We start from the raw sequence: 56,070 nt of genomic DNA, 5'->3' as shown, positions 1-56,070 counted from the left end.
GCCGAGTACCTCGCTGGCGTGGTTGGGTCCGCCGCCGGTCATCACGTAGATGATGTCGAAGACCTTCAGCCCGTTCAGCAGACCGAGGCTGATCACCAGCCCGAGCACGATCCGCAGCTGCGGGACCGTGACGTGGAAGAACTGCTGCAGTGATCCGGCGCCGTCGACCTGGGCGGCCTCGTACAGCCCGGCGTCGATGCCTTGGATGCCGGCGAACAGGATCAGCATCGCGGTCCCGGTCCCGGCCCACAGCGAGACGACGATGATCGAGGGCAGCACCGTGGCGGGGTCGGCCAGCCAGGTCTGGCGCAGACCGCCGAGGCCGATCGCTTCCAAGGTCCGGTTGAGGGTGCCGATGTTGGGGTCGTAGATCAACTTCCAGAGCACGCCGGAGACCACGAAGGACACGATGCCGGGAATGAACAGGATCGTCCGGACGACGACACCGACGGTCCGCCAGACCGCGTTGACTCCAACGGCGATGATCAGCCCGACGATCGTCTGCAGCGCGGTCGTGATCACGGTGAACGCGATCGTCACGCCCAGTGCCCGCATCGCCACCGGATCGGAGAACATCCGGGTGTAGTTCTGCATGCCGGCGGGTTTGGGATAACCGAAGCCGGCCCAGCTGGTGAAGCTCAGGTAGATCGTGTAGGCGATCGGCCAGCCGACGAAGACGGCGAACAGGATCAGCGTCGGCAGCACGAAGAGGTAGCCGGCCTGATACTGGGAGCGCTTGATCCGGGCCGCATTGCCCGGCCGGGGGCCGGAGGATCGGCCCGGCTCTCCGGTGGCGCGCGGCGGGCGGACGGCTGTCGCAGTCATGATCATGCTCCCTTCGCGTTGAGCACGGCATCCTGCATCTGCTGCCCGATGTCGGCAGGACGCCCCTTGCCCTGGAAGATCGGCGCCAATGCGTCTCCGGCTGCGACCGAACCCGGACCGAAGGGGATGTGCGGGCAGCCTTCACCCTCCAGCAGCCAGGACGTCATCTGCCGCATCACCGGTGAGTTGATCTTGGTCGCGGCGCTCTTGGTCGACGGCATCGAGTTGGACTCGTTCATGGTCGCGGAATAGCGGTCGGTCTGGTAGAGGAATCGGAGGAACTCCAGTGCGGCGTCCTTGTTCCGCGAGGTCTCCGACACCGACCAGCCGGCGCCGGCCTGGTTGGCACACCAGTGTTTGCGACCCGCCGCGATCGCGGGCGTCTTCATCACCTTGTAGGACTCGTTGAAGTCCTTGGTGGCGTTCTGGGTCAGCCCCTGCGGGGTCCAGGATCCGTTGAACAGCATCGCGGACTTGCCGGTGTAGAACAGCTGCGGCGCCTGATCGCCGCTGGTCCCGGTGGTGCCCGGCTGGAACACCCTCGCGTCGACGATCTTCTTCAGCAGGGCGATCGCCTTGATCACGGTCGGGTGGGTGTAGCTGAACCCGTCCTCCAGTTGGTCGAGCTTCAGATAGAACGTCGGGTCGTCACTGACCTGGGTGAGCAGCGGCAGGAAGAAGTCCAGGCTGCTGGTGGTCGGATTGCAGGACAGCGCGACGCCGTAGGTGTCGGTCTTGTTGATCTTGTCGGCCGCGTCGATCAGATCGTCCCAGGTCTCGATCGACTCGCCGTCGACGCCGGCCCGGCGGAGCAGCCGGGGGTTGTAGAAGATGCCGAAGGTCTGCGCCATCCAGCCGACGCCGTACTGCTTGCCGTCCAGGGTGTATTCCTGGTTGGCCGACTCGAAGAAGTCACCGAGGAAGTCGGCGCCGAGCTCGGACCGCAGGTCGGCGGAGATCCCGGCCTGACCGTAGGTGAGGGCCCGGGTGTGCGGTGCGAAGATCTCCGGCACGTCGCCGCCGGCGACCGCGGCCTGCAACGCCGGCAGATACTGATCCGGGGTGCCGAAGATCCGGTTCTCCACGACGATGTTCGGGTGGCGGTCCTGGAAATCCTGGACGAGTCGGGGGAGTTGCTTCTGCTGCTCGCCGTACCAGCTCCAGACCCGGACGATCGCCTTGCCGTCCTTGGTCGTGCTGCCGGACACCGTGGTGGCCCCGCAACCGGCTACTGCGCCGGTGCCGGCGAGGGCTGCCCCGAGCGCAGCGCCCTTCAACAGCGATCGCCGGTCGAACGACGCCGGGGTGCCGCCGGTCGACGGCTGAACAGATCTCATCGGGCTCCTCGTCGAGTGCCGGATCGGTTCCGTACTTTCTAACGCAACGTAAGAAAGGTGTCAACGGCGTTCCCCGCGCCCCTCGCACACCAGGGTCGGATGGCAGCACGCGGTGCACTATCGCCCCTGGAGTGGTCGGGCGCGGGGGTTGATGGCCAGTACGTGGTGCGAGATGGCCCTTGGACTGTCCACACGGCCGGCCTGGCGCGACCCGGGGCCGGGTCAGGCGATGGCGGTGACGGTGACCTCGATGTTGCCGCGGGTGGCGTTGGAGTAGGGGCAGACCTGGTGGGCCAGCTCGGCGAGCCGCTGGGCCTCGGCGAGGTCGACGCCGGGGATCCGCACGGTGAGCGCGACCGTCAACACGTAGGCCCGTTCGAAGGGTCCGATGCCGACCTGCGCGGTGACCTCCGCGCCGGAGGTGTCGACCCTCTCGCGGCGCCCGACGGTGGCCAGCGCGCTGTTGAAACACGCGGCGTAGCCGGCGGCGAAGAGTTGCTCAGGGTTGCTGCCGGTGCCGGTGCCGCCCATCTCCTTCGGTGGGGTGAGGGCGATGTCGAGTTGGCCGTCGGAGCTGACTGCGCGGCCCTCGCGGCCACCGGTCGAGGTGGCGGCGGCGGTGTAGAGGACCTTGCTGGGAGTCTGTGTCATAGCCGGGGTAACCGGACACGCCGATCCGATGATGCCCGACTGCGGCGTGTTCCCGCTCACACGAGACCGTGGTCGGCGGGGTCGGCTCGGTGAGTATCGCGTGGCCAGCCGATTCGGCCGCAGACGGTAGGCTGGAGCGACGTGCGCGTACGGTGTGATGCCGCCTCGGCGTGACTCGTCACGGTACGGTCCGGCAGCGGATCGGATCCGGGCGCACACCAGCTCAGCAGACAGTGATTGAAGAGGATCGATGTTCGACACCCTGCAAGACCGGCTCGCGGCGACGTTCAAGAGTCTGCGCGGCAAGGGACGGCTGTCCGACGCCGATATCGACGCCACCGCCCGGGAGATCCGGGTGGCGCTGCTCGAGGCCGACGTCAACCTGCAGGTGGTCCGTGAGTTCATCGGCGCGGTCAAGGAGCGGGCCAAGGGGGCCGAGCTCTCCGGCGCGCTGAATCCGGCCCAGCAGGTCATCAAGATCGTCAACGAGGAACTGATCGGCATCCTCGGCGGCGAGACCCGTACGCTCCGCTTCAGTAAGCGGCCGCCGACGGTGATCATGCTGGCCGGTCTGCAGGGTGCCGGTAAGACCACCCTGGCCGGCAAGCTCGCGCATCGGTTGAAGGCCGACGGCCATTCCCCGCTGCTGGTCGCCGCCGACCTGCAGCGACCGAACGCCGTCAATCAGCTGCAGATCGTCGGCGAACGCGCCGGCGTGCACACCTATGCGCCGGAACCCGGCAACGGCGTCGGCGATCCGGTCCAGGTCGCCCGTTCGTCGATCGAGGAAGCCCAGCGCAAGCTCTACGACGTCGTGATCGTCGACACCGCCGGCCGGCTGGGTATCGACGCCGAGCTGATGCAACAGGCCGCGAACATTCGCGACGCGGTCAATCCCGACGAAGTGCTCTTCGTCGTCAACGCGATGATCGGCCAGGACGCGGTGAACACGGCCAACGCGTTCGCCGAGGGCGTCGGCTTCGACGGCGTGGTGCTGACCCAGCTGGACGGCGACGCCCGCGGCGGTGCCGCGCTGTCGATCGCCCGGGTCACCGGCAAGCCGATCATGTTCGCCTCCAACGGCGAGAAGGTCACCGACTTCGACGTCTTCCACCCCGACCGGATGGCCAGCCGGATCCTCGGCATGGGCGACATGCTCACCCTGATCGAGCAGGCCGAGAAGACCTTCGACGCCGAGCAGTCGGCCAAGGCCGCCGAGAAGCTGGCCAGCAAGGACGGCGGCGACTTCGGACTGAACGACTTCCTGCAGCAGATGCAGGCCGTCCGCAAGATGGGTCCGCTGTCCAAGATCTTCGGGATGTTGCCGGGGATGGGGGAGATGAAGGACCAGATCTCCAACATCGACGAGCGGGAGATCGATCGGATCGAGGCGATCATCCACTCGATGACACCGGGCGAACGCGACGACCCCAAGATCCTGAACGGTTCCCGCCGGGCCCGGATCGCCAAGGGCGCCGGTGTCGAGGTGTCGGCGGTGAACAACCTGGTGAACCGGTTCTTCGACGCCCGCAAGATGATGAGCGCCTTCGCCGGCGGCAAGATGCCGAACATGCCCGGGATGCCGGGGATGGGCGGCGGTGCTCCGGCCGGCGGCGGTGCCCGCAAGGCCAAGCAGCAGAAGAAGAAGGGCAAGGGCAAGAAGGTCTCCGGCAACCCGGCCAAGCGGAACGCCCCGCAGCAGCCGCAGGCACCGGCGGCCAACGGCTCCGCCTTCGGCGCCGCATCGGACCAGGACCTGGCCAACCTGAAGGACTTCGAACTGCCGCCCGAACTCAAGAAGATGCTCGACCAGGGCAAGTAGCCCGCCCGCGCGGTGCCGAAGCTTGATCTATCACGCTTAGGCACGTTCCCGCGGCACGTCGGTCGGGACGACGGACCATCGGCACGGCAGACTGTCCAAGGTGATGGTGGGCCGAGGATGACGCGATCGCACACGCTCGGATCGCAACGACTGCATCTGGACGGGATCGTGCTGCCTGACGGCGAACGCCGTGAGCTGTGGATCGCCGACGGTCTGCTGCGCACCGAACCGGTACGCGACGCCGTCGACCTGACCGGCGGCTGGATCATGCCGGGCCTGGTCGACGCGCACTGCCACGTCGGGCTGGACGCGCACGGTCCGGTCTCCGATGAGGTCGCCGAACAACACGCACTGGCCGATCGCGCGGCCGGCGCGCTGCTGCTGCGCAGCCCCGGATCGCCGACCGACACCCGGTGGATGGACGACCGCCCGGACCTGCCGAGGCTGATCCGGGCGGGCCACCACATCGCCCGGCCCAAGCGGTATATCCGCAACTACGGCGACGAGGTCGAGGGCGACGAGATCACCGCCGAGGACCTGATCGCCGCGATCGATCTGCAAGTCCCGCGATCCGACGGCTGGATCAAACTCGTCGGCGACTGGATCGATCGCGAGGTCGGCGATCTTGCCCCGCTGTGGCCGACCGATGCCGTCCGAGCGGCCATCGACCACGCCCACGGGCTCGGCCTCAAGGTGACGGCCCATGTGTTCGGTGAGCAGGCCGCCGCCGAATTGGTGGCCGCCGGCATCGACGGCATCGAACACGGCACCGGGATCACCGACGAGGTGATCACGATGATGGCCGAACGCCAGGTCGCGCTCGTCCCGACGTTGATCCAGCTGGAGAACTTCGAGTCCTTCGCCGCCGCGGGGGAGGCCAAGTTCCCCGGTTATGCCCGGCACATGCGGTCGCTGTACCGCACCAGGATCGACCGCTTCACCCGTGCGTACGAGGCCGGGGTCCCGATCTACGCCGGTACCGATGCCGGCGGCTACCAGCCGCACGGCCGGATCGCCGACGAGGTCGTCCAGCTGGCAGCGATCCTCGGCAACGAGAACGCCCTCGCCGCCGCCTCCTGGCGAGCCCGCTCCTGGCTGGGTCGACCGGACGCGTTGGCCGAGGGCAGTCCCGCCGACCTGGTGGTCTACGACGAGGACCCGCGGACCGACCTCAGCACGCTGTCGCGACCGCGGTGGGTTGTGCTGGGTGGAACGGTGGTGCAGGAGACGTGACACGACCCGACCGCCCGGACCGGGCGAGGAGAGGTGGAACCATGTTCCGACTGGTGCTGTTGCTGACCGGCGGACTACTCGCCGTCGGACTCTCCGGCTGCGGTGGGGACCGCGACGAGCTGACGATCCGCTACGACGACGGGGCGGGCACGACGTCGGACTGGACGCTGACCTGCAACCCGCCGGGCGGCAGCCACCCCGATCCCGAAGCGGCCTGCCAGGCGCTGGAGAAGAACGGCAGCACCGCACTGCCGCCGGTGCCCAAGGACAAGGCCTGCACGATGATCTTCGGCGGTCCACAGACCGCGACGATCACGGGCACCTGGCACGGCGACAAGGTCGACTCCTCGCTGTCACGGACCAATGGTTGTGAGATCGCGCGCTGGAAGGCGCTGGCCGGACTGCTTCCCGAGCAGTAGCGACCAGCCCCGTACGGGACCGTCATCCGGGCGCGTTGAGAGACCTCCGTACAGGGCATTCCTTGAGTTGATCTTTGGCTGTCCTGTCGTTGACCGCTGTGGGCGCTTTCCGTTACGTTTCAAGACGATGGAGCAGGTCGGGTCCTGACCGATCGCACACAGCCCAGGCGTGTGCGGGCTCGGAGGACCGGGACATTGGCCATAGTCGGGTCGTCATCGGGGACAGCTGCAGCGTTACCGGACGCCTGCATAGGTAAGCGCTATCCAAGGATGGGAATGCTTCGACCGCGCATGCGACTCGCTGCCACACTCGTCGGACTGCTGACGGGCACGGCGCTGGCATTCGGCTCCTCGACGATCGCCGAAGCCGAGCCGAGCCACACCGACGACCGTGCCGCCGGCGTCCGTGCGCTGGCCCACCATCTGGACATCGGTACGAAGCAGGCCGCCTCCAAGATCGCCAAACAGAACGCCGCCGGTGAGCTCGGTGCCCGGTTGCAGCGCGAGGTCGGCGCCGCCAGCGCCGGCCACTACGTCGATGCCGCCGGCCGTGCCGTCGTCAATGTCACCACCGAACCCGCCGCTGCCACCGTTCGCGCCGGCGGCGGGGTGGCCCGGGTGGTGCCGCGATCGCTGGCGCAACTGGAGAGCACCAAGGCAGATCTGGACCGGTTGGCCCAGGAGGACGGCGCCGGCCGGGTCCAGTCCTGGGGGCTGGACATCAAGCACAACCGGATCTCGATGATCACCACCGCCGGCGCGACCGACGACAAGACCCGCGACTTCCTGGCTGCGGTCAGCACCGACGACGCGATCACGGTGAGCACCACCGAGGCTCGGATGCAGACCATGGACAACCTCTACGGCGGCCAGCAGATCGAGGCCGGCAGCGACCCGTGTTCGCTGGGATTCAACGCGCGCGACAGCAGCGGGAATGCGGTGTTGCTGACCGCGGGCCACTGCGGCGAGGGGTACGCCACCTTCTCCGCCGACGGGGTCGAGATCGGCACCACCACGAACTTCACCTTCCCCGGCGTCGGTGACTTCGCCGAGGCCACCATCACCAACGGCTATTGGCAGTCGCGTGCCGCGGTCCGGGCCACCGCCGGCGAGCAGGTCGTGTCCGGATCGACGCCGGCCGCGGTCGGGTCGGCGATCTGCAAGAGCGGTCGGACGACGAACTGGACCTGCGGGACGATCGAGACCGTCGACAACACCGTCAACTACGACAACGGCGACGGCAGCACCTCCACCGTCACCGGATTGATCCAGACCTCGGCGTGTGCCGAGGGCGGCGACAGTGGCGCGGCCAACCTGAGCGGCGACCAGGCCCAGGGCCTGACCAGTGGCGGCGCCGGCTATGACGATGACGGCAACCCGTTGACCCCACCGGTCTGCGGTGCCAAGGTCGGCAAACCGAGTGTCAGCTTCGTACAGCCGATCAACGAGGTGCTCACCGCCTACCGGTTGCGGCTGGTGACCGACGCCGCCAACTGAGCCGCGGCGGCCGGCGTGCGGTTCGCGTCAACCGGGCCTGATCTGGCAGAATGACGGGGCGTCTGCGCGCCGAGGTGCCCTCTCATCACCGCGGTGCGCCGTCCAACGAATCGCGGCCCGGTGCCCCACGCCGGAGCTGGAGATTCACCCGTTCCCTGGCCGGGGCCGTACTCGGCCAGTATCCCAACAGGAGATTCCACTCACCGTGGCTGTCAAGATTCGTCTGAAGCGTCTCGGCAAGATCCGGACGCCGCACTACCGCATCGTCGTCGCCGACTCCCGTACCAAGCGGGATGGTCGCGCGATCGAGGAGATCGGTCAGTACCACCCGAAGAACGACCCGTCGGTCATCGAGGTCGATTCCGAGCGCGCGCAGTACTGGCTGTCGGTCGGCGCTCAGCCGACCGAGGCCGTGGTCGCGCTGCTGAAGCGGACCGGTGACTGGCAGAAGTTCTCCGGCGACACCAGCCCGTCGGGCATCACCCCGCAGCCGGAGAAGAAGGACAAGCTCGCAGCCTTCAACGCCGCCCTGGCCGAGAAGGGTGCCGAGCCGGTCAGCGACGCCATCACCACCGACGGCGACGCCAAGACCGACAAGAAGGCTGACAAGAAGGCCGACTCCAAGAGCGACGGGGCCAAGAGCGACGACAAGGGCGAGCAGCCGTACGGCGAGGGCTCGTACAAGGGCGACAACCCGCCGGCCGGCTTCGAGATCAAGGGCAACGAGGACTCGATGAAGTTCCACGCCCCGACCTCCCCGTGGTACGCCCGGACCGTCGCCGAGGTGTGGTTCAACGGCGCCGAGGCAGCCGAGGCCGCCGGCTTCGTCAACGCCGAGGGTGACAAGGCCGAGGAGAAGGCTGACGACGAGAAGTCCGAGGCCTGATCGTGCTGGCCGACGCGTTGGAGCATCTCGTCCGCGGCATCGTGCCCAATCCCGATGACGTCAGCGTCCGGGACAAGGACCTGCGTCGCGGTCGGCTGCTCGAGGTACGGGTCAACCCGTCCGACATCGGCAAGGTGATCGGCCGCAACGGTCGCACCGCATCGGCCCTGCGGACCGTCGTCGGTGCGCTCGCCGGCCGGGACTCGGTCCGGGTCGACTTCGTCGATCTGGAACACCGCGGCGGTGGCCGCGGTGGCCGGTCGCGTTCGCGTCGTTGATCGACGTCGACAGCCGGACAATCTGAATGGACCTCATCGAGATCACCGTGGGCGCGATCGGTCGCGCCCACGGTGTTCGCGGTGAGGTCGCTGTCATTCTGCGGACCGACGAACCGGAACGCCGGCTCGCGCCGGGCCAGGTGCTTCGCGGTGACAACGGGGGAACGTTCACCGTCGTCCGGACCCGGGAGCATCAGGGGCGATGGCTGGTCACCTTCACCGAACTCGGCGACCGCACCGCCGCCGAAGCAGCCCGCGGTGTACAGCTGGTGGCCGATGTGCCGCCGGACGAGCGGCCCGGCGATGACGAGGAATACTACGACCGGCAGTTGGTCGGACTGACCGCGATCGTCGACGGGGAATCGTACGGATCGGTCCGCGCGGTGTTGCATCTGCCGGCCCAGGATCTGCTGGAGATCGCGACCGCGGACGGCGTCCGGCTGGTCCCGTTCGTTTCCGAGCTGGTGCCCGAAGTCGATCTTGAAAACTCGCGGTTGGTGATCAACCCGGTCGCCGGATTGCTGGACGACGAGGCGGAGCTCGCCACCGATCGATCGGAGCAGCAGCGATGAAGATCGATGTCGTGTCGATCTTCCCCGAATACCTGCAGCCGTTGAACCTCTCGCTGGTCGGCAAGGCGATCGAGAACGGCATCGTCGACCTCGGCGTCCATGATCTTCGGCAATGGACCCATGATCGACATCGCACCGTCGACGACACCCCCTACGGCGGCGGAGCCGGGATGGTGATGAAGCCGGAACCGTGGGGGGAGGCGCTTGATGATCTTGCCCCGGTCGGCGCCGACCCCGACGACTCGACCGCAGCGAGCGGGAGCCGACCGCGGCTTTTGATCATGACACCGGCGGGGCGGCCGTTCACTCAGCGGATCGCCGACGAACTGGCCGACGCCGATCATCTGATCGTCGCCTGCGGCCGCTACGAGGGCATCGACGCACGGGTGGCCGAGGACGCCGCCACCCGGATGCAGGTCGACGAGATCAGCATCGGCGACTACGTGCTGAACGGCGGCGAGGCCGCCGCTCTGGTGATCATCGAGGCCGTCGTCCGGCTGCTGCCCGGTGTGATCGGCAACCCGGAGTCGTTGGCCGAGGAGTCGCATGCGGCCGGCCAGGACGGGCTGCTGGAGTATCCGCTCTACACCAAGCCGCAGAGCTGGCGCGGTCTGGACGTGCCGGACATCCTGTTCTCCGGCCATCACGCCAAGATCGCCGGTTGGCGCCGGGAACAGGCCGAGGCGCTGACCCGACGGCGTCGCCCTGACCTGCTGCCGGAGATCAGCGATCCGCCGTCCGGTCCCGGCGCATTGCACATCGAACGAGCATCGGCGGAGGACGCAGGGGAGATCGTCACGGTGCAGCGGGCCGCGTTCGTGTCCGAGGCGCTGGCCAACAAGACGCTGGCGTTGCCGGCCTTCACCCAGACCGTCGATGAGGTCCGGACCAGCCTCGCCGACGCCGTCGTACTGGTCGCCCGACAGGGTTCGAGCGCGGTGCACCGGGGCCGGGTGATCGGCTCGGTGCTCGGCCGGCTGACCGACGACGACGCCTGGTACATCGGCCGGCTCGTCGTCGCCCCCGACCGTCAGGGCGAGGGGATCGGCGGCCGACTGCTGCGCGCGATCGAGGAAGCCGCACCCGCCGAATGCCGGACCATCCGCCTGGTCACCGGCTCGGAGGGACCGAACTCCTCCTTCTACTCCCGGCATGGCTACCGCGTCATCTCCCATGAGCCGCACGACGGCTCCGAGATCGTCAACATGGAGAAGGCGTTGGACTCGGTCGGCTCCTGAGCCCGTCGAGGGGCTTGATCACGAGCGGGTAGCCGGATCATTCACCGCATCGACAACCTGATCGCAGGCGCTGTCCCAGTCCCGGGTCCCGTCCAGATAGCCGTTCCAGGCATCACCGACGGGTTGCCGAAGATCCGGCCAGGCTCGATCGAACAGACCGGTGGCATCCAGGTACGGCAGATAGTCGACGCCATGGTCGGCCCAGGCCCGAGCTACCACCTGGCCGGTCAGATAGAACAGCACGACGTGCCAAAGATCAGGACGCTCGTCCGAGGTGGCGCGTGCCGCCAATGCCTCGTACAGCGGTCCGGCCAACAGGTGGCTCAGTTCATGGAGAACGATCTCCACCGACTGAAGACCCTGACTCTTGCGATGGGTCGTCGTGCAGGTGATGTGGTCCGGTCCCTCCGCGGTGTAGGCCGGCTCGGTGCGACCCACGACAACGGTGCTGACCGGCACCGGTACGTCGGGCAACGGGGTGCGGTAGACCTGCTCCAGTCGGCCGACGACATCAGGCAGCAACGGTGCGAGCCGATCGGTGAGCTGCACCGTCCACGCAACATTCGTCGCATCATGACCGGACCAGTCCGCACCGAGATAGTCGCCCAGAGCAGGCTGGAACACGTCCGACCAACCGTGGGGTGCGGTTCCACCGAGGCCGGCGACCTCGGCGGACAGCCGGCGCATCGTCGAGTCGAAGAGGAGATCTCGTGTGATCAACTCGTGCCGGTAGTAGTCGACCGCCGCCTCGTATGCCGCACTACCCCGGATCGTCAGCCCGCCTTCGAGGTGCTGGGCACGTGGTCGAGCCCCGGTCGCCGCCGACTCCGCAGCGCACGCTTCGGAGTAGAGCACGTGGTGCAGGTTCATCGCGGCATCGCTGCTGAACCGGAAAACCGTCTCCGTTGACATCCAGCGAACCTACTCCTCACGCGGGCCCGTGCCGGGGCAGAGATCCCGGCACGGAACCGGTGGTCATCAGACGGACAGTGAGGCGGCCAGCATCTGAGCGCGCAGTTCGGCCATCCCGCGGCGGATCCTGGTCCGCTCCGACAGGCCGTCGTCGACCAGGGCAGCCCCGGCCGGCTCGGTCAGCAGTCCCGCGGCGAGCAGTTGGAGCCTCAACTGGGCCAACGCGATCCGGATCGCATCGGCGTCCGCCGCGGCCGCATCGGGGAACGACCCCTGTGCGCCGGGTTGCAGACCCAGCGCGCGCAGGCAGTCCGGCAGCCCGGCGCCGGACCGCTGCGGATCGCCGAACGACAACGGGGTCGCCGCAGCGCGCAGTAGATCGAAGAGGTGGTCGACGCGGGCGGCGTTGCGATTGGACAGCGCACCGCCCGCGAAGTCCGGGTGATGGGCCAACGTCAACGCGGCCAGGCCGGTGATGTGTGGCGTCGCCATCGACGTCCCGTCCCAGGCGGCGAACCCGTCCGGCGGAACCGAGGAAACGATCGCGACACCGGGGCCGGCGACGTCGACCTCGGGACCGTGGCAGGAGAACTGCGCGGCAAAAAGATCATGGTCGAGGGTGCCGCCGGACCACCGTTGCTGTGCGTGGTAACTGTTGTCGGGAAAGGTTCCCTGGCTTCCGATCGCAGACACGGTGAGCACATCGGGAGACACCCCGGGGAACTGCACCTCGCCGCCGGTGTTTCCGGCGGCGACGATGCAGGCGACACCGAGTTCCTTGGCCTGAGCGATCTTCTGCAGCAGGATCTGGGAGCTGCCGCCGGTGCCGAGACTCATGTTGACCACGTCGATCTGCTGGTCGATGCAGTAGTCGACGGCATCGATCAGACTGCTCACCCGACCGCCGGGGAAGATCCGCAACTCGACCAGCTCGGCGTCGGGCGCGAACCCGCGGATGCCGCGTCCGTTGTCGGCACCGGCGATGATGCCGCTGCAGTGCGAGCCGTGCGCGATCGTGTCGTCGATCCACTGTTGATCATTGGCCGGTGTCGTGGTCAGGTCCATCCCGCTGTGGATCGCTCCGAGGTCGGCATGGGTGCGGACGGCAGCACCCGAGTCGACGACGGCAACCTTGATCCCGCGGCCGGTCATCCCAGCCGGCACGGATTCCAGTCGCATTGCCCGCTGACCCCAGCCGATCAGCTGCTGGTCGGGAAAGCCGGGAAGCTCGGCGCCGAGCGACTGCAGGCGTACGGTGTTGAGGCTTCCGCTGGTCAGCTGCGGCCGGTCCACCCACATCGACCAGTAGCCGCTCTGCGGATTGACGTAGAGCGCTCGCAGGCCGGCGTCGGACTCGTTCAGCAGGCTGATGCTGATCATGCCTGTGTCGTCGGTCCGGCCCTGCGCCGGAACGCCGCTGCCGTAGAGATAGACGGTTGCGCCGACGACCGGCCGGTCCGCCTCGTCGACGATCTTGAGCGACCAGCTCGTGCTCACGCCGAACGGGATCAGCACGCCGGGATCGATCGTGCCGCCGATCAACTCCTGCGGCTGCAGAAGATGATCTTCCTCGATCACCACCTGCGGATGCCCCCGCAGCTCGGCGGCGACGTCGTCGGGCATGTCGGCGACGACGACGTGGTCGGTGATCGTCGTGCCGAGAGTCTGGGCGCTGACACTGCGTGGTCGCAGCGATTGGCGGACCTCGACCCGGGGATCATGCTGCAACTGCTCGACGACCGAGCCGAAGTCCAACGGTCCACCGAAGCCGGCCGTGGCCAGCATCGTGCTGTCCTGCGCAACGAGGTAACGACGGGGACGGGTCGGCAGACCGGTGGTGTTCTCGGGACTCACGATCGGACCTTTCTGAAGGGTGGCGGGGATCGGACGGGCGGATCGGTGTGTCGGCGTCGGAGTGCGTGATCGGCAGCCCCGCTGACCTCAGTCGAGCGTCAGCGGTGCATCGGGTTCGATGACGATTCCCGGTAGGGCCGAGCCGAGCGCTGCGGCCCGTTCGGGAAGCATCGTCGCGACCAGCCGGTCCGGTTCACCGGTGCTGTCGGCGTGCACCGACAGCACCGATGCCTCCGGGTCGGCGGTCAGATCCGCGAGGGCCGATCGCAGATCGGCGGTCGGCCCGGCGAGAACGAACTGCTCTGGTGCGGACACGGCTGTGCCTTGACGGGGGTGCTGATGTCACGGCTCGGGGATCGAGCTGTCCCGAGCGCGCTGCTGCTGGACGGCGGCCAACACCGTGCGGACCGGATCGAACGGATCGGCCGACTGCCGTGATCGGTAGTCCGCGACCGCCGAGCTCAGCGTCGGGATCACCGCGGCCAGTGCCGGATGGGCGTCGACGTTGGTCCGGAGATAGTCGTACAGGCCGATGATCAAGTTCCCGACCTGCTGCCACCGCGGATCGTCGACCGGGGCGGCGGCTGCTGCCGGCGCCGGCGTCGATGCCGGCAGCAGGGCCGCCCGGTCCTGGTCCTGAGGCAGCTTGGACCTGTTCCAGGTGAAGGTCATCGGACTGCCTAGCCGGCCGTTGCTGTGCTGGGCAGCACCTGGAACGGGAGCAACTTGCCCAACGAACCGACCAGACCGCCGATCTCGCCGCCGGTCTTCGCGTCGCCGAACATCCCGCCGACCGTGCTGCCGATGGTGCCGCCGAGCGTGTTCAGCAGGCCACCGAACAATCCGGCGGGAACGACGATCATCCGATCCTCCGCGGCGGTCTCGGTGTTCGGCCGGGTGGACGCCGGGAGCAGCGCCGGGGGCACCTCGTGGAAGGGCAACAGACTGCCGACCGAGCCGATCAGGCCGCCGATGTCGCCGCCGGTCTTGGAATCGCCGAACAGCCCTCCGACGGCGCTGCCGATGGTGCCACCGAAACCGGAGACCAGGCTGCCGAAGAAACCGGCCGGTACGACGACCAGGTCCTGTGTCTTCCCCGTTCCCTCCGGTCCGGCCGAGGCAGGGGAGAGGTTCGGCGGGACAGCCGAGAAGGGCAACAGCTTGGCGAGTTGACCGACCATGCCGCCGACCTGCTCGCTGGTGCCGCCGCCGACGATCTGGCCGACCGTGCCGGCGACGCCGCCGATCAGGTCGCCGAAGAAGCCGGCCGGAACGACCACCATCGCTTCCGACGGTGCCGTGTCACCATCGCTGCCCGGGCCGGCCGAAGCAGGGGCGACCTGCGGTGGGATGACGGAGAACGGGCCGAACACCGAGCCGACGGCCCCGAGCACGCCGGATCCGATCTGCGAGCCCAGATCCTTGTCCCCGAAGAGATCGCCGAGTGCGCCGCCGGCAAGGTTGCCGGCCAGGCCGCCGAGTACGCCGGTGAGGAATCCTGCCGGTACGACGACCAGTGGCTCCGACGAACCGGACCGCTGAGCATCGGGTCCGGCGGATGCCGGGGCGACCGCCGGCGGAATGACCTGGAACGGGACGTAGTGCTCGATGATCGGCGATGCCGCGTTGCCGAGCGTCTTGCCCAGCTGGGCATTGCCGAACCATCCACCGGTGACCTCACCGATGGTGCCGGCCAGCCCGCCGATGATGTCGCCGAAGATGCCTGCCGGGACGACCATCAACGGACCGTCGGAGGGATGTCCAGCCGTTGCGGGCTTGGCCGTCGGGGCCTCGGCAGCGGCCGGCGCAGCGGTGCCGGCCGGGCTGGAGGTACTGGTGAGATTTTCGAACGTGGTGGTGAGATTTCCGGGCATGAGTCGACTCCTGTGTCGCGGGCTGTCGGTGACCTCCGACCAGGTTTGCGCCGTTGCGGCGGGCCCGCATGAGTAGTCGGCTACTCCACTTCGGTCGATCTGACCGGCGAGTAGTCGGCGAAGCTTCCGTTGTGCTGAGTAGCTGCGTACTAGCACTGAGGACCTGGCCCGTTGACGAGGTCGATACTGGGTGCACTGGGGCCCGCGAGGGAGGGAAGGCCAGTGGCTGAACCGAGAGATCGGTCCGCTGTCCGCGACCATCGACAGCTCAAGATCAACAGAGCCGTGCGGCGGGCGCTGTCGGATCCGCACGCGGCAGGTGTCGTTGTCGCCGGCGGGGTCGGAGCAGGCAAGAGCCATACCCTGCGGGTGCTGGCCGGCGACCTGCACTGGGTCGGGCCGCCCGACCACCAGCCGGTCGTTGTCCGGACCCGTACCGGATCGCGTCGGGAGATCGATCCGTTGTTGGTCAGCTGTCGGGAGGCCGTCATCGGGCGCGCCGGCCGTCGGGACGTGGTAGTGGTCGCCGATGATCTTGAACAGTGGGAGCTGCCGGCGCTGGCTGCCCTCGCGCACGGCATCGACGGCGACGGTGTGCGTCTGCTCGGGGCCGTACGCAGCCGGCAGCTGCCCCAGGTCCTCGGTGCGTTGCGACCGTCACGGCCGCTGACGTTGGTCCGACTCGCGCCCTGGCGGGTGATCGATCTGCAGCGCTACACCACCGACACCCTCGGCGGCCGGCTGCAACCGATGAGCGCTCGTCGGCTGCTGGACTTCAGCGGAGGGAACCCTCAATGTCTGATGGAACTGCTGCAGGACGGTCGGCTGTCCGGCAGACTGCGCCGGCGGAATGATCTGTGGTTCTGGACGGGGCCGATCACCGTACCGCCGATCACGCAGGCGCGGATCGGTGATGAACTCGGCCACTCCGGCGGCGAGCTGATCGATGTGCTGATCACGCTGGCATCGGCCGGGCCGATGCCGATCCGGACCCTGCTTGCGCTGCATGATCCGGAGTCGCTGGAAGCTGCCGAACAGATCGGATACCTGCGTTGGTCGAGCGACGGTGAGTCGGTGTCCGGTGAGCCGCTGGCCGGCCTGGTCGCCCTGGCCACGGTCTCCACCCTGCGTCGGCGCCGATCGTCCGAGCGGCTGGCCCGGGTGATCGGCGGCCGGGTGCCGGTCCGCCGGCCGACGCCGAGCCGCATTCACCATGATCACCTGCCGCTCGACCGCAACCTGAGGTCCGCGGTCGTCGATCTCTGCCGTGGCCGGGCCGTCGAAGCGCTGCGTGGCGCGCGACGAGCAGCACGGCAGGCGGCGCCGGAGCAGCGATCGGATCCGATCAACGAGTTCATGATCGGGATCTGCCTGATGTTCTGTGACGAGCCAGGACAGGCGCAGCAGGTCGCGACCCGATTGTGTCGGCTCGGGGTGCGGGAACGACGAGCCAGCAGCCACGCCGCAGGCTGCCTGTTGGCCGGCCTGATCGCGTTGGCTGCTGCGCGTCCGGTGACGGCGGCACGGCTGCTCACAGACTGCTTGCCGGAGCTGCAGACCGAGCGGCGGTTGGGACTGGCACCGTTGATCATGGAACTGCGCTCTCTCGCCGAACAGCTCGCCGGCCGCCCGGGAGCGGCGGAGACGACGCATCAGCACGCGGCGCGTGCGCTGCAGACGTGCGGCCCGACGAGCCCCACCGGTCCGGTCGCCGAGGCGTGGTGGGGGCTCGACGAATGGGTGGACCTGATCAGGTCGGTGACCCTCGATCTCCGGGGCGAGCGGTCGGCCGGCTCCGAGCTCGCAGCCGACGTCTGCCGGCGGGCCCGGTCCGAGGGCAACGTTCTGATCGAGCTCCTGGGGCTGCTGCTGCGGCAGAGGATCAACGACACCGAGGCCGCGAGGTCCCGGATCGCGAATCTCTCTGCCGTCACGCAGGGACCGTTACTCGAGTCGTTCGTCGAGCATGCGGCGGCACTGTCCGATCATGATCCGGGCAGATTGGCCAAGCTGGCGGCATCGTTGGATCGCTCGGGAATGCTGTTGTTGGCCGGTGACTCGGCCGTCAGCGCGATCGCGGCCGACGACAGCGATCTGCCGACGCCGGATGCGGTAGCTGCCCGGCAGCTGGTGCGTCGTCTCTCCGCGGAGGCGCAGCTGGCTGTTCCTGGTTGGTGGCGACCGGCCCCGGAATTCCCGGGGGCGGCGTTGACCCATCGGGAGCGGGAGATCATGAATGCGGTGATCGCCGGCCGGACCTCGGCCGAGGTGGCCGGCGCACTGTGTCTGTCCCGGCGGACGGTGGAGAACCATCTGCAGCACATCTACACCAAGCTCGGCATCTCCAGTCGGGCCGAGCTCCGCCAGGTCGGCGAACCGGGCGGCGCGCACCGAGTCGTCGTGGCCGAACGACTCGGTCGGTGACGTTCGCCGGTGTTGGTCGGCGGCGTTCGGGTCGACAACCGGATCCGCCATTCGATCATGATCGCGGCGGTGCTGCGCGCAGTCCGGGCAACCAGACCGGACGGCACGATCAGCCCGAACACGGTCGGCCGGGTCGGCATGAGGAGGATCAGCCGATCGTGCTGCCGATCACCGACAGCAGTCGCAATTTGTCATGGCTCTCGGTGCCCGGTGTGGCCGTGTAGACCAACAGGGATTGGGATTCCTCCGGGTCGAGCAGGATCTGGCAGTGCAGTTCGATCAACCCGACCGACGGGTGTTGATAGCGCTTGATCTCCCGCGGACGGATCCCGACCTGATGTTCCTTCCACAGCTCTCGGAACTCCTCGCTCCGCCCGTCGAGCAGGTCGGCGAGTTGCGCGGCCCGCGACGTCGGGCCGCGGAGCGTGAGGACACTGCGCAGTCCCGAGACATACATCCGGGAATAGAAGTCGTGGTCCTCGGCCGGGTAGCGATCGCGCGCCGTCGGATCGGTGAACCAACGGTAGCCGATGCTGCGGGACGGACCCTCGTACTGACACAGATCCCCGACCAACGCTGCACCGATCGCGGTCTGCCGCAGGGTCTCGCCCAGTTCGGTGACGATCTCGGCAGGGGTGTCGGTGAGCCGGTCGAAGATCCGCATCATCCCAGGGCTGACGTGATCACCGGACGTCCCTCTCGCCGGCGGTTCGTGACCGGCCAACAGGAACAGATGATCACGCTCGGCCCGCGACAGATGAAGACCTTGCGCCATCGCGGCCACCATCTGTTGGGACGGCTGCGGTCCACGGGCGCGCTCCAGGCGTGCGTAGTAGTCGGCCGACATGTGACACAGCGCGGCGACCTCTTCGCGGCGCAGCCCGCTGGTACGACGCCGGCTGCCGCGCGGCAGACCGACATCCTCGGGCTGCAACGCCTGGCGCCGGCTCCGCAGGAAGTCGGCCAGGGCGGGGCGATCGATCATGACGGCATCCTTGCGTGGACCGGGTTCGTTAGCCACTGATCGTCAGGCCGTGGATAACGCCGGCGTTGTGGGCAAGTCTGGTAGCACCCGGCGACACCCCGACCATTCAAGGAGCAACTCATGCCACTCAGCAGGAGCGACGGCAGACGGTACGACGTCAGCATTCCCGACCTCAGCGGCAAGCGTGCAGTCGTCACCGGCGCCAGCGACGGGGTCGGACTCGGGATCGCGACCGCGTTGGCCGGTGCCGGAGCCGAGGTGGTGATGCCGGTGCGTAATCCGGTCAAGGGGGAGGCCGCCGTGACCAAGATCCGTGATCGGCATCCGGCGGCCAGGCTGGTGTTGGAGAAGCTCGACCTGTCGTCGCTGGAATCGGTTGCCGCGCTCGGCGAGCGGCTGCGCAGCGACGGCGTGCCGATCCAGATCCTGATCAACAACGCCGGCGTGATGACTCCGCCGGATCGGCAGACCACGTCCGACGGATTCGAGCTGCAGTTCGGCACCAATCATCTGGGCCACTTCGCGCTGACCGGTGCACTGTTGCCACTGCTCACCGCCGGGCGGGCGCGGGTGACGTCGCAGACCAGCGTCGCAGCCCGGAGCGGCATGATCAACTTCGACGACCCCAACTGGCAACAGCGGTACGACGGCATGCGCGCCTATCGGCAATCCAAGATCGCCTGCGGGTTGTTCGGTCTCGAACTCGGCCGCCGGAGCCGTGCTGCGGGCTGGGGGATCACCAGCACCCTGTCGCATCCCGGTGTCGCGCCGACCGGCCTGCTGTCGGCGCGCCCGGAGGTCGGGCGCAACACCGACACCCGCGATGTCCGGATCATCCGCTGGCTCTCGGCCCGCGGTCTGATCGTCGGCACGGTGGACACCGCGAAGCTGCCCGCGTTGCTGGCGGCGACCGCACCCGATGCGCGCGACGGTTCCTGCTACGGCCCGCAGTGGCCGGGCAACCTGGGCGGTCCGGCGGGTGAGCAGCGACTCTGGGCACCGCTACGCAAGGACGATGATGCGACCCGGTTGTGGACGCTGTCGGAGGACCTGACCGGCGTCAGCATCCCTTGATCATCGGGGTCGGCCGGGGAGTCGAAATCCCGTTGTCCACTGCGGATGCCGCGGTGATAATCGCGGGCGTGGATGAGGTCGAGATCGTCGTCGCGCACAGCGAGCGGACAACGCTGCGGGTGGGGGACGTCTTCCTCAAGATCGACGCCGATCAGGACCGAACCTCCGTCGAGGCCGAGGCGATGACGCTGGCGCCGATTCCGACCCCGGAGGTGCTGTGGCGCCGGCCACCCGTGCTGGCGATCTCAGCCGTGCCGGGGACGGCTCTGGGCCGACTCGGGGAGCCGTCGACGGCTTCTGCTGCGGCCTGGGCGGCCGCCGGCGCCGCCATCCGGACGTTGCATGACGCGCCGTTGCCGCCCTGGCCCGGACAGCGGGTCGACGACATCAGGACCGAGCTGGATACCGAATGCCGCTGGTTGGTGGACAACGACGTGCTGCCTGCCGAGGTGGTCGGCCACAATCGTCGACTGGCGGAGGCCGCATTGCGGCCTTGGACGCCGGCCTTCATCCACGGGGATCTGCAGATCAGCCACGTCTTCGTCGACGACGACGCCGTCACCGGGGTGATCGACTGGTCCGAGGCGAGCCAGGGCGATCCACTGTGGGACCTCGCCACCCTGACGCTCGGCCATGCGGAGCACGTGGACGACCTGCTGGCCGGCTACGGCGGCGCCGTCGACCGGGAGGTGATCAGTGCCTGGTGGTCGCTGCGAAGCCTCGGGGCGGCCCGCTGGCTGATCGAACACGGATTCGACCCGTCCTCTCCGGGCTGCGAGTTCGCGGTGCTGCGCTCGCAGATGTCGGTTCGGGCCGGGTGATCATTCCGCGGCGGTCAGGTCGACCAGTGCCTGAACCGTCCGCCAGTTCCGTGCGGTGCCGTCAACGCCCAGTCTGCGGAGCACGGCGCCGTGTTGCAACCGACTGTGGTGCATGCTGGTCGCATAGCTGATCGCGACGTCGTGTTCAGCTATTGCGATCTTGTCCGGCTCCCAGTCCTGGCCGGTCAGGGCGGGCAGCCGATCCGGGTCGGGCCGGGCGGTCAGGTGCAGCAGGTGCACCGTGGCCGGGTGCTCCGCAGCCTCCTTCCGGAACGGGCACCAGGCCAGCAGATCACGCAGTTGCTGCGGTGTCCGGACGATCACCGGGACGTCGAGCGAGAACCGGTCGCGGAGCAGGTCGCCGATGCTGCCGGCGACCTTGTCCGGGGTGCGGACCGCTGACCTGACGATCACGTTGCCGCTCTGCAGATGGGTGCGCACCTCGGACAGGCCGGCGGTGGTCAGGGCGTCCCGCAGCGCGGCCATGTTCACCTTGTTGCGGGCGCCGAGGTTGACCCCGCGCAGCAGGCAGATCCAGGTCGGCATGGCGAGACCCTACAGCGAGGCCGGCTCGGGCCGGTCCGTGTCGGCTGGGTAGGTTGATCATCGACAGCGACGAGGAGAAGGATCCATGGCGAGCTTCCTGTACATCGGCGGTACCGGCATCATCAGCACCGCGGCCGTCCGCCGTTCGATCGAGCTGGGACATCAGGTCACCGTCCTCAATCGGGGACAATCCTCGTCCAAGCGGGCGTTGCCGGACGGTGTCGAGGTCGTGCAGGGCGACATCCGGTCGCCGGAGACCGTACGGGAGGCGCTCGGCGACCGCAGCTTCGACGTGGTCCTGGACTTCGTCGCATTCGTACCGGAACACATCGACACCGACGCCGAGCTGTTCACCGGCCGGACCGGGCAGTACGTCTTCATCAGCTCCGCCTCGGCCTACCAGACGCCACCTGCTGCAGTCCCGGTCACCGAAGAGACTCCGCTGGACAACCCGTACTGGGAGTACTCGCGGAACAAGATCGCTTGTGAGCAACGGGTTCGGGAACTGGACGGACTGGACTGGACGATCATCCGGCCGTCCCACACCTACGACCAGACCTCGCTGCCGATCGAGGGCGGCTGGACCGCGATCGACCGGATGCGTCGCAATCTTCCGGTTGCGGTGCACGGCGACGGCACCTCACTGTGGACGATCACCCACACCGACGACTTCGCCGTCGGCCTGGTCGGTCTGCTCGGCAACAAGGCCGCGCTCGGTGAGGCGTTCCACATCACCAACTCCGACCCGATCACCTGGAACCGGATCTACACCGAGTTGGCCAACGCCGCCGGCGTCGAGCAGCCCGATCTGGTGCACGTCGCCTCCGCCACCATCGCCGGCGTCCATCCGGCGTGGGGACCGGGCCTGGTCGGCGACAAGGCACACACGATGACGTTCGACAACGCCAAGGTCGCCGCGCTGGTGCCGGAGTTCGCGCCCAAGATCGACTTCACCGAGGGCGCGCGTCAGATGATCGCCTGGTACGACGCCGACCCGGGCCGCCAGCAGGTCGATCCGGAGGTCGACGCCGTGATCAGCAAGCTCTGCCAGATCCCCTTCATGGCGGCCAAGCTGTGACCGACGGGTCCGTCGACGGTGGACCGGTCGGTCAGTTGGGTGCGGTCTCGATCGACTGTCCCGATCCGGCCGCGCTGGCAGCCTTCTACCGCGACCTGCTCGGGATGACCACCCTGGTCGAACAGCCCTCCGGTCAGGTCGTCGCGATCACCGACGGCGCCCGAGTGCTGGCCTTCATGCGGGTGCAGGACTACGTTCCACCCACGTGGCCGGAGCCCGGTCAACTGCAACAGATGCATCTGGACGTCTCGGTCTCGGACCTTCCGCGGGCCGTCGACCGGGCGGTAGAACTGGGCGCCCGAGAGGCCGACCACCAGGCCGGTCCCGATCTCTGGCGGGTGTTGATCGATCCGGCCGGCCACCCGTTCTGCCTGACCACCGTCGGCGGCTGAGCCGACGGTCGGGAGGGCGACACCGGCTCAGGCCGCCCTGCGGTCCTGACGCAGTGTGAATGCCAGCAGAATCAGTCCAGCAGCGACTCGATCAGTTCCGCCTCTTGCTCGTAGACCCGGTAGATGAACGGGATCAGCATGATCAGTCCGAACAAGGGCGGATCCAGGTCGTCGTCGGCCCGCAGCCGGGTGTCCAACAGCAGGTCGCCGGGGTCGACCCGGCCGACCTCGGCCCCGTCCGCGGTGATCTGGACCGAATCGTCCCAATCGAGGCGCGCCACCAGCCTGCGGGCCTGTACGGTGCCGGCGACGGCGAAGTAGAGCAGGTTTTCGCCCGGCAGATCGTGGAGCGTCCAGCGCTGTCGTTCGTGCAGCAGGATGTAGCTGGGGCGAAGGAGTCGATGAAGGATCGTGCGAGCCGTCGCGCCGACGATCCCCATCGAGGTGCTCGGTCCGGAGGTCGGCTCGAACCGGAATGTCCCGGTTCGCTCGCAATCGGCGACGTCGCCGCGTACCACGTGTCCGATCCGCCGGCCGTCCTGAGTCTTGACCTCGACCGCCCTCATCGGCGTGATCACGGTATCCAGTAATCCCTCGCACAGCGTGTACGCACTCACAGGGCCATTGTGGACGTTGCGTCCCGCCTGCTCGCCGACGGCTCGGGTGCTCACCGAGGTTGCGGATCAGGCAACGGCCGGGCCAGGTGTTGCTCGACCCGGGCCGCCGGTGTCAGTCTCCGGGCGACGGGCGAGCGATTCCGGTCACGTCCTGGCGCGTGGCGGAGCACCCGTCAAGGCGGCCAAGGGGCGAAGATGGTGACCATGCCCGGGTCGCGCGTTGCTGCCCGCTGCTGGTATGTCGGGGTCGCCGCAGTGGTTGCCGTCGGTTTTGCCATCCAGTTCTATCTGCTCGCGACGGGCGGTGCCGACGTGAACTCGGGGGAGACCGGAGCCGGGGCACCGCTGGAGGTCCGATTCGCCCGGTTGTTCAGCTATTTCACCATCGGCAGCAACCTGATTGTCCTGGTCGTGTCGTTGCTGGCCGTGGTGCGACCGGACCGCGAGGGCCCGGTGTGGTGGGTGGCTCAACTGGACGGGCTGGTGAGCATCGTGGTGACGGGGACGTTGTTCAGTGTGATCGTCGTGCCCGGTATCGAGTTGAGGGCCGGCGCCGTTGTCGCGAACGCGTTGTTCCATCAGGTCAGTCCGGTGTTGTTCACCGTGGGTTGGTTGGTGTTCGGTCCGCGGCGGCGCTGGTCCTGGCGGTTGGCACCGTGGCTCCTGGCCTGGCCGGTGGGCTGGCTGATCTTCACCTTCGTACGCGGTGCTGTCACGGGCTGGTATCCGTACCCGATCGTCGACGCCGGCCGCCTCGGCCTCGGGCGAGCGATCGCCAACAGTTCGATCGTGCTCGGGTACGCGATCGTGTTGATCTTGCTCGCCGCCGCGGTCGACCGCTGGATCCCGTATCTTGGCGGCCGTCACCGCACCCCCGGTCGGCCCGCCGCAGGCCTGGACGTCGCCGACAACTGACGCCGGCTGCGACAACGAGAGTGGGCATCTCGAGGTCGAGACGTGGGCGGGATCGGCTCCCATCGGTGGCACAGCTCGATCGTGGTCGTGCCAGCGCGGTGTGCGTGCCGTGTCAGCGGCCGCGCGCATGCTCGTTCCTGTCGGGTCGGAACAGGCCCACCTGGATCGAGGAGAGGCATGAGCGCAATCATCGAAGCGCACGGGTTGAAGAAGCGCTTCGGAACCACCCAGGCGCTGGACGGTGTCGATCTGTCCGCCGAGCGGGGCACCGTGCTCGGCGTGCTCGGACCGAACGGGGCAGGAAAGACCACTGCGGTACGGGTCCTGGCGACCCTGCTGCAGCCGGACGCGGGCACGGCCCGGATCGCCGGCTATGACGTCGTCAGCCAGCCGCAGCGGGTTCGCGAGACGATCGGGCTGACCGGGCAGTACGCCTCGGTCGACGAGGACCTGACCGGCACCGAGAACCTGGTGATGATCGGCCAACTGCTCGACCTGAGCGGGTTCCAGGCCCGAGCCCGGGCCAAGGAACTGCTGGCCTGGTTCGATCTCGGCGACGCGGCCGGGAAACCGGCCAAGAAGTATTCCGGTGGCATGCGTCGCCGACTTGATCTTGCCGCCAGCATGGTCGGCCGGCCGCGGGTGATCTTCCTGGACGAGCCGACCACCGGACTCGATCCGGCCAAGCGGGAGGACATGTGGGATGTCGTCCGCAACCTGGTCGCCGACGGATCGACGGTGCTGCTGACCACCCAATACCTGGACGAGGCGGATGCGCTGGCCGACAAGATCACCGTGATCGATCACGGCCGGGTGATCGCCAATGACACCGCCGACGGCCTCAAGCAGGTGATCGGAGGCCATCGGATCAAGGTTCGACCACGCGACGCCGAGCACCTCGGCGAGGTGTCCCAGCTGCTGACCAGGATCGGCACCGGCGAGGTCGAGGTCACCGGTCGCAACACCGTCACCGTACCGGTCGCCGACGAGACCGCGCTGCCGGTGGTGGTCGCCGGGCTGGCCGACGCCGGCGTCGCAGTCACCGAGCTTTCCCTTCACCTGCCGACCCTGGACGAGGTCTTCCTCACCCTGACCGGCAAGACCACCAGTACAGATGAGGAGGACGCGGCATGAGCACCATCACCGCCCTGGCACCCGACCCGACCGAGGCCCCGGTCACCCAGCAGTCCCGACCGGCGGTCATCCGCTACCTGAGCCACTGCCTGGTGCTGGCCAAGCGGAGCTTGATCAAGACGATGCGGACACCGGAGGCGTTGGTCGACGTGACCTTGCAGCCGGTGATCTTCCTGGCCCTGTTCACCTACATCTTCGGTGGCGCCATCGCCGGCGGTTCGCAGAGCCAGTACCTGCAGTTCCTGCTGCCGGGCATCCTCGGCCAGACCATCGCGATGGCCGGCATCAGTCTGGGATCCAATCTGAACAGTGACATCGAGAAGGGCGTGTTCGATCGCTTCCGGGCGTTGCCGATCGGTCGGTCGGCGCCGTTGGTCGGTGCGGTGCTGGCCGACTTCGTCCGCTACGCCATCCTGATCGTCGTCACCCTCGGCGTCGGGATGATCATGGGCTTCCGTTTCCACGCGCCGGCCGCCGGAGTGATCGGCGGGATCGCGTTGATGATCGGCTTTGCGCTGTCCTTCGTCTGGGTGTCGGTGTTCATCGGCATGAAGGCCCGCACCTCCGGCGCCGTCACCGGGATCAGCATGTTGATCGTGATGCCGTTGAGTTTCGGCAGCAACGTGTTCGTCCCGACCGGCACCATGCCGGGCTGGCTGCAGGCGTTCGTCAACGTCAACCCGATGACCCACCTGGTGTCGTCGATCCGTGCGCTGTTCACCGGCGCGCCGGCCGGCAGTGACGTGCTGTGGACCCTCGGCTGGATGGCGGCCCTGTTGATCGTCTTCGTGCCGCTGGCTGTCCGGGCCTACCGGCGACGGGTCTGAAACGACACACCGTGCAGGACTCCGGGGTCAGCTGGGCTCGGGGCGGCCATCGGACAGCTGATCACCGAATCCGCAGACGGTGATCAGCTGTTCGGGGTCCAAAGCAGCGAAGGCCTCGGCCCGGGTGCAGCGTCGGCCGGACTCGAACGCCGCCGCGAACCGGTCGGCATCGAGGTCGCACCGCAGCTGTTCCTTGATCCTGGCGCGATGCCGGTCCTCGGCGTTGTCGATCCCGATCAACCCGGCCCCGATCCCCAACAGAAAGGCGGCCCGCTGCGGTTGCCCCGCAGCAGCCGCCAACGCGGCCGAGGAGTTGGCGAACTCGCTGATCATCGGGATGTCCTCGGTCATCACGGTCGGTCGGTAGCCATTGCGTAGATCGGCCAGACCTCGACGAAGATGATCATCACGCTGAGTTGTGCTGCCGATCGGGTGCTCGACCGCCGCCAACGCTTCGACGTAGGCGATCGCGACACAGCACAGCGCCACCCGGTGACCGGCGAACCGATTCGGGTGCGGCATCGCGGCGAGCTCGCCGCGCAGCTTGTCGGCCAGCGTCATCGCCCCGTCCGGATCTCCTTCCAGCCAGAGCAATTCGGTCTCGATCGCGTCAGCGAACATCACCCGCTCCGGATTCGCCGCGTTGCGGCGACCGGCAGCTCGCAGCGACTCCAGATGCCGCCGCGCTGCCGGCAGATCGTCGGCGCGGATGGACAAGCCGGCCAGCCGGAGGTGGATGATCAAGGCGTCGTCCTCGGCCCCCATCGTCGGCGACAGCCCCAACGACTCCTCCAGTAGAGCGGTCGCCGCCGAGGTGTTGCCACGCAACGATTCGACCTGCGCGCGGAAGCTCAGGGTGGAGGACAGTCCCCAGCGATCCCCACAGGTTTCGAACGCCCGATAGGCCTCGGTCGCGTACCGGTCGATGGCATCCAGATCGCCCTGATTCTCTGCGATTCCGGAAGCACCGAGGTAGGCGATCCCGCGGATCCAGACGTCGTCGCTGTCCTCGGCCTCGGTGATCATCTTCGTCGCATAGTCGGACCAGATCTGCGGATCGGTGATGAACGGCCGCGTCGCGAGGTCGTCCCGATCACCGTCCGACCCGTCACCGCCGGACTCGGCTCCGTCACCGACGAAGTCGATGAACATCGGCAGCATCATCCGCAGTGCTTCCAAGCTCGCGAACGGCGCCTTCGGCCCGTCCTGCAGGCGGGGCATGATCGGCCGCAGCCGATCGCGGACCTCTGTCCAGGCGTCCGCTGCCTGCACCGACACCGAGGCGAGCGCTGACGCCAACAGTCCGTAGTCCAGCAGTGGGTCGTCGGAATCGCCGTACGCGATGATCGCCTGGTCCAACCAGTAGGCGAGCTCGCCTTCATGATCTTGGACCTGGAAGTACCACAACTGGGCCAAGATCATCAGCAACCCGTCATGGGGTCGGTCGTTGTCCAGCAGGTAACGGATCGCGGCGAAGATGTTCTCCCGTTCCAGTTCCAGCTGCGCACGAGCTGCCAGCTGCCGCCGATCACGCAGGGCCGGCTCGAGTTGCTGCACCAGGTCGAGAAAATAGTCGGCATGCCGCCGCCGGGCCGCGGCCAGACCGTCGCTCTCGGTCAGCCGCTCCTGCCCGTACTCCCGAATCGTCTCCAGCATCCGGAACCGGACCGGACTTGTGCTGGACCGCTGCAGCAGCGACTTGTCGGTCAACGTGATCAACAACTCGCCGACCGTGTCCGAGGCCAGCCGGTCGTCGGCGCAGATCGCCGTCGCGGTGTCGATCCCGGCGCCGGCGGGCAGGATCGACATCCGCATCGCCAACAGTCGTTCGGCGTCGGTCAGCAGGTCCCAGCTCCACTCCACCACTGCCCGCAAGGTGCGATGCCGGGGCATGCTGGTCCGGCTGCCGCCGGTGAGCAGCCGGAACCGGTCGAACAACAGCCGGGCGATGTCGATCACCGGTAGCGCCCGCAGCCGGGCGGCGGCCAGCTCGATCGCCAGCGGCAGGCCGTCCAGTCTGTTGACGATCTCCAACACCGCAGGCAGGGTGGCGTCGTCCAGCCGGAAACCGGGGTCGATCGCGGTCGCGCGATCGAGCCAGAGCCGTACGGCCGGGTAGCCGGACGCCCGATCGAGCGGGCAGTCGGCCGGCGGCAGACCCAGCGGTGGCAGCGCGCACAGCATCTCGCCGGTGATCGCCAGCGGCTCGCGGCTGGTCGCCAGGATCCGCAACTGCGGTGCCCGGGAGAGTAGATCCTCCGTGGTCTTGGCGGCGGCGTCGATCAGATGCTCACAGTTGTCCAGCACCAGCAGGCACGGATGCCGCCGGAGATGATCGACCAGTCGTTCGGTGTCGTCCGGGGACGGCACCCGATCCTTGGTGCGGTCGGCCAGATGGGCATCGCGCAGTCCGAGGGCGCTGAGGACGGCGCCGATGATGTTGGCCGCGGTGCCGACCGGCGCGAGCTCCACCAGCCAGGCAGCGCTCCCGGTGCGTTCCAACCAACCACGAGCGGCTTCCGCTGCGATCCTGGTCTTACCCGCGCCGCCGGGTCCGACGATCGTCGTCAGCCGGGAGCTCGCCAGCGCCCCGGCGATCCGATCCAGCTCGGCTTCGCGGCCGACGAAGCTGGTCAACGCCGGGGTGAGATTGGTCTGCTGGTCGGGTTCAGCCCCTGCGTCCGCCGGCAGCTCACCGCGCAGCAGCGCCAGATGGGTCTGTTGCAGCAACGGTCCGGGGTCGCTGCCGAACTCGTCGGCCAACATCGCCCGGCAGCGTTCATAGGCCGCGAGCGCCTCACCGGCGCGGCCGGCGGCAGCCAGGGCTCGCAACTGCTGGACGACGAACTGCTCCCGCAGCGGATGCTCTTGGACCAGCCGTTCCAGCTCGGTGATCAACTCCGGGCCGCGGCCGAGCTCGAGCAGTGCGTCGTTGCGGATGCCGATCGCGTCCAGCCGCTGGTTCTGCACGCCGGCGACGAGCCCGCCGACGTACGGCGCGTCGCCGGCCTCGGCCAGCGGCTCGCCGCGCCACAGGTCCAGGGCCGCGGCGCAGGCATCGACGGCAGCCTGCGGCTGATCGTCACGCAGCAGCCGGCGGGCGTCGTCCACCAGCGCAGCGAACCGATTCGCGTCGATGGCGTCGCGTTGGACGGCGAGCCGATAGCCGGTCGCCTCGGCCAGCACCGACGACGAACCGCCCAGCGCCCGCCGCAGCCGCGACACCAACGACTGCAGGGCGTTCGCCGCCTCGGCCGGTGGCTCGTCGGCCCAGATCGTGTCCACCAGTTCGCTGCTCGACACCGCTCGGGGTGCGTCGACTGCCAGCCGGATCAGCAGCGCCCGAAGCCGCGAACCGGGGACCGGGACGGCCACACCGTCGACGGTGACCTGGAGCGGTCCGAGCAACGCGATCTGCACGTCGTCCATCTTGCCCGAGCGGTGCGGCCGACCGCGATCGGACCGCGATCGAACGGGGATCGGACCAAGATCCGACGAGGTTACGCACCTCCGAACCCCGCGGGAACGTGCTCAAGCTTGATATATCGCGCCCGTGCACCGGGCCGGGGTGGGGCGGAGATGGATACTGAGGGCGTGGCACGGCGGGCGAAGGGGTTGCGGCGAAACTCGGTGATCAGCGCGGTCATCGTGGTCGGACTCGCGCTGATCGCCGGCGGCGCGTTGTTGCTGGTGCTGTTGCAATCGGCGCTGATCAACACCACCAAGGTCGCCCTGCAGGAACGCGCCCGCGACGTCGCGTTGCTGATCCAGCAGGGCGGCCGGGACACCGACCTGCGGTTGGCAGCCGACCTCGAACACGGGGAGCGGATCCAGTTGTTGACCACCAGGGGCAAGGTGCTGCAGAGCTCCGACGACCGGCTCGGCGGCCCGATGGCTCCGGCCCTGCTGCCGCCGCCCGGGGAGAACCGGACCGAGCGGCTCGGCCAGTTGCCGTCGCTGCGATCCGGTGAGGATGTGCTGGTGGCTGCGTACGGGTCCAGCAGCGAGGGTGAGCCGGTGGTCGTCCAAGTGGCCCGGCCGATCCAGATCCAGGCCGACACGATCCGTACGGTGGCCTGGTTCCTGCTCGGCGGCGGCCCGCTGCTGCTCGGCGTGGTCGCGCTGGCCGTCTGGGTGCTGGTCGGGCGTTCGTTACGAACGGTGGATCGGATCACCACCCAGGTCGGCGGGATCAGCGGCGCCAATCTCGACGAGCGGGTCGAGGTGCCGCAGACCGCCGACGAGATCGAACGTCTGGCCCGGACCATGAATCGGATGCTGGACCGACTGCAATCCTCCGATCGCGCACAGCGCGCGTTCGTCTCCGACGCCAGCCACGAGCTGCGCAGTCCGCTGTCCACCCTGGTGGTGACCTCCGAGATCGCCTCGGCCGATCCGACCGGGAAGACCTGGCTGGAGATGGGCGACCTGGTCGATTCGGAGGTCCGTCGGATGCAGGGACTGGTGGACGACCTGTTGACCCTGGCCAAGGTGGACGCGAACGGACTGGTGCTGCATCGCCAGGATGTCGACCTGGACGATCTGTTGCAGACCGAGTTGCGGCGGCTCCGGGCCGCGACCTCGATGGAAGTGACCGCACGGATCGAGCCGACCCGGGTGAGCGGTGACCCGGACCGGCTCGGTCAGGTGGTCCGCAACATCGTGGACAACGCCCGGCTGCACAGCTGCGGCAGGATCGCGATCACCCTGCATCGCGACGGAGCTGTGGCGCGGGTGATCATCGACAACGACGGGCCGGTGGTGCCGCCGGAAGACCGACAGCGGATCTTCGAACGCTTCGTCCGGCTCGACGACGACCGGTCCCGGGACAGCGGTGGCAGCGGGCTCGGACTGGCGATCAGTGCGGCGATCATGGCTGCGCACAACGGCAGCATCACCGTCGGAGAGTCAGAGCAGGGCTGGTGCCGCTTCATGATCGAACTTCCGCTGGACGAGGCGGCCGGAATCGACGCGGACGAGTCGGATCAGACCGACGAAGTCGATCCGACGGCAGATGACGAGGCGGCGGTAGCGGAGCCGGTCGGGCTGGACCATCCGGCCGGGCCCGATCGGTCGGTTCGGCCCGATCGGTCGGTCGGGCCGGCCAGATGAAGCCGGATCAGGACGTCGCGCCGGCCGTCGGCGCCTGTTCGGCGTCCTCGGATTCGTCGGCCATCAGGCGATAGCCCATTCCCCGTACGGTGATCAGGGTGCGCAGACCGAACGGGATGTCGATCTTCTTCCGCAGATAGCTGATGTAGACCTCGACCACGTTCTCGCTGCCGTCGAAGGAGGAATCCCAGACGTTGTCCAGGATCTCGCCCTTGGTGACGATGTCGCCGCTGTGCCGCATCAGGTAGGACAGCAGGCCGTACTCACGGGCGGTCAGGGTGATCTCGTGTTGACCGCGATGCACCCGCCGCTTGGCCGGGTCGAGTCGCAACGAACCGACCGCAACGACATTGGGGCGTTCCGGCGTCCCGCGCCGGATCAACGCCCGCAACCGGGCGACCAACACGATGAAGCTGAACGGCTTGGTCAGGTAGTCGTCGGCGCCGAGGTCGAAGGCGTCGGTCTGGTCGTAGTCGCCGTCCTTGGCGGTCAGCATCAGCACCGGCGTCCAGACCTTACGGCGGCGGATCTCCTTCAGCACGTCGTAGCCGTTCAGCCGCGGCAACATGATGTCCAGCACGATCGCGTCGTAGCCGTTCTCGGTCGCCGACCAGAGTCCTGAAACGCCGTCGTTGCAGACGTCGACGACGAAGTCCTCCTGGCGCAGACCGACCCGGATCGACTCGGCGAGCTTCTTCTCGTCCTCGACCACCAGCACTCGCATCGTCTCGATCCTCTCCTCGTGCCGTCGGTACGACCCGACGTCTCGTCCCTCATATCCTGCTCGCCGAATCTGAGCCGCCGCTGTGCCCGACCTGAGCGAGCGTCGAGCTGCCACCCCCAGTGTCCATCCGCCCGACGCCGAACGCGATCTGCCAGGAGCCCGAAGGTCGCGAATTTGTGGACACTCGCCCGATTTTCGGGGCCGAGGGTGGCTGGGAGGGTGGTGAAGTTCGGACACTCGCCCGATTTTCGCGGGTGGGGTGGCTGGGAGGGTCGCGAATTGTGGACACTCGGCCGATCTTCGAGCGCGATGTCGCAGCGGCGGTCACGAATTGTGGACACTCGGCCGATTTTCGGGGGCGGGGTCGCTGGGAGCGTCGCGAATTGTGGACACTCGGCCGACCTTCGGGGGCCGGATCGCTGGGAGGTCGCGGACCTGGACACCCGGTCGCAGCCGCCGCGATCGAATTATGCAATGCCCTTTACGCGTGGAAACGTTGCCGAATTAGGCGGATACATACCTGGGGAAAGGCCATTCCCGGCGTTTCGAGTCCTAGTGTGCACGTCGTCACGCCATGCCGCGGCGGTCCCAAGGAGCCGCGACGAACTCGGGGGAGAAGCGCGTTGGTAGCACCACGTCGTGCCGTAGAACGGCACTACCGCTATGCCTCGCCGCGACGCAGACATCGTCGGCGCCCCTTCCTGATCGCGGTCGCCGTCGTCTTGGCGATGGCGGTCGGCGGTGGCTCGATCTGGCTGATCCGCAATGTCTCAGAGGGGGATCAGTCACCTGCCGCCGCGAGCGGGCGCTCGCTGACCGCGGACAGTCCGAGCGCCGCGTCGAGTGCGGCGGCGGCGCTGAGCAGCTGCCGCGAGCAGGTGGACCGTGCCGATGCGGTGATGGCTGCCGGCCGGACCGGCATCGATCACTGGAACCAACATGTCCAAGCCCAGACCGATGCCTTGGCGGGGCGGATCGATGACGACGAACTGGCCACGATCCTCCGCGAGACCCGAGAACCGGGCAAGCACGATGTCGACGCCTGGCACCGCGCACGGGACGCTTGGAAGGACGATCCGGCGGCCTGCTCCGGGGTGACCGGTTTGAGCCCGGCCGATGCTGCCGCGCTGGGCAGCTGTGGCAGACGGCTGAATGCGCTGCGGGCCGCGTTGCCGCCCGCTGCGGCCGCGATGACGGATTGGTCGAATCACCTGTCGTCGATGACGCTGGAGCAGCAGCTCGGTGACTCCCGCGAGGACTGGCTGGCCGAATGGAAGACTGCGCCGGACCACATCGAGGCCTGGCAGAAGGCCGACGAGGAGCTGACCGGCGCACCCTCCTGCCCCGAGTGATCGGCCGCCCCTCAGGCGGATCGGCGGTCGTCGCCGAAGTGGGCCAGCACCATCTCGACCAGGATGTCCACGTCGGAGTCGACCATCGGTTCGCCGGTCATCCCCATCCGGTGCAGCAGAGTTCCGACGACGACGTCGATCAGGAAGAGCACGTGCTGCCGCGATTCTCCGAGGGCGCGTTCCAGCGCTAGCCGGTAGGGCTCCTGGAAACGGGTAGCCAGGATCTCGCGCAGTGCCGGGTCGCTGACCGCGTCACTGAACACGCCGGCGAACGCGTCGCCGACACCCGGTTGGCTGATCTTCGCCGCGATCCAGCGGATGGCGCCGGCGATCTGGTCGCCACGACCGCGGTCGGCGATCGGCCCTGGACTGATCGGCCCTGGACTGATCGGTTCAGGACTGATCGGTTCAGGACTGATCGGTTCTGGACTGATCGGTGCAGGACTGATCGGTTCAGGAGCGATCGGTACGGGGCCGAACTCATCGAGCAGACAGTCGACGATCAGTACCCCCTTGGACGGCCATCGGCGGTAGATCGTCGTCTTGGCGATGCCCGCCTCGGCGGCGATCCGCTCGACCGTGGCACGGGCATACCCGATCTCGTGAATCGTCTTCAGGGTCGCGGTGAACACCGCGCTGTCGACGCTGATCCGCGGACGTCCCGGCGTCCTGGCCGGACCGGCGGCTGGGGAGGACGGGGGCGTAGGAGCCATGGACGGATGATACCGAGTTTCGCTATGCTGAGTATCGAAACCGAAGGTAGCGAAACCAGAAGTAGCGAAAATCTGGACATCGAGATCCGGGAGGGACATGGCCACGATCGATCAGGTCGCCCTGCAGGCGGCGATGGAGGACGTCCGACGAGCCGGTATGCCGGGACTGTTCGCCGAGGTACGCGATGGTGCGGACGTCTGGCGAGGCGCCGTCGGGGTCGCCGACCTCGCCACCGGCCGTCCGGTCGCCGCCGACCTGCGGCACCGCGTGGGCAGCATCACCAAGACCGTCACCGCTGCAGCGGTGCTGCAACTGGTCGAGCAGCAACAGGTGGGGCTCGACACCGCCATCGGTCACTACCTTCCCGAGCTGGTGCCGGGGCAGCGGGGCCGAGCGATCACGGTCCGAATGCTGCTCGGCCACACCAGCGGCCTGGCGGAGTATCTCCCGTACGCCTTTCCGTCGCTGGGTGCCTTCCCGCGGCTGGCCGAGACGACGCCGGACAGCCTGGATGATCATCGCTTCACCCGATTCGATCCGGTCGAGTTGATCGCGCTGGGCGTCGCCGCACCGCCTGCCGGGAGACCGGGCGGCCGGCCCGGCGTCTATTCCAACACCAACTACCTGCTGCTGGCCCAGTTGCTCGAGCGGGTCACCGGTGCCGAGGCCGAGGAGCACATCACCCGGCAGGTGATCGAACCCGCCGGCCTGACCGACACCGAGCTGCCGACGACGCCGCAGGTTGCGGGACCGCATTCACGGGCCTACGAGTCCTGGTTCCAGATGATCGATCCGCCGCGCGACTACAGCGTGTACGACATGTCCTGGGTCGGCCCGGCGGCGTCGATGATCTCCACCGTCGCCGATCTCAATCGGCTGTACACCCTGCTGCTCGCCGGCGAGATCGTCAGTCACGCATCGCTGGAACAGATGCAGCGTACGGGGCCGGTGATCTCGTTCGAGGGGACGACGATCGAGTACGGTCTCGGGCTGCACCGGCAACACCTTCCTGGCTACGGCACGTTCTGGGGCCACGACGGCACCACCTGGGGTTCCGGCGCGATCTCGATGATCCGGTCCGACGGACGCCGACAGTTCTCGGTCGCGGTCAACCTGCTCCGGCCGAATCGGCTGGACGCATCCGGCAGACCGCAGAAACACCCCCTTGACGCGGCGCTTCCGGCGCTGTATCGGGTGGCGATGGGTGACGTCGATTCGGGTGTGGGTCCTTCACATTCGGCCGTCGGGGGTGCACACTGCGACTAGCGGCCCGAGTCGTACGGCTGCGATCCGGTGGGTGATCACCGAAGATCATCGGCGATGAATCGCTTGCGGCCGGATCGGACGGAAGACGGCGATGCAGATCGACAGCCACATCGAAGATGATGTTGATCGGGGAGACACCCGGTGACCGGCGAGACGGTCACCGCGACGCATGACGTCCTCCTGATCGGCGGTGGTGCTGCCGGGCTCCGGGCTGCGATCGCGATCGCCGAGACCGACCCGGAGATCGACGTCGCGGTGATCTCCAAGGTCTATCCGATGCGTAGCCACACCGTGTCGGCCGAGGGCGGCGCGGCCGGGGTGATCGCCGACGACGACAGCATCGACGAACACATCTACGACACCATTTCCGGCAGCGACTGGCTCGGTGATCAGGACGTCATCGAGATGTTCGTCAACGACGCACCCAAGCAGCTGTTGCAACTGGAGCACTGGGGCTGCCCGTGGAGCCGACAGCCGGACGGCAAGATCGCGGTCCGGCCGTTCGGCGGGATGAAGAAGAAGCGGACCTGGTTCGCTTCGGACAAGACCGGCTTCCATCTGCTGCACACGTTGTTCCAGACCTCGTTGAAATACGGCGAGGTGAAGCGCTACGACGAATGGTTCGTCACCAAGCTGTTGGTCGACGAGGGGCGGGTGCAGGGCGTCGTCGCGATCGAGCTGATGACCGGCCGGATCCACACCATTGCAGCAAAATCGGTGGTGTTGGCCACCGGCGGCTGCGGCAAGGTGTTCCCGTTCACCACCAACGCCAACATCAACACCGGCGACGGGATGGGCCTGGCCTATCGGGCCGGCGCACCGTTGAAGGACATGGAGTTCGTCCAGTACCACCCGACCGGGCTGCCGTTCACCGGCATCTTGATCACCGAGGCGGCCCGTGGTGAGGGCGGCTGGTTGATCAACTCCGAGGGCTACCGCTACCTGCAGGACTACGACCTCGGCCAACCGACGCCGGAACCGAAGCTGCGCAGCATGGAACTCGGTCCACGCGACCGACTGTCCCAGGCGTTCGTCGGTGAACTGGAGAAGGGCCGCACCATCGAGTCGCCGTACGGGCAGGTGGTCCATCTTGATCTTCGTCACCTGGGCGAGAAGAAGATCGAGGAACGGATCCCGTTCGTCCGCGAGCTCTGCCTGAAGTACGAGCGGATCGATCCGGTCACCGATCTGATCCCGGTCCGTCCGGTGGTGCACTACATGATGGGCGGGGTGCATACCGACATCGACGGCGCCACCCCGATCGCCGGCCTGTATGCCGCCGGTGAGACCGCCTGCGCCACCATCAACGGCGCCAACCGGCTCGGCTCCAATTCGCTGCCCGAGTGTCTGGTGTTCGGCGCTCGGTCCGGCCGGGCGGCGGCAGAGCACTCCCGATCCGGGCCGGCGGCAGGGCTGTCGGCTGCTGCGGCGGCGCAGGCAGCCGACGAGGTCCGTCGGATCGAGCAGGACCTGTTCGGTCGGGACGGCAGCGAAAGCGTGCCGGCGATCCGCGACGAGATGCAGGCGACGATGGAGGCCGCGGCCGGGATCTACCGCACCGGTCCCGAACTGGAGGCCGGTCGGCAGGCTCTCGGTGAGCTGACCGAGCGGATGGCCAAGATCGGGGTGGCCGATGCGGTCCGCCCGTTCAACACCGAACTGACCGCGGCACTCGAACTGGACAACATGCTGGACATCGCCCGATCGATGCTGCATGCCGGATCGGTCCGCGAGGAGTCCCGTGGCGCGCATCAACGCAGCGATTTCCCCGACCGCGACGACGACCGTTTCCTGACCCACCAACTGGTGCATCGGGAAGCCGACGGAAGCTCCCGGCTGGAAGATCTGCCGGTGACGATCACCCGGTGGCCGCCGGGCGAAAGGGTCTACGGGAGGTAGTCGATGACCGATCCCACCAGATCGAACAGCGAACCGGGCTCGAACAGCGGTGTGCCGGGCACGAAGGCGCCGAGTGCGGCGGCCGCGGAGGCCCGCGGCACGATCGGGCTCAAGGTCGCCCGCTACGCACCGGATCCGACGACGGGTTCGGTCGCCGTCGACGATCCGATCCAGTGGCAGGAGTACGACGTTCCGCTGCGTGACGACTGGACGGTGCTGGACGGGCTGAACCACATCAAGAACACCATCGACCCGACACTGTCCTACCGCTGGTCCTGCCGGATGGGTGTCTGCGGCAGTTGCGGGATGAACATCCAGGGCTCGCCACGGCTGTCCTGCGGCACCTTCCTGACCGACTTCACCCCCGGTCCGGTCCGGGTCGAGCCGCTGGCCAACTTCCCGGTGGTCCGGGACCTGGTCGTCGACATCGACGACTTCCTGACCACGTTGCCCAAGGTCAAACCGTGGATCATCCGCGACGACCCCGACCTGGACAACGCGACGGTCGAGGGCGGGGAGTACCTGCAGACCCCGGACGAGCTGGACGCCTATCAGCAGTTCAGCGGCTGCATCAACTGCATGCTCTGCTATTCCGCCTGCCCGGTCTACGGACTGGATCCCGATTTCGCCGGTCCGGCGGCGATCGCGCTGGCCGAACGCTACGACCTGGACTCCCGCGACCGGGGCGCCCGGGAACGGCTCGACGTGCTGATCGAGAAGGAGGGTGTCTGGGGCTGCACCTTCGTCGGTGAGTGCACCCGGGTCTGTCCCAAGCACGTCGATCCCGCCTCGGCCATCCAGCGCTACAAGCTGAAGGCAGCCACCGAACAGGTCAAGGCGATCCTGTTGCCGCGAGGTGCCCGATGATCATCGCGGAGTGGGCGACGATCGGCGGCCGGCGATGAGCACGATCAATCAACGCCGCCCGATGTCGACCTGGTGGTGGACCCGGAAACGGACCTATCTGCTGTTCGTGCTGCGGGAGCTGAGCAGCATCTTCGTCGGCTGGTTCTGCGTCTATCTGTTGCTGTTGCTGTTCGCCGTCGCGCGAGGGGAGTCGGCCTACCGCGACTTCCTGGACTGGGCGAACAGCCCGTGGGTGGTGATCATCAACGTCGTCGCCCTGCTGTTCGTGCTGCTGCACACGGTGACCTGGTTCCTGCTCACCCCGCGGGCGATGGTGCTCAAGGCCGGCGGCCGCCGGGTGCCGGGCTCGGCGATCGTCGCCGCCCAGTACGTCGTGCTGGCGATCGTCTCCGCGGTCGTGTTCTGGCTGGTGGTCCGATGAGCAGCGCCGCGAACGCCGGCGGCACCGCCCACCGCCCGTCCAGCCGCCCCGCTGCAGCGGCTCGGCGCAAGCTGCATCTCGAACCCTTCGTCTGGCTGGGGTTCAGCGGCGGTGGGGTGATCGCAGCCATCCTGTTGCCGATCTTGATCGTGCTCTTCGGGCTGGCGCTGCCGCTGGGCTGGGTGCGTCCGGACTTCGCCGGTCTGGAGGCTCTGCTCAGCCATCCGCTCACCGGTCTGGTGCTGCTGGTCGCGCTGGTGATGATGCTGATCCATGCCGGCCACCGGTTCCGCTACACCCTCTACGACGGACTTCAGGTCAAGCAACGCACCTTGGTGGCGGTGATCTGTTACGGCGCGGCGATGCTCGGCATCGTCGCCTCCGTGGTGGTGTTGATCATGCTGGTCTTCTGACCGCCCTGAGGACGGCTCGGCCGTTCCGACGGCCCGCCGACCGACCGGCCAAGGACCCGGTCCGGTGTGGTCGGCGTCACGCCCACAGGTCCGCGATGTGGCGCGGGTCACCGACCGAGTGAGGGATTGGCCACACCGAGGTGTCCTGAGTTAATGCCACCACGGTCAAAGGTCTAGTGTTGGCCGCGTGGCGACGACGACACCCACACCGGGTACAACACCGAAAACGACGACACCAGGCAGATCACTGACCTCGCGGCAGAAGGCCTGGCGGTCGACGATCGCCCTGAAGGCCCTGATGGCGGCCAGCGGTTTGATCATGGTGTTGTTCCTGCTGGCGCACATGTACGGCAACCTGATGGCCTTCGGCGGTCGGGACATGTTCAACACCTACGCCCATCACCTGCACATCCTTGGTGAGCCGATCCTCCCGTACGACGGATTCTTCTGGATCCTCCGGGTGGTTCTGCTGCTCGCCGTCGGAGCGCACATCTACTCCGCGATCCGGCTGACCGCGCGCGACTGGAAGGCCCGCAAGGGGGCCGGAAAACGGTACGAGTCGACGAAGAACCGGCGCGGCGTGCAGCGCAGCTACGCTTCGTTCACGCTCCGCTGGGGTGGTGTGGTGATCGCTCTCTACGTGATCTTCCACATCCTCAACCTGACCACCGGAACGATCCATCCGGGCGGTGCGTCGCCGAGCCCGTACGACCGGGTGTTGAACTCGTTCGGGGTCTGGTGGGTCGTCGCGGTCTACACCATCGCTCTGCTGGCGCTGGCCTTCCATCTGCGGCACGGCGTCTGGAGTGCGCTGGCCACGCTGGGGCTGAACACCAGCGCCGCTGCCCGCCGACGGATCAACGTGATCGCCTACATCGTGGCAGCCCTGATCGCCGTCGGCTTCCTGCTGGTGCCGTGGTCGATCGTCGCCGGCCTGATCTCCTGAGAGGACTGAGCATGTCCGAATCGCAAACCCTTTCACAGCCCGGGCTGGACGCCGACGATCTCTACACCGTCGGCGCCCCGATTGCCGACGACACCGCACCCGACGGTCCGATCCAGGACAAGTGGGACAAGCGGATCTTCACCGCCAAGCTGGTCAACCCGGCCAACCGGCGCAAGCTGAGCGTGATCGTGATCGGCACCGGTCTGGCCGGAGCGTCGGCCGCGGCCACACTCGGCGAGTCCGGGCTGCACGTGAAGAGCTTCTGCTATCAGGACAGCCCGCGCCGGGCGCACTCGATCGCAGCCCAGGGTGGCATCAACGCCGCCAAGAACTACCGCAACGACGGCGACTCGGTCTATCGGCTCTTCTACGACACGGTGAAGGGCGGCGACTACCGTTCCCGGGAGACCAACGTCTACCGGCTGTCCCAGGTCAGCACCCAGATCATCGACCAGTGCGTGGCCCAGGGCGTTCCGTTCGCCCGCGAATACGGCGGCATGCTGGACAACCGGTCCTTCGGCGGTGTGCAGGTGTCGCGGACCTTCTACGCCCGCGGTCAGACCGGCCAGCAGCTGCTGCTCGGCGCCTATCAGGCCCTGGAGCGGCAGATCGCCGCCGGCACCGTGTCGATGTTCACCCGGCACGAGATGCAGGAACTGATCGTCGTCGACGGTAAGGCCCGCGGGATCGTCGCCCGGAACATGGTGACCGGCGAGTTGGAGACCCACTTCGCCGATGCGGTGGTGCTCGCCTCCGGCGGCTACGGCAACGTGTTCTACCTGTCCACCAACGCGATGGGTTCCAACGTCACCGCAGCCTGGCGGGCGCACCGCAAGGGCGCTTTGATGGCCAACCCCTGCTACACCCAGATCCACCCGACCTGCATCCCGGTGTCCGGTGACTACCAGTCCAAGCTGACGTTGATGAGCGAGTCGCTGCGCAACGACGGCCGGATCTGGGTGCCGAAGAGCGCCGATGACTGCGAGAAGGATCCGCGGGATATCCCAGAGGCCGATCGGGACTACTACCTGGAACGGATCTACCCGTCCTTCGGCAACCTGGTGCCGCGCGACATCGCCTCCCGGGCCGCCAAGTACGTCTGTGACGAGGGCCGGGGTGTCGGCCCCAAGGTCGGCGACTTCCGGCGCGGGGTCTACCTGGACTTCGCCGAAGCGCTGTCCCGGATGAGCAAGGAGCAGATCGACGAGAAGTACGGCAACCTGTTCGACATGTACGAGCGGATCACCGGTGATTCGCCGTACGAGGTTCCGATGCGGATCTATCCGGCCGTGCACTACGTGATGGGCGGACTGTGGGTCGACTACGACCTGCAGTCGAGCATCCCCGGGCTGTACGTCGCCGGTGAGGCCAACTTCTCCGATCACGGCGCCAACCGGCTCGGTGCCAGCGCCCTGATGCAGGGTCTGGCCGACGGCTACTTCGTGCTGCCGAACACGATCAACGACTACCTGGCCGACGGGCCGTACGACAAGATCGACGAGAACCATCCGGCCGCCGTCGAGGCGCTCGAGTCCGTCCGGACCCGGATCGACCGGCTGCTGTCGATCAACGGCGAACGGACGGTCGACTCCTTCCACAAGGAGCTCGGCCACATCATGTGGGAATACTGCGGGATGGACCGCAACGAGGAAGGCCTGCGGAAGGCGATCGGCCAGATCCGTGAACTCCGCAAGGAGTTCTGGACCAACGTAAAGGTGCTCGGCTCCGGCGAGGAACTCAACCAGGCCCTGGAGCGCGCCGGCCGGGTCGCCGACTTCCTCGAGCTGGGCGAGTTGATGTGCATCGACGCGCTGCACCGTCGGGAGTCCTGCGGCGGTCACTTCCGCTCCGAGAGCCAGACCGAGGACGGCGAGGCGCTCCGCGACGACGACAACTTCGCCTACGTCGCGGGCTGGGAGTTCGGCGGGACACCGGAGCCCGGCGAGGTCGGCAAACCCATCCTGCACAAGGAAGACCTGAGCTACGAGTTCATCGAGCTGAAGCAGCGCAGTTACAAATGATCAAGGCCCCTGAGCCCGTCGAAGGACTGGGAAAGTTGATCATGGAAGAGATGGAGACGAACGCGTGAAGATCACCGTACGGGTCTGGCGGCAGGCCAACGCGCAGGCCGAAGGCCGGATGGTCAGCTACGACGTCGACGGTGTCGACGCGGAGATGTCCTTCCTGGAGATGCTCGATGTTCTCAACGAGCGACTGACGCTGCAGGGTGACGATCCGATCGCCTTCGACAGTGACTGCCGCGAGGGTATCTGCGGGATGTGCGGACTGGTGATCAACGGCGAGGCCCACGGGCCGGTCCAGACCACCACCTGCCAGCTGCACATGCGCTACTTCGACGACGGCGAGACCATCGACATCGAGCCGTGGCGCGCCGAGGGCTTCCCGATCGTCAAGGATCTGATCGTCGATCGCAGCGCCTTCGACCGGATCATCCAGGCCGGCGGCTACATCAGCGCACCGACCGGGGCTGCGCCGGACAGTCACGCGATGCCGGTGCCGAAGGACGACGCCGACACCGCGTTCGACGCAGCCACCTGCATCGGCTGCGGCGCCTGCGTCGCGGCCTGCCCGAACGGCTCGGCAACGCTGTTCACCGCCGCCAAGATCACCCACCTGGGGTTGCTGCCGCAGGGCCAGCCCGAACGGGACTCCCGGGTGCTGGGCATGGTCGCCCAGCACGACGCCGAGGGCTTCGGCGGTTGCACCAACATCGGCGAATGCACTGCCGCCTGCCCCAAGGGTGTCCCGCTGGAGACCATCTCGCGGATGAACCGCGACCTGCTCGGCGCCCTCGGCCGCGGCACCTGCGGTATCCACTGACACCCAGCTGACACCCAGCCCGGGGATCCCGGACCACCGGATCACGCGCCGAATGTGAGCTGATGGCTGTCAGCCGAGGGGATCGGCAGCCATCGGCTCACATTCCGTTGCAGTGTGGGCAGATCACGAGGGCCAACTGATCAGCTCGAGTTGCCTGCGGAGCCGGGCGCCGCGGGTCGGGTTGAGTTGCTCGGCCCAGCCGACCCGGCCCTCCAGATGCGCCCGGAAGTCGGGATGGTGATCACGGTTGGCGGCGTCGGGTCCGTTGCGGATCGCGTCGTGCAGCACGGCCCGCAGCCGATCATGATCACGACGCCTCAGGTTGGTGTGCTGGTTGACCACGATGCCGGTCACCAGCTGCCGTTGTCCGCGGCCCCGGATCCGGAGCTTGCGGTCGTTGGGCGCGAAGCCCTCGTCGATGATGATCTTGCGCACCAGCGGGACGAAGCCCGCAGCCGGTCGTGGTCCGCTGCCGGAGAAGGTGAGATCGTCGGCGTACCGGGTGTAGCCGAAGCCGGCGTTCTTGGCCAACCTGTTGAGTCGACAGTCGAGATTGAAGGCGACCAGGTTGGCGATCGCCGGTGAGCTCGGCGAACCCTGAGGCAGATGCGCCGCCCGCAGTCGGGCCCGCAGCAGCGCCCGATCACTCGGGTCGCCACCGTCCGGCATGCCGCGCAGCACGAACTCCGGCGTCGGCCGACTGACCAGCCCGGCCAGCAGCGCGACGACCGATGCCGGATAGCCGGCCGCGGTGAAGATGCCGGCAACGCGTCCGGTACGGACGCCGGCGAAGAAGGACCGCAGGTCGAAGTTGATCACCCAATCCGCACCGACATGCTGCGCCGCGTTGCGGTGCGGTCCACCACCGCGGACGAACCCGTACGCCGCCGGGTGTGGCGGGATCCGATCGATCACCCGCTCCAGCAGCCGACGCTGGACGTGTCGCAGCAGTGGTCCCGGTATCTCCAGCAGTCGGGGAGTACGGCCGTGGCGCTCCAGCCAGCGATAGCGATAGGGCTGCAGACCTCCGTCCGGGCGTCGGCGCAGCATCCGTTTCGGGTCGGCCAACCACAGCAGCACCGGCAGATCCACCCGGAGCAGATCGGCCAGTGCAGCCTCCGTCCCCAGAGTCGGGACCGGCCAGCGCGAAGTCGCCATCCGCAGCTCGTCCGGATCAAGATCACCGACCGGAAGCGAACGGATCTGCCAGTGCCGGCCGGACCTGCTGACGAAGACGGCGTCCTGGAACTCTTCTGTCGAAGCGATCAGAGCGGTCAGCTCATGATGACGGCCCGACGGTTTCACCGGGTATTGCTGCAGCACGGCATCGATCACCGGCCCCAGCCAGGGCGGGGCGGACCCGAGCGCGCGCCGACAGCCGATCAGAAGATGATCACGATCCCATTCGACGGCGAGCATCCGATAACCGAGACGCCGAGCAAGATCGTCCTGGACCGTCTTGCTGCTCATCCGGCATCGCGGTCGTGCAGACCGTGGCCCGTCGGTCTCCGACCTCGACGCGTCGGCCCGGGAGGAGGCGGCGTCGGACTGCGACCTGTCCTGTGCTGCGGGCAAAGAGGCGGGCGGAGCCCGCTGCGTTGCCTGCGATCGTCGGCCGGAATGATCACCATCACCCGAGGGTTCCTCGGGCGCCGCACGACGACAGATCGTTGATTGTCGCACTGTGCGGTGGAACCTCGCTCCCGACGCCGCCCCATGCCGACGGAGCCTACTCGGCCCGAGGGCCCCGTCGGGTGCCCGCTCCGGCCAGGCTGTCCTGCGGGCGGTGACGATCTGTAGCGCACGAAGGCATGGACCGCTCGGGATTGCCCCAGCTCAGGTGGGACTCCCGCGCGTCGAACAGCTGATCGATCTTCCGGAGCAGATCGTCGGGACAGCAGATTGGTCGTGACCCGCACGGATTCTGCTCACGGAAGAGGCGGGCCATGCTCGGCCGCAGTCCTGGCAGGATCGAGCTCATGCGCATCCTGATCCTCGGTGGTACGGCGTTCCTGTCCGCGGCGACGGCTCGGCAGGCCGTCGAGCGCGGGCATCAGGTGAGTTGCCTGGCCCGCGGCAGCAGGCGACGTCCGCCCGAGGGAGCGGAGTGGATCCGGGCCGACCGCGACGACGGGGTCGACGCCTACGCCGAAGCAACCGGTGACTGGGAGGCGGTGATCGATGTCGCGATGCAACCGCGCCCGGTGCGGGAGGCGCTGCGAGCGTTGGCCGATCGCACCGGCCACTGGACGCTGGTCTCGACGGTGTCGGTGTACACCGACGACAGCACGCCGGGGCAGGACGAGTCCGGTCCGCTGCACACACCGCTCGGCGCAGACCGGTTCACCGACAATGAGGACTACGGCCCGGCGAAGGTTGCCTGCGAACAGGCGGTCCAGCAGGCAGCCGAACGGATGCACATCAGCCGCGCCGGGTTGATCGTCGGCCCCGACGACAGCAGCGACCGCTTCGGCTACTGGCCGGGCCGCTTCGCACGCGGCGGGCAGGAAGAGCGCGGCGCCGACGACGTGCTGGTCCCGGACACACCCGATGCGCTCACCCAGGTGATCGACGTCGATGATCTTGCCGGCTGGCTGCTCGACGCCGCGGAGCGAGGGGAGACCGGGATCCTCAATGCAGTAGGCGATCCCGGGCCGCTGAGCGAGGTCCTCGACCTGTCCCAGCAGACCGCCGGGCATCGCGGCAACCGGATCGCTGTCGACCCCGGGTTCCTGGTAGATCACGGTGTCGGCTACTGGGCCGGGCCGGACTCGCTGCCGCTCTGGCTGCCCGCCGACTACACCGGATTCGGGTGCCGCAGCAACGCCGCGGCCCGCGCGGCCGGGATGCGGCTCCGTCCGCTGGCCGACACCGTCGAACGCTGCCTCGCCGACGAACGTGACCGCGGCCTGCGGCGGGAACGCCGGTCCGGCCTGACTCCGGAAACCGAGGATCGACTGCTGTCCGCTTGGCAAGTCCGCCAGGGCTCCTGATGGTGTGATCAGGCGGGGATCCCGATCGGCTGCACGGCGAGCTGCTCGACGTTGCGGGTGCTGACCTTGGTCTTGTACGGGACGAAGACGGCCGCCGTCGAGCCGGGGATGTAGACCCGGAAGCCGTCCGCGGTCACGGTGTGGCCGGAGCCGAAGACGCCCGGATCGGCCATCGTCACCAGTTCCTTGGTCTTCTTGCCGGGGGAGAGGACGACGGTCTTCGGCGAGTGCTCGTGCTGCCAGCGGGCGGACTTGCCGACCTGGGTGCCGTTGTCGTAGGCGACGAACGAGGTCCCGGAGAAGCCTCGCAACGAGACCTTGTGATCGCTGGTGTTGGTGAAGGTCAGCCAGGCGTAGTGGTGCCCGGCGCTGCTGTTGTCGATGGTCTTGGCGGTGATCTTCAGGTCGCTGGCCTTGGCCGGCGGCGTCGCCGCGGCATCGGCGGTCGGCAGCACCGCGGTGCCGGCCGTGACCCCGAGCCCGGCGGCCGCAACAGCTGCAGAGGCAATGATTCGCTTCTTGAAGTTGATCATGATGGCGACGGTAGGTTCGGGCCGTCACCACGACATCGCGGCTTTGTCACAGCAGGGTCATGGTCTGTCGACGATCCGGACTCCACACCGTGGCCCGACCTTGACCTCGGCCCGGGCGGATCTGACCCTTCGGCGCAGCAGACTTGATCGACTCGGATCGCTGGCCTAAGCTTGATGCCGTCTCATTGTCTGCGGAAGGCCACCCAGTGGATCTCTGAAGTCGCATTCTCGCTGCACCCAGCCGATCCGGCCGGTGCGCATCCGACTTCAGGAGTACCCGCAGATGTCTGCTGTTCTGGTCTGTCACGACCTCTCATTCTCTTTTCCGACCGGCGAGACCGTCCTCGAATCCCTGGACTGCAGCTTTGCCGGCGGCTTCACCGGACTGGTCGGGCGCAACGGAGCCGGCAAGTCGACCTTGATCAAACTGCTGGCCGACGAGCTGCACCCGACGTCCGGGACGATCAGTCGCCCGGACCGGATCGGCTACCTCCGGCAGGACCTCGTGCTGGCCGGCGACCGCACGGTCGCCTCGGTGCTCGGCATCGAGGAAATCGTTGCTGCATTGGCAAAGGTCGACGCCGGCGACGGTGAGCCGGACGACTTCGACGTCATCGGCGACAACTGGGATCTGGAGGATCGGGTCCAGGCCGAGCTGTCCGCGTTCGGTTTTGTCGATCTTGATCTGGAGCGACCGGTCGGCACCCTGTCCGGCGGGCAGGTCGTGCTGCTGGCGCTGGCCGGACTCTTCCTCGCCCGACCCGAGGTGTTGCTGTTGGACGAGCCGACCAACAACCTGGACCGGTCGGCCCGGGACCGGTTGTACGCCGCGGTGCAACGCTGGCCCGGGCCGGTGATCGCGGTCAGCCACGACCGCGAGCTCCTCGCCCTGTGTGATCAGATCGCCGAGCTCCGGGATTCCGCGATCACCTTCTACGGCGGAAACTTCGATGCCTACACCGAGGCGGTCGCCGTGGAGCAGGAAGCCGCAGCCCGTGCTGTCCGCAGTGCCGAGGCCAATCTGAAACGACAGCGTCGTGAGTTGATCGAGGCGCAGACCAAGATGGATCGGCACAACCGTTACGGCAAGGAGTTCGCCGAGAAGAGCGGGATGCCCAAGATCATCGCCGGCGCAATGAAACGCAAGGCCGAGGTATCCAACGGCAAGCTCCGCGGCGGCCACGAGGCCGATGTCGAGGAGGCCAAGGCGCGGCTGGACGATGCCGAGGCACGGGTCCGCGATGACGATCTGATCAAGGTCGACCTGCGGGCGACGGCGATCCCCGCCGGACGGGAGGTGTTGATCACCGAGGACCTGGTGCTGCGCAACGGTGTCGGTGTTGATCTGCACGTCCGCGGCCCGGAGCGGCTGGCACTGACCGGAGGCAACGGAACCGGCAAGACGACCTTCATCGACACGGTGACCGGCACGGTGCCACCACGGGCGGGAACGGTACGGACGAAGGTGCCCTACCGGCTGTTGCCGCAGCGGTTGCAGATCCTGGACAACGACCTGCCGGTGTTGTCCTCGGTGTCCCGACTGGCCCCGAACGCCGATGACAACCGGCTGCGTGCCGGACTGGCACGGTTCCTGCTCGGAGCCGACGTGATCACCCGACCGGCCCGGAGCCTGTCCGGGGGAGAGCTGTTCCGGGCGAGTCTGGCGGCGTTGTTGATGGCCGAGCCTGCGCCACAGCTGCTGATCTTGGACGAGCCCACCAACAATCTGGACCTGGACACCGTCGCGGCGCTGACCTCGGCGCTGCGGCAGTATCAGGGTGCGCTGCTGGTGATCAGCCACGATCGGCCGTTCCTGGACGAGATCGGGCTGACCGGCGAACTCACCTTCACCGACGACCCCGAGCCCGGCCGGTTCGCGCGGCTGGAGACGATCGCGGCACCGGACGACCCGGCGCCGGCCGGGGGCGCGGCCGCCGTCGCGGCGAACGGCTGACGAGCTCAGGGACCGCTACCATGCGCCGGTGATATCCGTCGAAGGAGTGTCGGGTCGGATGGACGGCATCGTCCAGCTCGTCCGATGGCAAACCCAGTTGATCTCCCTGACGCTGTTGGCCGCAACGATTTTGGTTCCGGTCGCCGCCTTCACGGCTGACGAACACGACGGCAGCGACCGGCTCTCGGTCGACCGGCACCACTTGTTCGGCCTGATCGCCAGGATGCCCGAGCTCGGCGAGGAGGTCGAGGACCTGGCCGAATCCCACCCGTACGCGGCACAGGGCGGTCTGGTGCTGATCGGGATCGGGGTGGCGGTGCTGCTGATCGGACTGCTGGCCACCGCGGTCGCGGTGCTGACCTCGTTGGACAAGGACTCGGCCAAGGCGAAATGGCTGGTCGGGATCTCGCTGGCTGTGCTGGTGCTCGGAACGCTGCTGGTGGCGATCGGACTCGGCTGGTTCCCCGACATCGACGCCGGGGATGACGAGCGGGCGTTCGGCCCGTCCTGGGGACTGTTGGTCCCGCTCGTCGCCGCGATCTGGATCGGGGTCGGCCGAGCCCGACTGGTCGACCTGACCTGACCTGACCGCTACCGCTGGCGGGCGCCGAAGATCCGCCACAGCCCTGGCTGGCCCGACGCCCGTCGTACCCGGATCGCAGACCGGGCACCGATGGTGAGCTGATGGCTGTCGGATGGCCGGTTTGGCAGCCATCGGCTCACATTCGGTACCGGGCTGCCGGTTCAGCCCAACACTTCCTCGTACCACTGGTGGTCCACCAGTAGTCGCCGGAGCGTCGTCGGCAGCCACGGCAGGACCGGGTCGGGGAGTGCGTCCAGCCCGAACCAGCCGACCCGGTCGCACTCGTCGACCGGGCGCGGTTCGCCGGAGTAGTGGTCGGTGCCGAAGAACACATCCAGACCGGCGACGCCGGCGTCGGTGTAGCGGGACATGCCCAGCGGGACCAGCCGATCCGGCCGCACGGTGATCCCGACCTCCTCGGCGGCTTCCCGGGCGGCGGCATCGGGCAGCGTCTCACCGGGCTCGACGTGCCCGCCGGGCAGACCCCAGTGACCCTCGCCGTAGCTGACGCCGGCCCGCCGGGCGAGCAGGATCCGTTCCCGGTCGTCACGAAGAACCAACCAGCCCACCAGGTGGAAATCACTCATGGCCGCCATTCTCGTCCCGCGGACGACCTGACTCCGGCGCCTGCGTTCGGCGGCGATCGATTTCGCCCCGATGGCACCGCTGTGGCAGAATCGACTGCTGTTGTCCTCAGCGTCTGCGCGGCTCCTGCCACAGGGGGATCGTCCGCGCCCTGAGGGTTTGAGAACTCATCGCTAGCGGTGACCTGTGGCGCCGAGCAAGGACACCATCATGGCTACCACGCCCTCTCCCGCCCTGATCGACGCTCTCGACAAGGCTTCGCTGCGGGACGACGTTCCCGACTTCCGCGCCGGTGACACCGTCAAGGTGCACGTCCGGGTCGTCGAAGGCAACCGGTCCCGTGTCCAGCTCTTCACCGGCATCGTGATCTCCCGCTCCGGTGCAGGTGTCCGCGAGTCCTTCACCGTCCGCAAGGTCAGCTTCGGCGTCGGCGTCGAGCGGACCTTCCCGGTGCACAGCCCGATCATCGACAAGATCGAGGTCGACCGCCGCGGTGATGTCCGTCGCGCCAAGCTCTACTACCTGCGTGGTCTGCGCGGCAAGGCCGCCAAGATCAAGGAGAAGCGCGAGGCCTGAGTCCCCGTACCCCGGGGGCCGAGTTCCCCGGAGTGGCGGCGCGCTCTCTCAGGTTTGTCCTCGGCCTGAGGAATAATGGCCGACGTGTCAACGGAACGAGTGAAAGCCATGCTGACGTCATCGCTGATGACGAGGCCGATCCTCTCGTGGTCGGACGCCGTCCGTTGAATGCGGCCAAGGTCGGCAGCGAGGACAATCCGCGCACCATCGGTGACAAGATCTGGAGCCTGATCAAGGAACTGGTGATCGTCGTCGTCGGCGCGTTGATCATCGCAGCGTTGATCCGTGCCTTCGTCGGTCAGATGTTCCTGGTCCCGTCCGGATCGATGGAGCACACCCTCAATGTCGGCGACCGGATCGCGGTCCAGAAGATCACCGACTTCAAACGCGGCGACGTCGTCGTCTTCAAGGACCCCAACCACTGGCTGGGTGACGAACCGCAGACCGAGGAACGCGGCCCGATCGGCAAGGGGCTGGAGTGGATCGGCGTGCTGCCGAACACCAGCAGCGAGTACCTGGTCAAGCGGGCGATCGGACTGCCCGGTGATCATGTCGTCTGTTGCGACACCGACGGCCGGATCACGGTCAACGGCCAGGCACTGGACGAGTCGTCCTACCTGTACAAGAGCGGCGGTTCGCAGAGCAAGCCGTCGGACTTCCCGTTCGACGTGGTGGTGCCTCGGGACCGGATCTGGGTGATGGGTGACCATCGCGACAACAGCGCCGATTCCCGTTGCCACCTGGACGACCAGAGCGCCGACGGCGAATACATGAGCGCCTTCGTCCCGACCGATGACGTCGTCGGCCCGGTGTTCGCCATCGTCGCTCCGTTCTCCCGTGCCGAACTGCTGAAACGTCCGGCCACCTTCGAGCCGGTTCCCGACGCGAAGGGCCCACCCGCTGCCGAACCGGTGGTGAAAACGCCTAACGTGAGATGTTGATGAATGCTTCGGTCACCGATCAGGGAGCCGGCGTCGGCATCGGGACCGACGCCGTCGTCCCCCGCGTCCAGGTCCGCCGCGACAGTGGGCTGTACGGCTACGAGCGCGCGCTGCAGCGAGCCGGTCTGGATCCGGTCGCCGGGGCCGACGAGGCAGGCCGTGGTGCGTGCGCCGGGCCGCTGGTCGCCGGTGCTGCGATCCTGTCCGATGCCAAGTCCAAACAGATCACCGGTCTGCGCGACTCCAAACTGCTGACCGCCGCACAGCGGGAACGCTGCTACGACCAGATCGTCGACAAGGCGCTGGCCTGGTCGGTGGTGGCGATCGAGCCCGAGGAATGCGACCGGCTCGGCATGCATGTCGCCAACATCGAGGCACTGCGTCGGGCGTTGCTGCGGCTGGACATCGCGCCGACCTATGTGCTGACCGACGGTTTCAGCGTGGACGGACTCGGACTGCCTGGCCTGTCGATCTGGAAGGGTGACCGGGTGGCGGCCTGCGTGGCGGCAGCATCGGTGTTGGCCAAGGTGACCCGGGATCGGATCATGGTCGAACTGGACGCGGTGTATCCCGACTACGAGTTCGCGGTCCACAAGGGCTATTGCACGCCGCTGCACCAGGGGCACCTGGATCGGCTGGGACCGAGCCCGACCCACCGGATGCGCTTCGACAACGTGGTCCGTACGGTGAAGCCCGGACAGCAGCTCCGGTCCCTGCCCGGGCTGCTGCTGCACAACCGCGGTCGAGAAGAGGGTGAGTGAGATGAGCGCCGAAGATCTGGAACAGTACGAGAGCGATCTGGAGCTGCAGCTCTACCGTGAGTACAAGGACGTCGTCGGGATCTTCACCTACGCGGTGGAGACCGAGCGTCGCTTCTACCTGTGCAACGCCGTCGATCTGAAGGTCCGTTCCGAGGGCGGCGACGTCTACTACGAGGTCTCGATGGCCGACGCCTGGGTGTGGGACATGTACCGGCCGTCCCGGTTCGTCAAGAGCGCAAAGGCGCTCACCTTCCGCGACGTCTCGATCGAGGAGATCGTGCACAGCGATCTCGAGGTCCCCAAGGACGTCGCCGGCAACGACTGAGCAGGGCAGCGACTGAGCAGATCGGTGCTGCGTCGTGGCGCGCGGCCCGCGTCACGTGCTGGCAGTAGAGTGCCGGGACTACTCGTCGGCCGTAGGTGGGCCCGTACCCGGGCTCGGTTCGAAGACCCCGACCCGGCCGACGGATTCGAACCTGTGGAGGACACCATGGCGAAGACGAAGAAGAAGAGCAAGGACAAGACCGGCCAGCCGGTCGCGGACCGCGCGCTGTACAAGCTGCTGCGGGACGAGGGACTGTCCAAGAAGAAGTCGGCTCGGATTGCCGACGCGGCCACGGCTGCGCGGGACAAGGCAGCCAAGAAGGACGCGAAGAAGGCCGCGAAGGCCGAAGCCGCCGCGGCGGAGCAGGCCGCCCCGGCACCGGAGCCGAGCAGCACCGAAGCTCCGAGCGCACCAGCTGCGCCGCGCAAGAGCTCGACCGCAGGCAGGACTGCGACCGCACGGAAGGCCGCGCCCGCCCGCAAGACGGCCACCCGCAAGGCCGCGATCCCGCGCAAGACGGCGACCCCGCGGAAGACCGCTGCGCAGGGATCGGCACCGGCCTACGCGGAGTGGACCCGAGCCGATCTGCTGAAGGAAGCGCAGAACGTCGGTGTCAAGGGACGTTCGGCCATGAACAAGGCGGACTTGATCAAGGCACTCCGCGCCGGCTGACGGCCCGGGTGATGGCTCAGCCGCGGACCACTGCGGCGAGTTCGGCCAGCGAACCCTCCAACTGTTCGCGACCGACCAACGGGAACGAGATCTGCTTCAGCAGTTCCCTGTCGGTGACCCGCGACCAGTCGTAGCTCAGCTGGACCTCGGTGCGTTCATGATCAAGTGGGGTGAGTTCGTAGACCCACTCCCAGCCGGGTGGCTGCTGGCCGGCCGGTGCGGTCTGCCAGGAGATCAGTTTGCCGGGCTGGAAGCCGGTGACGGTGTTGTCGGTCTGGTATTCGCCGCCCATGTGGTCGCCGGCCATGTTCATGCGGAACGTTTCGCCGACCGCCTGGATCCGCTGCGGGTGGTCGGCCGACCGGATGAATCCGGAGCCGTCGAATTCGTTGTGTCGATCGGGGTTGCTCAGGATGCTGAAGATGTCCGCGGCGTCGGCGTCGATCTCCCGACGGACGGTGATCGCGGTGGTGTCGGGCATCAGTGAGGACTCCTTCATTCGGTCGTTGGGGGCGCGGTTGACGGCGGATTCAGAGGTCCAACCGGGTGCTGTCGCCGACGTCAGGGTGATCCTTGGTGACCACAGCCTTGGCGTATTTGGCCAACGTGAGGATCCGCGGTCCGTCGATCGACTGCAGTTCGGCGGAGTCGGTGCTCACCACCAGCAGAGCGACCGCCGGGTCGTTCCGGCCGGCATCGAACCACGCGGCCGCACCGGCATCCCACAGCTCATCGATCACCGTCGGGTCCTTGCTGATCGATGCCGATCCGGACAGCGACAGGTACGAGCCGGCGGAGTGGATCGCGACGTTGACGGCCGGATGGGAACGGACCTGGTCGGTCTTGTCCGACGGGTCCGGGGTGAAGAAATACAGGTCGTCGTCGAACCGCCGCTGCTGCAGCGCCATCGGTCGGCTGACCAGCGATCCGTCGGACGCAATCGTCGTCAGCACGGCGATCCGTGCCTTCTCGACGACATCGGCGACCGCCTGCCGGTCAGCAGTGGCGCGTTCTTCCGCGGTCAGTTCAGATTCCGGTCCAGTCATGCCGTGGCCAGTACCCCGGCGAGGGCGTGACAAACGCAGGCGTTACGGCAGCCGGACAGTGCTACCGCGCTGTCGGCACCGGTTCGATCGAGCTCAGCAGATCATCCAGATCCGCGGAGGCGAGGGCGACGACGGTGTCGGCGGCGCCGTAGTAGATCTTCACCTCTCCGGAGTCCTCGGCGATCATCGCGCAGGGGAAGATCACGCTGCCGCGGAAGCCGTCGGTCTCATACGGCGGCTCCGGAGTCAGGAGCGGCTGCCGGGAGATACCGATCAGTCGTTGCGGATCGTCGAGATCGAGCAACGCGAGGCCGGCGTGGTAGGCCTTCGTCCACTGCTGATCACCCCAGGCGTTCAAGAGTTGATCATCGTCCTTGTGGACGGCGTGGATCGCTGCCAGCCAGCCTGCGGGGGTGCGGATCGGTGGCGCCGCCGGGCCGATCTTGGAGTTGGCGTACGGGACCTCTTCGCTCCCGAGCACCAGTCGGCTGTTGCCCCAGTGAGTGAGATCCGGTGAGCTGGAGGACCAGAGATCGAACGCCTCGGGTGCACCCCGACCGTAGATCGAGAACGGGCGCTCCAGCCGGTAGTAGCGGTCGCCGATCCGTTCCGGGAAGAGCACCATGTTGCGGTTGTCCGGCACCGACAGGCTGATCAGCTCGAACCGGCGGAAGTCGTCGGTCCGCAGGATCGCGCCGAGGATGCCGTGCCGGGTGTCCATCGCCACCGTCAGGTGGATCTGATCATCGAGCACCGTGATCCGTGGATCGTAGACCCGGCTGATCTCGTCGGCGCCGAAGCGAGGATGGTGGCTGTCGGCGAACCACTGCCGGGCCTGCTCGATCGTCACGATCGGTTCCGGGTCGACCGTCCAGTCGACGCCGTCGGAACTCCGGGCCAGGCCGAGACAGCAGCCACCGAACGCGGCTCCGCCGCGGTAGTCGAAGTCGTTGCGGAAGACCATCAGATAGTCGCCGTTGATCTTGGCGGCTCCGGCGTTGAAGACGCAGTCCGCGGGATAGGGGACCTGGCTCGGTTCCAGGACGGGATTGTTCGGGTGTCGGGTGATCATCGCAGCAGACTGTAAGGCCGTCCGCCGTACGGGTCCATGGTTTGCCAGCGGTTTGCCGGTCCGACCGGCGACCGAGGGCCAGGCGATCCCGGCTTCCCGCCGCTATCGCCCGGCCCGATGATCATGATCGACGCTCACCGATCGTCGGTCGTCCTGTCGCCGCGCTCGTCGACGGTGTCACCGTCTGCTCGGTCTTTCAACTCTCCCTCCGCCTGCTGTGCCTTGCCCTTCACCTGATCGGTGACGCCGTCGGCCTGGGTGCTGCGATCGTTCGTCGCGGAGCCGACTTTCTCCTTGGCCTCGCCGAGTTTCTCCTTGGCTGTGCCCTTGGCCTTGTCGAATGCGCCTGTCATCACAGTCCTCCTCATCTGTCGTGCCGGATAGCGGGAGCGATACCCGCGTTGGGATCCGTTAAACCTGGATCCACCGATTTGCGGCGTAGCGAGCGGCACCAGGCCGATGTGCCCGGATGGGGTCGCGCAGGAGCCGCAAATCGGTGGATCCAGGTGAAACCGGGGCGGCGGTTCGTGCGGATCACCGGCACTGCCGGCGGTGGACGGACATACTGATTCCATGGACACAACCGGCGGCGGGGTCGCCCGCGATGCCGCCGAGGTTGCCGATGACGCACGCGATGCCGCCGAGGAGTTGAGCCAGCGGGTCCGGCGAGCCCGCTGGTATCGGATCCTGGTCGGCGCGGGACTCTGCGCGTACGGGGTGGTGCATCTGATCATCGCCGGTATCGCGCTACGGCTGGCCTGGAGCGGAGACGGCCAGGCATCGGAGCAGGGTGCGTTGCGAACCCTGGCCGGCACCCCGGCCGGCCCACTGTTGTTGATCATGGTCGGGATCGGATTGGCCGTGCTGGTCCCGTGGCAAGCATTGGAAGCGGCACTCGGTCACGGCAAGGTTGCCGTCGAACACGACCCGAAGCGTCGGACGTTGAAGCGGCTCTCCTCGGCGAGCCGAGCACTGGTCTACCTGCTGCTCGCAGCCAGTGCATTCCGCTTCGTCGGTGGAGCCGGCTCGGGCTCCAGCGAGGACTCCATCACGGCGAAGCTGATGACACTGCCGTTGGGTCGGATCCTGGTAGCGGCGGTCGGCATCGGCGTGATCGCGGTCGGTGTCTCGCAGGTGATCAAGGGGAGCCGCCGGAGCTTCACCGCAGACCTGGTCGGCTCGACCTCGGCTGCCGGTAGGGCCGTCGGCGTGGCCGGCTACATCACCAAGGGCATCGCGCTGGCTCTGGTCGGCGGCTTGTTC

Annotated in this window: 55 protein-coding genes and 2 pseudogenes (2 of these 57 cut by a window edge); 36 read left to right on the top strand and 21 right to left on the bottom strand. The window is 67.7% G+C overall.

All coding sequences use genetic code 11. From position 1 onward, the window contains the following. The 3 genes from BLU38_RS02675 to BLU38_RS02665 all read right to left on the bottom strand — a co-directional run. Positions 1 to 825: the 5' portion of a carbohydrate ABC transporter permease gene (locus tag BLU38_RS02675; protein WP_157683177.1), read on the bottom strand. 147 nt of this gene lie to the left of the window's left edge; the window shows 825 of its 972 coding nt (coding positions 1–825); it begins with the start codon at positions 823 to 825; the stop codon falls past the left edge of the window. 2 nt (positions 826 to 827) lie between these two features. Further along, positions 828 to 2,162: an ABC transporter substrate-binding protein gene (locus BLU38_RS02670; protein WP_091519455.1), complete on the bottom strand. Its 1,335-nt coding sequence runs from the start codon at positions 2,160 to 2,162 to the stop codon at positions 828 to 830. 222 nt (positions 2,163 to 2,384) lie between these two features. After that, positions 2,385 to 2,813 (bottom strand): organic hydroperoxide resistance protein, encoded by a 429-nt coding sequence (locus tag BLU38_RS02665; protein WP_091519451.1) that lies wholly within the window; start codon positions 2,811 to 2,813, stop codon positions 2,385 to 2,387. Between the two features lie 250 nt (positions 2,814 to 3,063). On the opposite strand from BLU38_RS02665, the gene ffh reads away from it, so the two are divergent. The 9 genes and pseudogenes from ffh to trmD all read left to right on the top strand — a co-directional run bounded on the left by ffh (position 3,064) and on the right by trmD (position 10,758). Further along, a complete protein-coding gene (gene ffh, locus BLU38_RS02660) occupies positions 3,064 to 4,635 on the top strand; it encodes a signal recognition particle protein (RefSeq protein ID WP_091519443.1) in 1,572 nt (523 codons plus the stop codon). 117 nt (positions 4,636 to 4,752) lie between these two features. Then, entirely contained in the window at positions 4,753 to 5,868 is a 1,116-nt protein-coding gene (locus BLU38_RS02655; protein WP_091519441.1) for an amidohydrolase family protein, read from the top strand. Positions 5,869 to 5,909: 41 nt separating this feature from the next. Continuing rightward, positions 5,910 to 6,287: an SSI family serine proteinase inhibitor gene (locus tag BLU38_RS02650; protein ID WP_091519438.1), complete on the top strand. Its 378-nt coding sequence runs from the start codon at positions 5,910 to 5,912 to the stop codon at positions 6,285 to 6,287. A gap of 276 nt (positions 6,288 to 6,563) precedes the next feature. Beyond that, entirely contained in the window at positions 6,564 to 7,784 is a 1,221-nt protein-coding gene (locus BLU38_RS02645; protein WP_172836053.1) for a S1 family peptidase, read from the top strand. Positions 7,785 to 7,989: 205 nt separating this feature from the next. Then, positions 7,990 to 8,445 (top strand): annotated as a pseudogene (gene rpsP, locus BLU38_RS02640) (30S ribosomal protein S16); the annotation flags it as partial. Further along, positions 8,440 to 8,670: pseudogene (locus tag BLU38_RS32260) on the top strand (sunset domain-containing protein); the annotation flags it as partial. The pseudogenes rpsP and BLU38_RS32260, both read left to right, overlap by 6 nt. A gap of 2 nt (positions 8,671 to 8,672) precedes the next feature. Continuing rightward, on the top strand, positions 8,673 to 8,948 hold the full coding sequence (locus tag BLU38_RS02635; protein WP_091519430.1) for an RNA-binding protein: 276 nt from the start codon (positions 8,673 to 8,675) through the stop codon (positions 8,946 to 8,948). 26 nt (positions 8,949 to 8,974) lie between these two features. After that, the gene (gene rimM / locus BLU38_RS02630; protein WP_197679959.1) at positions 8,975 to 9,520 is read left to right on the top strand and encodes a ribosome maturation factor RimM; all 546 of its coding nucleotides are present in this window, start codon (positions 8,975 to 8,977) and stop codon (positions 9,518 to 9,520) included. Further along, positions 9,517 to 10,758 (top strand): tRNA (guanosine(37)-N1)-methyltransferase TrmD, encoded by a 1,242-nt coding sequence (gene trmD / locus BLU38_RS02625; RefSeq protein ID WP_091519427.1) that lies wholly within the window; start codon positions 9,517 to 9,519, stop codon positions 10,756 to 10,758. The genes rimM and trmD overlap by 4 nt, the downstream gene beginning before the upstream one ends. Positions 10,759 to 10,776: 18 nt before the next feature. Here the strand turns inward: trmD and BLU38_RS02620 are convergent, their stop codons facing one another. The 5 genes from BLU38_RS02620 to BLU38_RS02600 form a co-directional block, all read right to left on the bottom strand. After that, positions 10,777 to 11,670: a hypothetical protein gene (locus BLU38_RS02620; protein ID WP_091519424.1), complete on the bottom strand. Its 894-nt coding sequence runs from the start codon at positions 11,668 to 11,670 to the stop codon at positions 10,777 to 10,779. Positions 11,671 to 11,736: 66 nt separating this feature from the next. Beyond that, on the bottom strand, positions 11,737 to 13,524 hold the full coding sequence (locus BLU38_RS02615) for a S8 family peptidase (protein ID WP_091519421.1): 1,788 nt from the start codon (positions 13,522 to 13,524) through the stop codon (positions 11,737 to 11,739). A gap of 87 nt (positions 13,525 to 13,611) precedes the next feature. Then, positions 13,612 to 13,839, bottom strand: a complete 228-nt coding sequence (locus BLU38_RS02610; protein WP_091519417.1) for a hypothetical protein — start codon at positions 13,837 to 13,839, stop codon at positions 13,612 to 13,614. 27 nt (positions 13,840 to 13,866) lie between these two features. Beyond that, positions 13,867 to 14,196 carry a hypothetical protein gene (locus BLU38_RS02605; protein WP_091519414.1) on the bottom strand — a complete coding sequence of 110 codons (330 nt, stop codon included), beginning with the start codon at positions 14,194 to 14,196 and terminating at the stop codon, positions 13,867 to 13,869. 8 nt (positions 14,197 to 14,204) lie between these two features. Beyond that, positions 14,205 to 15,398, bottom strand: coding sequence for a hypothetical protein (locus BLU38_RS02600; RefSeq protein WP_091519411.1), 1,194 nt, complete (start codon positions 15,396 to 15,398; stop codon positions 14,205 to 14,207). 222 nt (positions 15,399 to 15,620) lie between these two features. Between BLU38_RS02600 and BLU38_RS02595 the strand changes: the two genes are divergently transcribed. After that, the gene (locus BLU38_RS02595; RefSeq protein ID WP_157683176.1) at positions 15,621 to 17,822 is read left to right on the top strand and encodes a helix-turn-helix transcriptional regulator; all 2,202 of its coding nucleotides are present in this window, start codon (positions 15,621 to 15,623) and stop codon (positions 17,820 to 17,822) included. A gap of 148 nt (positions 17,823 to 17,970) precedes the next feature. Here BLU38_RS02595 and BLU38_RS02585 read toward each other — a convergent pair whose 3' ends face one another. Further along, positions 17,971 to 18,807: a helix-turn-helix transcriptional regulator gene (locus tag BLU38_RS02585; protein WP_091519400.1), complete on the bottom strand. Its 837-nt coding sequence runs from the start codon at positions 18,805 to 18,807 to the stop codon at positions 17,971 to 17,973. Positions 18,808 to 18,927: 120 nt separating this feature from the next. Here BLU38_RS02585 and BLU38_RS02580 point away from each other — a divergent pair, with 120 nt between their 5' ends. Beyond that, positions 18,928 to 19,881 carry an SDR family oxidoreductase gene (locus BLU38_RS02580; protein ID WP_091519397.1) on the top strand — a complete coding sequence of 318 codons (954 nt, stop codon included), beginning with the start codon at positions 18,928 to 18,930 and terminating at the stop codon, positions 19,879 to 19,881. Between the two features lie 68 nt (positions 19,882 to 19,949). Next, on the top strand, positions 19,950 to 20,702 hold the full coding sequence (locus BLU38_RS02575) for a phosphotransferase family protein (RefSeq protein ID WP_091519393.1): 753 nt from the start codon (positions 19,950 to 19,952) through the stop codon (positions 20,700 to 20,702). Here BLU38_RS02575 and BLU38_RS02570 read toward each other — a convergent pair whose 3' ends face one another. Next, complete coding sequence (locus BLU38_RS02570; protein WP_091519389.1) at positions 20,703 to 21,248, bottom strand: DUF1697 domain-containing protein; 546 nt, start codon at positions 21,246 to 21,248, stop codon at positions 20,703 to 20,705. Between the two features lie 85 nt (positions 21,249 to 21,333). Here BLU38_RS02570 and BLU38_RS02565 point away from each other — a divergent pair, with 85 nt between their 5' ends. Together BLU38_RS02565 and BLU38_RS02560 are read left to right on the top strand one after the other, a co-directional pair. Next, complete coding sequence (locus tag BLU38_RS02565) at positions 21,334 to 22,326, top strand: SDR family oxidoreductase (RefSeq protein WP_091519386.1); 993 nt, start codon at positions 21,334 to 21,336, stop codon at positions 22,324 to 22,326. Beyond that, entirely contained in the window at positions 22,323 to 22,718 is a 396-nt protein-coding gene (locus BLU38_RS02560; protein ID WP_091519383.1) for a VOC family protein, read from the top strand. Before BLU38_RS02565 ends, BLU38_RS02560 begins: the two co-directional genes overlap by 4 nt. A 71-nt stretch (positions 22,719 to 22,789) precedes the next feature. On the opposite strand, the gene BLU38_RS02555 is transcribed toward BLU38_RS02560, so the two are convergent. Next, positions 22,790 to 23,335 carry a hypothetical protein gene (locus tag BLU38_RS02555; protein WP_197679958.1) on the bottom strand — a complete coding sequence of 182 codons (546 nt, stop codon included), beginning with the start codon at positions 23,333 to 23,335 and terminating at the stop codon, positions 22,790 to 22,792. A gap of 204 nt (positions 23,336 to 23,539) precedes the next feature. Between BLU38_RS02555 and BLU38_RS02550 the strand changes: the two genes are divergently transcribed. From BLU38_RS02550 to BLU38_RS02540, 3 genes are all read left to right on the top strand, one after another. Then, a complete protein-coding gene (locus tag BLU38_RS02550; protein ID WP_157683175.1) occupies positions 23,540 to 24,250 on the top strand; it encodes a Pr6Pr family membrane protein in 711 nt (236 codons plus the stop codon). 177 nt (positions 24,251 to 24,427) lie between these two features. Further along, a complete protein-coding gene (locus tag BLU38_RS02545) occupies positions 24,428 to 25,384 on the top strand; it encodes an ATP-binding cassette domain-containing protein (RefSeq protein WP_091519376.1) in 957 nt (318 codons plus the stop codon). After that, positions 25,381 to 26,211, top strand: a complete 831-nt coding sequence (locus tag BLU38_RS02540; protein WP_091519373.1) for an ABC transporter permease — start codon at positions 25,381 to 25,383, stop codon at positions 26,209 to 26,211. The genes BLU38_RS02545 and BLU38_RS02540 overlap by 4 nt, the downstream gene beginning before the upstream one ends. A 27-nt stretch (positions 26,212 to 26,238) precedes the next feature. On the opposite strand, the gene BLU38_RS02535 is transcribed toward BLU38_RS02540, so the two are convergent. Then, entirely contained in the window at positions 26,239 to 29,640 is a 3,402-nt protein-coding gene (locus BLU38_RS02535) for a BTAD domain-containing putative transcriptional regulator (RefSeq protein WP_091519370.1), read from the bottom strand. 165 nt (positions 29,641 to 29,805) lie between these two features. On the opposite strand from BLU38_RS02535, the gene BLU38_RS02530 reads away from it, so the two are divergent. Then, positions 29,806 to 31,323, top strand: coding sequence for a sensor histidine kinase (locus BLU38_RS02530; RefSeq protein WP_172836050.1), 1,518 nt, complete (start codon positions 29,806 to 29,808; stop codon positions 31,321 to 31,323). Positions 31,324 to 31,330: 7 nt separating this feature from the next. On the opposite strand, the gene BLU38_RS02525 is transcribed toward BLU38_RS02530, so the two are convergent. Continuing rightward, positions 31,331 to 32,047, bottom strand: coding sequence for a response regulator transcription factor (locus tag BLU38_RS02525; RefSeq protein WP_091519362.1), 717 nt, complete (start codon positions 32,045 to 32,047; stop codon positions 31,331 to 31,333). A 623-nt stretch (positions 32,048 to 32,670) separates the two neighbouring features. Between BLU38_RS02525 and BLU38_RS02520 the strand changes: the two genes are divergently transcribed. Beyond that, positions 32,671 to 33,399, top strand: coding sequence for a hypothetical protein (locus BLU38_RS02520; protein WP_157683174.1), 729 nt, complete (start codon positions 32,671 to 32,673; stop codon positions 33,397 to 33,399). A gap of 11 nt (positions 33,400 to 33,410) precedes the next feature. Here BLU38_RS02520 and BLU38_RS02515 read toward each other — a convergent pair whose 3' ends face one another. Further along, positions 33,411 to 34,211 (bottom strand): TetR/AcrR family transcriptional regulator, encoded by an 801-nt coding sequence (locus BLU38_RS02515; protein WP_197679957.1) that lies wholly within the window; start codon positions 34,209 to 34,211, stop codon positions 33,411 to 33,413. Between BLU38_RS02515 and BLU38_RS02510 the strand changes: the two genes are divergently transcribed. The 8 genes from BLU38_RS02510 (at position 34,210) to BLU38_RS02475 (ending at position 42,766) form a co-directional block, all read left to right on the top strand. Beyond that, a complete protein-coding gene (locus BLU38_RS02510) occupies positions 34,210 to 35,379 on the top strand; it encodes a serine hydrolase domain-containing protein (RefSeq protein WP_091519351.1) in 1,170 nt (389 codons plus the stop codon). The two genes, BLU38_RS02515 and BLU38_RS02510, sit on opposite strands and share 2 nt — an antisense overlap. A gap of 141 nt (positions 35,380 to 35,520) precedes the next feature. Then, positions 35,521 to 37,278 (top strand): fumarate reductase (quinol) flavoprotein subunit, encoded by a 1,758-nt coding sequence (gene frdA, locus BLU38_RS02505; protein ID WP_091519350.1) that lies wholly within the window; start codon positions 35,521 to 35,523, stop codon positions 37,276 to 37,278. Positions 37,279 to 37,281: 3 nt separating this feature from the next. Beyond that, positions 37,282 to 38,145: a succinate dehydrogenase iron-sulfur subunit gene (gene sdhB / locus BLU38_RS02500; RefSeq protein ID WP_091519346.1), complete on the top strand. Its 864-nt coding sequence runs from the start codon at positions 37,282 to 37,284 to the stop codon at positions 38,143 to 38,145. A gap of 34 nt (positions 38,146 to 38,179) precedes the next feature. Next, positions 38,180 to 38,566 (top strand): fumarate reductase subunit C, encoded by a 387-nt coding sequence (locus BLU38_RS02495; RefSeq protein WP_091531725.1) that lies wholly within the window; start codon positions 38,180 to 38,182, stop codon positions 38,564 to 38,566. Continuing rightward, entirely contained in the window at positions 38,563 to 38,979 is a 417-nt protein-coding gene (gene frdD, locus BLU38_RS02490; RefSeq protein ID WP_091519342.1) for a fumarate reductase subunit FrdD, read from the top strand. The genes BLU38_RS02495 and frdD overlap by 4 nt, the downstream gene beginning before the upstream one ends. 187 nt (positions 38,980 to 39,166) lie before the next feature. After that, complete coding sequence (locus tag BLU38_RS02485; RefSeq protein ID WP_231920149.1) at positions 39,167 to 39,925, top strand: succinate dehydrogenase cytochrome b subunit; 759 nt, start codon at positions 39,167 to 39,169, stop codon at positions 39,923 to 39,925. An 11-nt stretch (positions 39,926 to 39,936) separates the two neighbouring features. After that, positions 39,937 to 41,946: a fumarate reductase/succinate dehydrogenase flavoprotein subunit gene (locus BLU38_RS02480; protein WP_197679956.1), complete on the top strand. Its 2,010-nt coding sequence runs from the start codon at positions 39,937 to 39,939 to the stop codon at positions 41,944 to 41,946. 64 nt (positions 41,947 to 42,010) lie between these two features. Further along, positions 42,011 to 42,766, top strand: coding sequence for a succinate dehydrogenase/fumarate reductase iron-sulfur subunit (locus tag BLU38_RS02475; protein WP_091519334.1), 756 nt, complete (start codon positions 42,011 to 42,013; stop codon positions 42,764 to 42,766). Between the two features lie 123 nt (positions 42,767 to 42,889). Here BLU38_RS02475 and BLU38_RS02470 read toward each other — a convergent pair whose 3' ends face one another. Beyond that, the gene (locus BLU38_RS02470; protein ID WP_091519330.1) at positions 42,890 to 44,236 is read right to left on the bottom strand and encodes a reverse transcriptase family protein; all 1,347 of its coding nucleotides are present in this window, start codon (positions 44,234 to 44,236) and stop codon (positions 42,890 to 42,892) included. A gap of 509 nt (positions 44,237 to 44,745) precedes the next feature. Here BLU38_RS02470 and BLU38_RS02465 point away from each other — a divergent pair. Beyond that, a complete protein-coding gene (locus tag BLU38_RS02465; RefSeq protein ID WP_091519327.1) occupies positions 44,746 to 45,759 on the top strand; it encodes an NAD-dependent epimerase/dehydratase family protein in 1,014 nt (337 codons plus the stop codon). Positions 45,760 to 45,767: 8 nt separating this feature from the next. Here the strand turns inward: BLU38_RS02465 and BLU38_RS02460 are convergent, their stop codons facing one another. Then, complete coding sequence (locus tag BLU38_RS02460) at positions 45,768 to 46,292, bottom strand: DUF4232 domain-containing protein (RefSeq protein ID WP_091519323.1); 525 nt, start codon at positions 46,290 to 46,292, stop codon at positions 45,768 to 45,770. Between the two features lie 283 nt (positions 46,293 to 46,575). On the opposite strand from BLU38_RS02460, the gene BLU38_RS02455 reads away from it, so the two are divergent. Beyond that, positions 46,576 to 48,246: an ATP-binding cassette domain-containing protein gene (locus tag BLU38_RS02455; RefSeq protein WP_091531718.1), complete on the top strand. Its 1,671-nt coding sequence runs from the start codon at positions 46,576 to 46,578 to the stop codon at positions 48,244 to 48,246. Between the two features lie 28 nt (positions 48,247 to 48,274). After that, positions 48,275 to 48,829: a hypothetical protein gene (locus BLU38_RS02450; protein ID WP_157683173.1), complete on the top strand. Its 555-nt coding sequence runs from the start codon at positions 48,275 to 48,277 to the stop codon at positions 48,827 to 48,829. A gap of 161 nt (positions 48,830 to 48,990) precedes the next feature. Here BLU38_RS02450 and BLU38_RS02445 read toward each other — a convergent pair whose 3' ends face one another. Next, on the bottom strand, positions 48,991 to 49,416 hold the full coding sequence (locus BLU38_RS02445; protein WP_157683172.1) for an NUDIX domain-containing protein: 426 nt from the start codon (positions 49,414 to 49,416) through the stop codon (positions 48,991 to 48,993). Between the two features lie 208 nt (positions 49,417 to 49,624). Here BLU38_RS02445 and rplS point away from each other — a divergent pair, with 208 nt between their 5' ends. The 5 genes from rplS to BLU38_RS02420 all read left to right on the top strand — a co-directional run bounded on the left by rplS (position 49,625) and on the right by BLU38_RS02420 (position 52,689). Then, complete coding sequence (rplS, locus tag BLU38_RS02440; RefSeq protein ID WP_091531715.1) at positions 49,625 to 49,990, top strand: 50S ribosomal protein L19; 366 nt, start codon at positions 49,625 to 49,627, stop codon at positions 49,988 to 49,990. A gap of 146 nt (positions 49,991 to 50,136) precedes the next feature. Next, the gene (lepB, locus tag BLU38_RS02435; protein ID WP_231920148.1) at positions 50,137 to 50,931 is read left to right on the top strand and encodes a signal peptidase I; all 795 of its coding nucleotides are present in this window, start codon (positions 50,137 to 50,139) and stop codon (positions 50,929 to 50,931) included. After that, positions 50,931 to 51,692 carry a ribonuclease HII gene (locus tag BLU38_RS02430; protein ID WP_091519312.1) on the top strand — a complete coding sequence of 254 codons (762 nt, stop codon included), beginning with the start codon at positions 50,931 to 50,933 and terminating at the stop codon, positions 51,690 to 51,692. Before lepB ends, BLU38_RS02430 begins: the two co-directional genes overlap by 1 nt. Before the next feature lies 1 nt (position 51,693). Beyond that, positions 51,694 to 52,017 (top strand): DUF2469 domain-containing protein, encoded by a 324-nt coding sequence (locus tag BLU38_RS02425; RefSeq protein ID WP_091519309.1) that lies wholly within the window; start codon positions 51,694 to 51,696, stop codon positions 52,015 to 52,017. Between the two features lie 165 nt (positions 52,018 to 52,182). Then, complete coding sequence (locus BLU38_RS02420; protein WP_157683171.1) at positions 52,183 to 52,689, top strand: DUF7218 family protein; 507 nt, start codon at positions 52,183 to 52,185, stop codon at positions 52,687 to 52,689. Positions 52,690 to 52,705: 16 nt separating this feature from the next. Here the strand turns inward: BLU38_RS02420 and BLU38_RS02415 are convergent, their stop codons facing one another. The 4 genes from BLU38_RS02415 to BLU38_RS02400 form a co-directional block, all read right to left on the bottom strand. Beyond that, on the bottom strand, positions 52,706 to 53,170 hold the full coding sequence (locus tag BLU38_RS02415) for an SRPBCC domain-containing protein (protein ID WP_091531708.1): 465 nt from the start codon (positions 53,168 to 53,170) through the stop codon (positions 52,706 to 52,708). A 49-nt stretch (positions 53,171 to 53,219) separates the two neighbouring features. Continuing rightward, positions 53,220 to 53,735 carry a pyridoxamine 5'-phosphate oxidase family protein gene (locus BLU38_RS02410; RefSeq protein WP_091519302.1) on the bottom strand — a complete coding sequence of 172 codons (516 nt, stop codon included), beginning with the start codon at positions 53,733 to 53,735 and terminating at the stop codon, positions 53,220 to 53,222. Positions 53,736 to 53,796: 61 nt separating this feature from the next. Beyond that, positions 53,797 to 54,807 (bottom strand): glycoside hydrolase family 130 protein, encoded by a 1,011-nt coding sequence (locus BLU38_RS02405; protein WP_091519299.1) that lies wholly within the window; start codon positions 54,805 to 54,807, stop codon positions 53,797 to 53,799. 134 nt (positions 54,808 to 54,941) lie between these two features. Continuing rightward, positions 54,942 to 55,160 (bottom strand): CsbD family protein, encoded by a 219-nt coding sequence (locus BLU38_RS02400; protein WP_091519295.1) that lies wholly within the window; start codon positions 55,158 to 55,160, stop codon positions 54,942 to 54,944. Between the two features lie 220 nt (positions 55,161 to 55,380). Between BLU38_RS02400 and BLU38_RS02395 the strand changes: the two genes are divergently transcribed. Continuing rightward, positions 55,381 to 56,070 carry the 5' portion of a DUF1206 domain-containing protein gene (locus BLU38_RS02395; RefSeq protein ID WP_091519291.1) on the top strand. Its footprint extends 168 nt past the window's final position, so 690 of the gene's 858 nt are visible here — the first part of the coding sequence; the start codon lies at positions 55,381 to 55,383; its stop codon lies beyond the right edge, outside the window.

It is taken from the genome of Microlunatus soli, from assembly GCF_900105385.1.
Lineage (GTDB): Bacteria > Actinomycetota > Actinomycetes > Propionibacteriales > Propionibacteriaceae > Microlunatus > Microlunatus soli.
This window is presented reverse-complemented; position numbering and strand designations above follow the sequence as displayed.

What these genes read in the sequence shown, in the direction of transcription:
- BLU38_RS02670 (WP_091519455.1), bottom strand. Translation starts at nt 2,162, where the DNA reads ATGAGATCTGTTCAGCCGTCGACCGGCGGCACCCCGGCGTCGTTCGAC.
- BLU38_RS02665 (WP_091519451.1), bottom strand. Translation starts at nt 2,813, where the DNA reads ATGACACAGACTCCCAGCAAGGTCCTCTACACCGCCGCCGCCACCTCG.
- ffh (WP_091519443.1), top strand. Translation starts at nt 3,064, where the DNA reads ATGTTCGACACCCTGCAAGACCGGCTCGCGGCGACGTTCAAGAGTCTG.
- BLU38_RS02655 (WP_091519441.1), top strand. Translation starts at nt 4,753, where the DNA reads ATGACGCGATCGCACACGCTCGGATCGCAACGACTGCATCTGGACGGG.
- BLU38_RS02650 (WP_091519438.1), top strand. Translation starts at nt 5,910, where the DNA reads ATGTTCCGACTGGTGCTGTTGCTGACCGGCGGACTACTCGCCGTCGGA.
- BLU38_RS02645 (WP_172836053.1), top strand. Translation starts at nt 6,564, where the DNA reads ATGCTTCGACCGCGCATGCGACTCGCTGCCACACTCGTCGGACTGCTG.
- rimM (WP_197679959.1), top strand. Translation starts at nt 8,975, where the DNA reads ATGGACCTCATCGAGATCACCGTGGGCGCGATCGGTCGCGCCCACGGT.
- trmD (WP_091519427.1), top strand. Translation starts at nt 9,517, where the DNA reads ATGAAGATCGATGTCGTGTCGATCTTCCCCGAATACCTGCAGCCGTTG.
- BLU38_RS02620 (WP_091519424.1), bottom strand. Translation starts at nt 11,670, where the DNA reads ATGTCAACGGAGACGGTTTTCCGGTTCAGCAGCGATGCCGCGATGAAC.
- BLU38_RS02605 (WP_091519414.1), bottom strand. Translation starts at nt 14,196, where the DNA reads ATGACCTTCACCTGGAACAGGTCCAAGCTGCCTCAGGACCAGGACCGG.
- BLU38_RS02600 (WP_091519411.1), bottom strand. Translation starts at nt 15,398, where the DNA reads ATGCCCGGAAATCTCACCACCACGTTCGAAAATCTCACCAGTACCTCC.
- BLU38_RS02585 (WP_091519400.1), bottom strand. Translation starts at nt 18,807, where the DNA reads ATGATCGATCGCCCCGCCCTGGCCGACTTCCTGCGGAGCCGGCGCCAG.
- BLU38_RS02580 (WP_091519397.1), top strand. Translation starts at nt 18,928, where the DNA reads ATGCCACTCAGCAGGAGCGACGGCAGACGGTACGACGTCAGCATTCCC.
- BLU38_RS02570 (WP_091519389.1), bottom strand. Translation starts at nt 21,248, where the DNA reads ATGCCGACCTGGATCTGCCTGCTGCGCGGGGTCAACCTCGGCGCCCGC.
- BLU38_RS02565 (WP_091519386.1), top strand. Translation starts at nt 21,334, where the DNA reads ATGGCGAGCTTCCTGTACATCGGCGGTACCGGCATCATCAGCACCGCG.
- BLU38_RS02550 (WP_157683175.1), top strand. Translation starts at nt 23,540, where the DNA reads ATGCCCGGGTCGCGCGTTGCTGCCCGCTGCTGGTATGTCGGGGTCGCC.
- BLU38_RS02545 (WP_091519376.1), top strand. Translation starts at nt 24,428, where the DNA reads ATGAGCGCAATCATCGAAGCGCACGGGTTGAAGAAGCGCTTCGGAACC.
- BLU38_RS02540 (WP_091519373.1), top strand. Translation starts at nt 25,381, where the DNA reads ATGAGCACCATCACCGCCCTGGCACCCGACCCGACCGAGGCCCCGGTC.
- BLU38_RS02535 (WP_091519370.1), bottom strand. Translation starts at nt 29,640, where the DNA reads ATGGACGACGTGCAGATCGCGTTGCTCGGACCGCTCCAGGTCACCGTC.
- BLU38_RS02525 (WP_091519362.1), bottom strand. Translation starts at nt 32,047, where the DNA reads ATGCGAGTGCTGGTGGTCGAGGACGAGAAGAAGCTCGCCGAGTCGATC.
- BLU38_RS02510 (WP_091519351.1), top strand. Translation starts at nt 34,210, where the DNA reads ATGGCCACGATCGATCAGGTCGCCCTGCAGGCGGCGATGGAGGACGTC.
- BLU38_RS02515 (WP_197679957.1), bottom strand. Translation starts at nt 34,211, where the DNA reads ATGTCCCTCCCGGATCTCGATGTCCAGATTTTCGCTACTTCTGGTTTC.
- sdhB (WP_091519346.1), top strand. Translation starts at nt 37,282, where the DNA reads ATGACCGATCCCACCAGATCGAACAGCGAACCGGGCTCGAACAGCGGT.
- BLU38_RS02495 (WP_091531725.1), top strand. Translation starts at nt 38,180, where the DNA reads ATGAGCACGATCAATCAACGCCGCCCGATGTCGACCTGGTGGTGGACC.
- frdD (WP_091519342.1), top strand. Translation starts at nt 38,563, where the DNA reads ATGAGCAGCGCCGCGAACGCCGGCGGCACCGCCCACCGCCCGTCCAGC.
- BLU38_RS02480 (WP_197679956.1), top strand. Translation starts at nt 39,937, where the DNA reads ATGTCCGAATCGCAAACCCTTTCACAGCCCGGGCTGGACGCCGACGAT.
- BLU38_RS02470 (WP_091519330.1), bottom strand. Translation starts at nt 44,236, where the DNA reads ATGAGCAGCAAGACGGTCCAGGACGATCTTGCTCGGCGTCTCGGTTAT.
- BLU38_RS02465 (WP_091519327.1), top strand. Translation starts at nt 44,746, where the DNA reads ATGCGCATCCTGATCCTCGGTGGTACGGCGTTCCTGTCCGCGGCGACG.
- BLU38_RS02460 (WP_091519323.1), bottom strand. Translation starts at nt 46,292, where the DNA reads ATGATCAACTTCAAGAAGCGAATCATTGCCTCTGCAGCTGTTGCGGCC.
- BLU38_RS02455 (WP_091531718.1), top strand. Translation starts at nt 46,576, where the DNA reads ATGTCTGCTGTTCTGGTCTGTCACGACCTCTCATTCTCTTTTCCGACC.
- BLU38_RS02445 (WP_157683172.1), bottom strand. Translation starts at nt 49,416, where the DNA reads ATGAGTGATTTCCACCTGGTGGGCTGGTTGGTTCTTCGTGACGACCGG.
- rplS (WP_091531715.1), top strand. Translation starts at nt 49,625, where the DNA reads ATGGCTACCACGCCCTCTCCCGCCCTGATCGACGCTCTCGACAAGGCT.
- BLU38_RS02430 (WP_091519312.1), top strand. Translation starts at nt 50,931, where the DNA reads ATGAATGCTTCGGTCACCGATCAGGGAGCCGGCGTCGGCATCGGGACC.
- BLU38_RS02425 (WP_091519309.1), top strand. Translation starts at nt 51,694, where the DNA reads ATGAGCGCCGAAGATCTGGAACAGTACGAGAGCGATCTGGAGCTGCAG.
- BLU38_RS02420 (WP_157683171.1), top strand. Translation starts at nt 52,183, where the DNA reads ATGGCGAAGACGAAGAAGAAGAGCAAGGACAAGACCGGCCAGCCGGTC.
- BLU38_RS02415 (WP_091531708.1), bottom strand. Translation starts at nt 53,170, where the DNA reads ATGCCCGACACCACCGCGATCACCGTCCGTCGGGAGATCGACGCCGAC.
- BLU38_RS02410 (WP_091519302.1), bottom strand. Translation starts at nt 53,735, where the DNA reads ATGACTGGACCGGAATCTGAACTGACCGCGGAAGAACGCGCCACTGCT.
- BLU38_RS02405 (WP_091519299.1), bottom strand. Translation starts at nt 54,807, where the DNA reads ATGATCACCCGACACCCGAACAATCCCGTCCTGGAACCGAGCCAGGTC.
- BLU38_RS02400 (WP_091519295.1), bottom strand. Translation starts at nt 55,160, where the DNA reads ATGACAGGCGCATTCGACAAGGCCAAGGGCACAGCCAAGGAGAAACTC.